At 71.1% G+C, this 56,001-nt stretch carries 58 protein-coding genes (2 of these 58 cut by a window edge); 5 read left to right on the forward strand and 53 right to left on the reverse strand.

Translation table 11 applies throughout. The annotated features are described in order from the left end of the window. From ACFPYL_RS17690 to ACFPYL_RS17725, 8 genes are all read right to left on the reverse strand, one after another. Window positions 1-279: the beginning of a dihydroorotase gene (locus ACFPYL_RS17690; RefSeq protein ID WP_379157202.1), read on the reverse strand. Its footprint begins 1,014 nt before the window's first position; only the first 279 of its 1,293 coding nucleotides appear in the window; it begins with the start codon at window positions 277-279; its stop codon lies off the left edge, out of view. Then, window positions 276-1,232, reverse strand: a complete 957-nt coding sequence (locus ACFPYL_RS17695) for an aspartate carbamoyltransferase catalytic subunit (RefSeq protein WP_379157205.1) — start codon at window positions 1,230-1,232, stop codon at window positions 276-278. The genes ACFPYL_RS17690 and ACFPYL_RS17695 overlap by 4 nt, the downstream gene beginning before the upstream one ends. After that, window positions 1,229-1,798 carry a bifunctional pyr operon transcriptional regulator/uracil phosphoribosyltransferase PyrR gene (gene pyrR / locus ACFPYL_RS17700; RefSeq protein ID WP_379157207.1) on the reverse strand — a complete coding sequence of 190 codons (570 nt, stop codon included), beginning with the start codon at window positions 1,796-1,798 and terminating at the stop codon, window positions 1,229-1,231. Before pyrR ends, ACFPYL_RS17695 begins: the two co-directional genes overlap by 4 nt. Before the next feature lie 109 nt (window positions 1,799-1,907). Further along, window positions 1,908-2,744 (reverse strand): patatin-like phospholipase family protein, encoded by an 837-nt coding sequence (locus tag ACFPYL_RS17705; protein ID WP_379157210.1) that lies wholly within the window; start codon window positions 2,742-2,744, stop codon window positions 1,908-1,910. 55 nt (window positions 2,745-2,799) lie between these two features. Beyond that, window positions 2,800-3,258 (reverse strand): cytochrome b/b6 domain-containing protein, encoded by a 459-nt coding sequence (locus ACFPYL_RS17710; protein WP_379157213.1) that lies wholly within the window; start codon window positions 3,256-3,258, stop codon window positions 2,800-2,802. 153 nt (window positions 3,259-3,411) lie between these two features. Beyond that, the gene (locus ACFPYL_RS17715; protein ID WP_379157215.1) at window positions 3,412-4,122 is read right to left on the reverse strand and encodes a molybdopterin-dependent oxidoreductase; all 711 of its coding nucleotides are present in this window, start codon (window positions 4,120-4,122) and stop codon (window positions 3,412-3,414) included. After that, the gene (locus ACFPYL_RS17720) at window positions 4,106-4,297 is read right to left on the reverse strand and encodes a hypothetical protein (protein WP_379157218.1); all 192 of its coding nucleotides are present in this window, start codon (window positions 4,295-4,297) and stop codon (window positions 4,106-4,108) included. Before ACFPYL_RS17720 ends, ACFPYL_RS17715 begins: the two co-directional genes overlap by 17 nt. A 45-nt stretch (window positions 4,298-4,342) precedes the next feature. After that, a complete protein-coding gene (locus ACFPYL_RS17725) occupies window positions 4,343-5,359 on the reverse strand; it encodes an NADPH:quinone reductase (RefSeq protein WP_379157221.1) in 1,017 nt (338 codons plus the stop codon). Window positions 5,360-5,428: 69 nt separating this feature from the next. Between ACFPYL_RS17725 and ACFPYL_RS17730 the strand changes: the two genes are divergently transcribed. Next, entirely contained in the window at window positions 5,429-5,836 is a 408-nt protein-coding gene (locus tag ACFPYL_RS17730) for a PPOX class F420-dependent oxidoreductase (protein WP_379157224.1), read from the forward strand. A gap of 85 nt (window positions 5,837-5,921) precedes the next feature. Here the strand turns inward: ACFPYL_RS17730 and ACFPYL_RS17735 are convergent, their stop codons facing one another. Together ACFPYL_RS17735 and ACFPYL_RS17740 are read right to left on the reverse strand one after the other, a co-directional pair. Continuing rightward, a complete protein-coding gene (locus tag ACFPYL_RS17735) occupies window positions 5,922-7,250 on the reverse strand; it encodes a MinD/ParA family ATP-binding protein (RefSeq protein ID WP_379157227.1) in 1,329 nt (442 codons plus the stop codon). A gap of 77 nt (window positions 7,251-7,327) precedes the next feature. Continuing rightward, window positions 7,328-8,641: a dihydrolipoyl dehydrogenase family protein gene (locus tag ACFPYL_RS17740; RefSeq protein ID WP_379157230.1), complete on the reverse strand. Its 1,314-nt coding sequence runs from the start codon at window positions 8,639-8,641 to the stop codon at window positions 7,328-7,330. Between the two features lie 359 nt (window positions 8,642-9,000). On the opposite strand from ACFPYL_RS17740, the gene ACFPYL_RS17745 reads away from it, so the two are divergent. Beyond that, a complete protein-coding gene (locus ACFPYL_RS17745) occupies window positions 9,001-9,192 on the forward strand; it encodes a hypothetical protein (protein WP_379157233.1) in 192 nt (63 codons plus the stop codon). On the opposite strand, the gene ACFPYL_RS17750 is transcribed toward ACFPYL_RS17745, so the two are convergent. The 5 genes from ACFPYL_RS17750 to ACFPYL_RS17770 all read right to left on the reverse strand — a co-directional run bounded on the left by ACFPYL_RS17750 (window position 9,184) and on the right by ACFPYL_RS17770 (window position 13,236). Beyond that, a complete protein-coding gene (locus tag ACFPYL_RS17750) occupies window positions 9,184-10,011 on the reverse strand; it encodes a DUF1206 domain-containing protein (protein WP_379157236.1) in 828 nt (275 codons plus the stop codon). The genes ACFPYL_RS17745 and ACFPYL_RS17750 overlap by 9 nt on opposite strands. Continuing rightward, entirely contained in the window at window positions 9,956-11,344 is a 1,389-nt protein-coding gene (locus tag ACFPYL_RS17755; protein WP_379157239.1) for a dihydrolipoyl dehydrogenase family protein, read from the reverse strand. Before ACFPYL_RS17755 ends, ACFPYL_RS17750 begins: the two co-directional genes overlap by 56 nt. A gap of 18 nt (window positions 11,345-11,362) precedes the next feature. Then, a complete protein-coding gene (gene nusB / locus ACFPYL_RS17760) occupies window positions 11,363-11,770 on the reverse strand; it encodes a transcription antitermination factor NusB (RefSeq protein ID WP_379157242.1) in 408 nt (135 codons plus the stop codon). Continuing rightward, window positions 11,770-12,333 (reverse strand): elongation factor P, encoded by a 564-nt coding sequence (efp, locus tag ACFPYL_RS17765; RefSeq protein ID WP_379157245.1) that lies wholly within the window; start codon window positions 12,331-12,333, stop codon window positions 11,770-11,772. Before efp ends, nusB begins: the two co-directional genes overlap by 1 nt. Before the next feature lie 117 nt (window positions 12,334-12,450). Next, window positions 12,451-13,236: an SIMPL domain-containing protein gene (locus ACFPYL_RS17770; RefSeq protein WP_379157248.1), complete on the reverse strand. Its 786-nt coding sequence runs from the start codon at window positions 13,234-13,236 to the stop codon at window positions 12,451-12,453. Window positions 13,237-13,332: 96 nt separating this feature from the next. Between ACFPYL_RS17770 and ACFPYL_RS17775 the strand changes: the two genes are divergently transcribed. After that, on the forward strand, window positions 13,333-14,148 hold the full coding sequence (locus ACFPYL_RS17775; protein WP_379157251.1) for a hypothetical protein: 816 nt from the start codon (window positions 13,333-13,335) through the stop codon (window positions 14,146-14,148). Window positions 14,149-14,152: 4 nt separating this feature from the next. Here the strand turns inward: ACFPYL_RS17775 and ACFPYL_RS17780 are convergent, their stop codons facing one another. From ACFPYL_RS17780 to ACFPYL_RS17880, 21 genes are all read right to left on the reverse strand, one after another. Further along, complete coding sequence (locus tag ACFPYL_RS17780; RefSeq protein ID WP_379157254.1) at window positions 14,153-14,584, reverse strand: type II 3-dehydroquinate dehydratase; 432 nt, start codon at window positions 14,582-14,584, stop codon at window positions 14,153-14,155. Continuing rightward, window positions 14,581-15,681, reverse strand: a complete 1,101-nt coding sequence (gene aroB, locus ACFPYL_RS17785; RefSeq protein ID WP_379157257.1) for a 3-dehydroquinate synthase — start codon at window positions 15,679-15,681, stop codon at window positions 14,581-14,583. Before aroB ends, ACFPYL_RS17780 begins: the two co-directional genes overlap by 4 nt. Further along, entirely contained in the window at window positions 15,678-16,178 is a 501-nt protein-coding gene (locus ACFPYL_RS17790; protein ID WP_379157260.1) for a shikimate kinase, read from the reverse strand. The genes aroB and ACFPYL_RS17790 overlap by 4 nt, the downstream gene beginning before the upstream one ends. 7 nt (window positions 16,179-16,185) lie before the next feature. Then, on the reverse strand, window positions 16,186-17,364 hold the full coding sequence (gene aroC / locus ACFPYL_RS17795; protein ID WP_379157263.1) for a chorismate synthase: 1,179 nt from the start codon (window positions 17,362-17,364) through the stop codon (window positions 16,186-16,188). Between the two features lie 40 nt (window positions 17,365-17,404). After that, entirely contained in the window at window positions 17,405-18,118 is a 714-nt protein-coding gene (locus ACFPYL_RS17800; protein WP_379157265.1) for a prepilin peptidase, read from the reverse strand. Continuing rightward, the gene (locus ACFPYL_RS17805; RefSeq protein ID WP_379157268.1) at window positions 18,115-18,954 is read right to left on the reverse strand and encodes a shikimate dehydrogenase; all 840 of its coding nucleotides are present in this window, start codon (window positions 18,952-18,954) and stop codon (window positions 18,115-18,117) included. The genes ACFPYL_RS17800 and ACFPYL_RS17805 overlap by 4 nt, the downstream gene beginning before the upstream one ends. A 29-nt stretch (window positions 18,955-18,983) precedes the next feature. Next, on the reverse strand, window positions 18,984-19,361 hold the full coding sequence (locus ACFPYL_RS17810; protein ID WP_379157271.1) for a hypothetical protein: 378 nt from the start codon (window positions 19,359-19,361) through the stop codon (window positions 18,984-18,986). Window positions 19,362-19,492: 131 nt separating this feature from the next. Beyond that, window positions 19,493-20,680 carry an endolytic transglycosylase MltG gene (gene mltG / locus ACFPYL_RS17815; RefSeq protein WP_379157274.1) on the reverse strand — a complete coding sequence of 396 codons (1,188 nt, stop codon included), beginning with the start codon at window positions 20,678-20,680 and terminating at the stop codon, window positions 19,493-19,495. Continuing rightward, window positions 20,681-21,148 carry a Holliday junction resolvase RuvX gene (gene ruvX / locus ACFPYL_RS17820; RefSeq protein WP_379157277.1) on the reverse strand — a complete coding sequence of 156 codons (468 nt, stop codon included), beginning with the start codon at window positions 21,146-21,148 and terminating at the stop codon, window positions 20,681-20,683. A gap of 16 nt (window positions 21,149-21,164) precedes the next feature. Further along, entirely contained in the window at window positions 21,165-23,837 is a 2,673-nt protein-coding gene (gene alaS / locus ACFPYL_RS17825) for an alanine--tRNA ligase (protein ID WP_379157280.1), read from the reverse strand. Further along, on the reverse strand, window positions 23,837-24,127 hold the full coding sequence (locus tag ACFPYL_RS17830) for a DUF6167 family protein (RefSeq protein WP_379157283.1): 291 nt from the start codon (window positions 24,125-24,127) through the stop codon (window positions 23,837-23,839). The genes alaS and ACFPYL_RS17830 overlap by 1 nt, the downstream gene beginning before the upstream one ends. Further along, on the reverse strand, window positions 24,124-24,636 hold the full coding sequence (locus ACFPYL_RS17835) for a hypothetical protein (protein WP_379157286.1): 513 nt from the start codon (window positions 24,634-24,636) through the stop codon (window positions 24,124-24,126). The genes ACFPYL_RS17830 and ACFPYL_RS17835 overlap by 4 nt, the downstream gene beginning before the upstream one ends. A gap of 123 nt (window positions 24,637-24,759) precedes the next feature. Further along, a complete protein-coding gene (locus tag ACFPYL_RS17840) occupies window positions 24,760-26,115 on the reverse strand; it encodes a replication-associated recombination protein A (protein WP_379157289.1) in 1,356 nt (451 codons plus the stop codon). A 54-nt stretch (window positions 26,116-26,169) separates the two neighbouring features. Then, window positions 26,170-27,474, reverse strand: a complete 1,305-nt coding sequence (locus ACFPYL_RS17845; RefSeq protein WP_379157292.1) for an ABC transporter ATP-binding protein — start codon at window positions 27,472-27,474, stop codon at window positions 26,170-26,172. Then, window positions 27,471-28,520 carry an ABC transporter ATP-binding protein gene (locus ACFPYL_RS17850; protein ID WP_379157295.1) on the reverse strand — a complete coding sequence of 350 codons (1,050 nt, stop codon included), beginning with the start codon at window positions 28,518-28,520 and terminating at the stop codon, window positions 27,471-27,473. The genes ACFPYL_RS17845 and ACFPYL_RS17850 overlap by 4 nt, the downstream gene beginning before the upstream one ends. A gap of 10 nt (window positions 28,521-28,530) precedes the next feature. Next, on the reverse strand, window positions 28,531-29,547 hold the full coding sequence (locus ACFPYL_RS17855; protein ID WP_379157298.1) for an ABC transporter permease: 1,017 nt from the start codon (window positions 29,545-29,547) through the stop codon (window positions 28,531-28,533). A 187-nt stretch (window positions 29,548-29,734) separates the two neighbouring features. Further along, complete coding sequence (locus ACFPYL_RS17860; protein ID WP_379157301.1) at window positions 29,735-31,477, reverse strand: ABC transporter substrate-binding protein; 1,743 nt, start codon at window positions 31,475-31,477, stop codon at window positions 29,735-29,737. A gap of 88 nt (window positions 31,478-31,565) precedes the next feature. Further along, complete coding sequence (locus ACFPYL_RS17865) at window positions 31,566-32,582, reverse strand: ABC transporter permease (RefSeq protein WP_379157304.1); 1,017 nt, start codon at window positions 32,580-32,582, stop codon at window positions 31,566-31,568. Between the two features lie 319 nt (window positions 32,583-32,901). After that, window positions 32,902-34,674 (reverse strand): aspartate--tRNA ligase, encoded by a 1,773-nt coding sequence (aspS, locus tag ACFPYL_RS17870; RefSeq protein WP_379157306.1) that lies wholly within the window; start codon window positions 34,672-34,674, stop codon window positions 32,902-32,904. Beyond that, complete coding sequence (hisS, locus tag ACFPYL_RS17875; protein WP_379157309.1) at window positions 34,671-36,008, reverse strand: histidine--tRNA ligase; 1,338 nt, start codon at window positions 36,006-36,008, stop codon at window positions 34,671-34,673. Before hisS ends, aspS begins: the two co-directional genes overlap by 4 nt. Before the next feature lies 1 nt (window position 36,009). Next, window positions 36,010-36,681, reverse strand: a complete 672-nt coding sequence (locus ACFPYL_RS17880; protein ID WP_379157312.1) for an MBL fold metallo-hydrolase — start codon at window positions 36,679-36,681, stop codon at window positions 36,010-36,012. Between the two features lie 130 nt (window positions 36,682-36,811). Here ACFPYL_RS17880 and ACFPYL_RS17885 point away from each other — a divergent pair, with 130 nt between their 5' ends. Beyond that, window positions 36,812-38,041: a DUF349 domain-containing protein gene (locus ACFPYL_RS17885; protein WP_379157315.1), complete on the forward strand. Its 1,230-nt coding sequence runs from the start codon at window positions 36,812-36,814 to the stop codon at window positions 38,039-38,041. 28 nt (window positions 38,042-38,069) lie between these two features. On the opposite strand, the gene ACFPYL_RS17890 is transcribed toward ACFPYL_RS17885, so the two are convergent. The 11 genes from ACFPYL_RS17890 to pdxT form a co-directional block, all read right to left on the reverse strand. Then, on the reverse strand, window positions 38,070-39,041 hold the full coding sequence (locus ACFPYL_RS17890) for a collagen-like triple helix repeat-containing protein (protein WP_379157318.1): 972 nt from the start codon (window positions 39,039-39,041) through the stop codon (window positions 38,070-38,072). A gap of 90 nt (window positions 39,042-39,131) precedes the next feature. Continuing rightward, window positions 39,132-41,441: a RelA/SpoT family protein gene (locus ACFPYL_RS17895; protein WP_379157321.1), complete on the reverse strand. Its 2,310-nt coding sequence runs from the start codon at window positions 41,439-41,441 to the stop codon at window positions 39,132-39,134. 22 nt (window positions 41,442-41,463) lie between these two features. Next, window positions 41,464-42,021, reverse strand: a complete 558-nt coding sequence (locus ACFPYL_RS17900; protein WP_379157324.1) for an adenine phosphoribosyltransferase — start codon at window positions 42,019-42,021, stop codon at window positions 41,464-41,466. Continuing rightward, window positions 42,018-43,265 (reverse strand): protein translocase subunit SecF, encoded by a 1,248-nt coding sequence (gene secF, locus ACFPYL_RS17905; RefSeq protein WP_379157327.1) that lies wholly within the window; start codon window positions 43,263-43,265, stop codon window positions 42,018-42,020. The genes ACFPYL_RS17900 and secF overlap by 4 nt, the downstream gene beginning before the upstream one ends. Next, a complete protein-coding gene (secD, locus tag ACFPYL_RS17910; protein ID WP_379157330.1) occupies window positions 43,265-45,079 on the reverse strand; it encodes a protein translocase subunit SecD in 1,815 nt (604 codons plus the stop codon). Before secD ends, secF begins: the two co-directional genes overlap by 1 nt. Before the next feature lies 1 nt (window position 45,080). After that, window positions 45,081-45,410: a preprotein translocase subunit YajC gene (gene yajC / locus ACFPYL_RS17915; protein ID WP_379157332.1), complete on the reverse strand. Its 330-nt coding sequence runs from the start codon at window positions 45,408-45,410 to the stop codon at window positions 45,081-45,083. A gap of 122 nt (window positions 45,411-45,532) precedes the next feature. Next, window positions 45,533-46,615 (reverse strand): Holliday junction branch migration DNA helicase RuvB, encoded by a 1,083-nt coding sequence (gene ruvB / locus ACFPYL_RS17920; protein WP_379158137.1) that lies wholly within the window; start codon window positions 46,613-46,615, stop codon window positions 45,533-45,535. Beyond that, on the reverse strand, window positions 46,612-47,205 hold the full coding sequence (ruvA, locus tag ACFPYL_RS17925) for a Holliday junction branch migration protein RuvA (protein ID WP_379157335.1): 594 nt from the start codon (window positions 47,203-47,205) through the stop codon (window positions 46,612-46,614). The genes ruvB and ruvA overlap by 4 nt, the downstream gene beginning before the upstream one ends. Beyond that, window positions 47,202-47,735, reverse strand: a complete 534-nt coding sequence (gene ruvC, locus ACFPYL_RS17930; RefSeq protein WP_379158140.1) for a crossover junction endodeoxyribonuclease RuvC — start codon at window positions 47,733-47,735, stop codon at window positions 47,202-47,204. The genes ruvA and ruvC overlap by 4 nt, the downstream gene beginning before the upstream one ends. 199 nt (window positions 47,736-47,934) lie before the next feature. After that, window positions 47,935-48,714, reverse strand: coding sequence for a YebC/PmpR family DNA-binding transcriptional regulator (locus ACFPYL_RS17935; protein ID WP_379157338.1), 780 nt, complete (start codon window positions 48,712-48,714; stop codon window positions 47,935-47,937). Between the two features lie 15 nt (window positions 48,715-48,729). After that, window positions 48,730-49,323: a pyridoxal 5'-phosphate synthase glutaminase subunit PdxT gene (gene pdxT / locus ACFPYL_RS17940; protein ID WP_379157341.1), complete on the reverse strand. Its 594-nt coding sequence runs from the start codon at window positions 49,321-49,323 to the stop codon at window positions 48,730-48,732. Window positions 49,324-49,348: 25 nt separating this feature from the next. Between pdxT and ACFPYL_RS17945 the strand changes: the two genes are divergently transcribed. Then, on the forward strand, window positions 49,349-50,491 hold the full coding sequence (locus ACFPYL_RS17945) for a serine hydrolase domain-containing protein (protein ID WP_379158143.1): 1,143 nt from the start codon (window positions 49,349-49,351) through the stop codon (window positions 50,489-50,491). Window positions 50,492-50,498: 7 nt separating this feature from the next. Here ACFPYL_RS17945 and pdxS read toward each other — a convergent pair whose 3' ends face one another. From pdxS to ACFPYL_RS17975, 6 genes are all read right to left on the reverse strand, one after another. Then, on the reverse strand, window positions 50,499-51,386 hold the full coding sequence (gene pdxS / locus ACFPYL_RS17950) for a pyridoxal 5'-phosphate synthase lyase subunit PdxS (protein WP_379157344.1): 888 nt from the start codon (window positions 51,384-51,386) through the stop codon (window positions 50,499-50,501). Further along, on the reverse strand, window positions 51,379-52,008 hold the full coding sequence (gene pgsA, locus ACFPYL_RS17955) for a phosphatidylinositol phosphate synthase (RefSeq protein WP_379157347.1): 630 nt from the start codon (window positions 52,006-52,008) through the stop codon (window positions 51,379-51,381). The genes pdxS and pgsA overlap by 8 nt, the downstream gene beginning before the upstream one ends. Before the next feature lie 40 nt (window positions 52,009-52,048). Then, a complete protein-coding gene (locus ACFPYL_RS17960) occupies window positions 52,049-53,233 on the reverse strand; it encodes an ROK family protein (RefSeq protein WP_379157350.1) in 1,185 nt (394 codons plus the stop codon). A gap of 25 nt (window positions 53,234-53,258) precedes the next feature. Continuing rightward, window positions 53,259-54,509, reverse strand: a complete 1,251-nt coding sequence (locus ACFPYL_RS17965; protein ID WP_379157352.1) for a sugar ABC transporter permease — start codon at window positions 54,507-54,509, stop codon at window positions 53,259-53,261. Then, window positions 54,506-55,264, reverse strand: a complete 759-nt coding sequence (locus ACFPYL_RS17970) for an ATP-binding cassette domain-containing protein (protein ID WP_379157355.1) — start codon at window positions 55,262-55,264, stop codon at window positions 54,506-54,508. Before ACFPYL_RS17970 ends, ACFPYL_RS17965 begins: the two co-directional genes overlap by 4 nt. A gap of 92 nt (window positions 55,265-55,356) precedes the next feature. Beyond that, window positions 55,357-56,001, reverse strand: the 3' portion of a protein-coding gene (locus tag ACFPYL_RS17975) for a sugar ABC transporter substrate-binding protein (RefSeq protein WP_379157358.1). Its footprint extends 429 nt past the window's final position; the window shows 645 of its 1,074 coding nt (coding positions 430-1,074); its start codon lies beyond the right edge, outside the window — the gene reads right to left on this strand; its stop codon occupies window positions 55,357-55,359.

The following is a 56,001-nucleotide window of genomic DNA, read 5'->3' on the forward strand; positions in this document are numbered from 1 at the left end:
GGTGTTGGCCATCGCGAAGACGGCCGTGAACCCGCCGAGGGCGGCCGCCTGGGTGCCGGTGTCGACGGTCTCGGCGTCCTCGCGCCCCGGCTCGCGCAGGTGCGTGTGCAGGTCGACCAGGCCGGGCAGCGCGACCAGGCCGGACGCGTCGATCACCTCGGTCGACCCGTCGCTCGTCAGGCCCGGCCCGATGCCGGCGACGACGCCGTCCTGGAGCAGCAGGTCGGTCGGCTCGCCGCCGAGGACCGCGACGTTCTTGATCAGGTAGCTGGTGCTCACTCTTCTCCTCCGACAGCGGGCTCGGACCCACCGAGCAGCAGGTACAGGACGGCCATCCGCACGGCGACGCCGTTGGTGACCTGCTCGACGATCACGGACCGGTCGGAGTCGGCCACGTCGGCCGTGATCTCCATGCCGCGGACCATCGGGCCGGGGTGCATCACGATCGTGTGGTCCTGGAGCATCGCCATCCGCTTGCCGTCGAGGCCGTAGCGGCGCGAGTACTCCCGCGCGGTCGGGAAGAACCCGCCGTGCATCCGCTCCCGCTGGACCCGCAGCATCATCACGGCATCGGCCTTCGGCAGCACGCCGTCGAGGTCGTACGACGTCTCCACCGGCCAGCCCTCGACGCCGACCGGCAGCAGGGTCGGCGGCGCGACCAGGGTGACCTCGGCGCCGAGGGTGCGCAGCAGGAGCGCGTTGGACCGCGCGACCCGGCTGTGCAGCACGTCGCCGACGATCGCGATCTTGCGCCCCTCGAGCCCGCCGGGCTTCGAGTCGCCGAGGTGCTTCCACATCGTGAAGGCGTCCAGCAGGGCCTGGGTGGGGTGCTCGTGGGTGCCGTCGCCGGCGTTCACGACGCTGGAGCGCACCCAGCCCGAGTGGGCGAGGAGGTGCGGGGCGCCGCTGGCGCCGTGGCGCACCACGACCGCGTCCGCGCCCATGGCCTCGAGCGTCAGCGCGGTGTCCTTGAGGCTCTCGCCCTTCGACAGGCTGGAGCCCTTGGCGGAGAAGTTGATGACGTCCGCGCTCAGCCGCTTCGCGGCCGCCTCGAACGAGATCCGGGTGCGGGTCGAGTCCTCGAAGAAGAGGTTGACCACGGTGCGGCCGCGCAGGGCGGGCAGCTTCTTGATCGGCCGGTCCGCGAGCGAGCGCATCTCGTCGGCGGTCGTGAGGACCAGCTCGGCGTCGTCGCGGCTCAGGTCGGCCGCGCTCAGCAGGTGTCGCTTCACGCGCCCATCCCCTCGATCGTCACGGCGTCCACGTCGTCGACGCCGAGCAACCGGACCTTCACCCGCTCGACCAGCGAGGTCGGGAGGTTCTTGCCGACGAAGTCGGCGCGGATCGGCAGCTCGCGGTGCCCGCGGTCGACCAGCACCGCGAGCCGGACCGCCGTCGGGCGCCCGATGTCGCCGAGCGCGTCGAGCGCGGCGCGGATCGTGCGGCCGGAGAAGAGCACGTCGTCGACCAGGACGACGACCTTGCCGTCGATCCCGCCCGGCGGGATCTCGGTCGGCAGCAGCGCGCGGGCCGGCTTCAGCCGGAGGTCGTCGCGGTACATCGTGACGTCGAGCGAGCCGACCGGCACGTCGTGGCCCTCGACGGAGGCGACCCGCTCGGCGATCCGCTTCGCGAGCGGGACGCCGCGGCTCGGGATGCCGAGGAGGACGAGGTCGTCGGCGCCCTTGTTGCGCTCGAGGATCTCGTGGGAGATGCGGGTCAACGCCCGCGTGATGTCACCGGCGTCGAGGACGACGCGGGAGGGCGGGACGGACTCTTCGTACGGGTGCGCAGGCAACAGCCTCGGACCTCCTTCTCCGCCTCACGGGACGGCTCGTTAAAGGATGTCGATCGAGAGCACCCTACCCGCGTCCGGTGCCGATGGCTGAACCCGGCCCACCGGTTTCTCAGCCGGCGGACAGGGCAGGCGCCGCGAGTGCAGCGGCGGCCGCCTGCTCCCCCATCCGGACCAGGGTCGCGGTGTGACCGAAGTCGAAGACGGGACCGCAGTCGTAGTCCTCGTCGAGCTTGACCGGGAGGACACGGACCCAGGGGTCGAACGCCGCGGCCGGCCGGTTCATGATCGACCCGGCGAGGGCCGCGACCAGCACGTCGACCGGGGTCCGGAGCTGGCGCAGCTCGCGCGGTCGCTTCGTCACGTCGAGCACCCACACCCGGTCCCCCGGCCGGGCGAGGTCCGCGGCGCCCGTCAGCGGGACGTTCTCGGCGACGCCCGCATCGACGTGCGCCCGCGCCGCTCCGGGCGGCCCGATCATCACCGGGGGCAGCAGGCCGGGCAGGGCCGCGGAGGCGCAGAGCACGTCGGGCAGGTGCCCGACGTCGTGGTGGACGGGCCGGCCGGTCATCAGGTCGGTGGTGGCGACCCGGACCGGCACCGCCAGGTCCTCGAGCCGGTTGGCCGGCAGCAGGCGCTCGACCAGCAGGCGGAGCGCGTCGTTCGAGAAGAGGTAGGGCCGGAGCCGGGCCAGGTTGCCGAGTGCGGAGCGGCGTGGCCCGGTGAGCGTGGTCGACGTCATCGATGCCCACACCCGCGCCAGCTCCTCGACCCGGGCGGGGGTCGGGTCCGCGGCGAGGAAGCAGGCGTTCAGGGAGCCGACCGACCCCGCGACCATCAGGTCGGGGCGTACGCCGGCGGCCAGCAGGGCACGCAGCATGCCGACCTGTCCTGCACCGCGGGAGCCGCCGCCGGACAGCACGAAGATGTCGCGGTGCTGGGTGCTCATGGCGACCTCCTCGACTGGCTTCTCACCAGTCAGATCGGCCGCGGCGGCTCCGTGCTCAAGGTCGGGGAGGTAAAAGCTCGTCGGCCCAGGCCGCGTGCTCCCGCCGGGCCCAGCGGGTCGAGACCCGCCCGGTGCGCATGCCGCGACGCGCCTCGGGATCGCGCAGCGCGTAGACCACGTGACCGAGCACGAGGAGGCCGAGGGCCAGGGCCGACCAGTCATGCACGAAGGTCGCGCCGGAGCGCCAGGACAGGCGCACCAGCCCGGTCCAGTACATGAGGACACCGGTGCCCAGGAGCACGCCGGTCGCCCCGGCGACCAGCCAGGAGTTGATCTTCTGGCCGGCGTTGAACTTGCCGACCCGGATGGTGCCGTCGCGCCGCTCCTTGCTGCGCAGCCACTGCCAGTCGGCGGGGGTGAACCGGTTGAGCCGGCGTACGTCTGCGCGGTACGCCGCCGAGAGCGCCCCGGCGAGCATCGGGACGGGCAGCGCGAGGCCGCTCCAGACGTGCACCGTCTCGACCAGGGCCGGTGCCCGACCGCCATCATCAGCGAGCCGTTGTAGAGGACCAGCGCGGTGACCAGGCAGACGCCCATCAGGATCGCGACCGAGCGGTGCACCAGCCGCTCCGCCCGGGCGAACCTCGCCACGGAGTGGCCGGCCGTCTCACTCACCGATGAACCCGTCGAGCGGGTAGCCGCGGGCCTCCCAGTAGCCCGGGTCGTTGTTGTCGGTCACCTCGATCTCGGAGAGCCACTTGGTGCTCTTGTAGCCGTACATCGAGCCCGAGTAGATCCGCACCGGTCCCCCGTGGTCGTGGGTCACCGGCTTGCCGTACATGCCGAGCGCGACGACCACGTCGTCGGCGCGGGCCTGGTCGAGGGTCATGTTGACCGAGTAGGTGCCGTCGAAGGAGTGAAAGCGCACGCCGACCGCCTTGCTCGTCGGCGCGGCGCGGTCGAGCAGGTCGGAGAGCCGCACCCCGGTCCACGGCACGTCCGGCACGTGCCAGCCGGTGACGCAGTGGAAGGTGTCGGTGAACGAGAGCTGCGGCAGCGCCTCGAGGTCGCGCAGCCGGTACGTCGTCGGGTGGTCGACCAGCCCGGCCACCTTCAGCGAGTACGTCGTGGCGTCGCGGGGCTCGACCGCACCGGTGACCGAGTAGTAGCGCCAGGTGTTGCCGAGCGGGACCAGCGACGTGAGGCCGGTCGGGTCGCGCAGCTGCACGGGCGCGAGCAGCTTGCTGAGACCGTCCTGGACCGAGGCGCCGGTGACGACACCGAGCGCACCGAGCCCGAGGAGGCCGAGCACCACCCGGCGGCCGACCGGGGCGCCGTCGGAGCCCGGACCAGGGCCGGGATCAGGGCCTGCGCCCACGGATGCCGACCGACGCGACGACGGCCCCCACGAGCAGCACGATCGGACCGATGATCGACCAGGTCCGGGTGCCGCTCATCGAGCTCCCCTGGATGACGTCGATGCCCTGGAGCGTCCACAGCAGCCCGAGGAGCACGAGCACGACGCCGACGACGACCCACAACGGTTTGGCCACGTGTCCACTCAACCACGCGGTGCCTGAGATCGGGGGCCGTCCTGATTACGCGTCGGTGACGTCGATGAGGACCTTGCCGACCGCGCCGGCCTCTACGGCGTCCTGCGCCGCGGCCGTCTCGTCGAGCGGGAAGTGGTGCAGCGGCACGCCGGCGTCCGCGCCGACCCGCAGCGCTCCGGCGGCGACCGCGGCGTTGACGTCCTCGACCGCGGCCCGGACCAGGTGGTCGTGCAGCGTGTAGAGGATGAGGAACTGGAAGCGCAGGTTCTTCCCGAACGCCGCCCGCAGCGGCATGGTCAGCTCGTCGCCGCCGTTGTTGGCGTAGATCGAGACCAGGCCGTGCACCTTGACGGCCTCGAGGTCGATGCCGATGTTCTGCGCGGGTGCCACCTCGACAGCGATGTCGACCCCGTCGGGCGCCACCTCCTGGATCGCCCGGGTCGCGTCGCCCTCGCGGTAGTTGACGACGTGGTCGGCGCCGGCGGCCCGCGCCAGCGCGGCCTTCTCCTCGCTGCTGACGGTGGTCACGACGGTCGCCCCGGACCAGCGCGCCAGCTGGATCGCGGCGTTGCCGACGGCGCCCGCACCCCCGGCGACCAGCACCACCCGGCCGGCCAGCGTCCCGGGACCCAGCCGCTGCGGGCCGTCCTCACCGGCGGTCAGCGCCCGGTGCGCCGTCACCGCCGGCACGCCGAGGCTCGCGCCGAGGTCGTACGACGCCTCGTCGGCCAGCGGCGCGACCCGACCGACCGGCTGCACCGTGTGCTCGGCCGCGGTGCCGTAGGGGCGCCCGTGCTGCGCGAGCACCAACCAGACCCGGTCGCCCACGGCGTGCTCCTCGACACCGGGGCCGACCGCGTCGACCACCCCCGCGCCGTCCTGCCCGGGGACGACCTCGTCCCAGCCGGCCATCATCCCGGCACGGAACTTCCAGTCGGTCGGGTTGACGCCCGACCGGACCACCCGCACCCGCACCTCGCCGGGACCGGGCTCGGGCAGGTCGCGCTCGACCAGCTCCAGGACGGAGGACGGACCGGTCTTGTCGTACACGACGGCGCGCATGGTGAACCTCTCGCTCGGGGACCTGGGGTGTGACCCTAACCTCGAGGTAACCCGTCCCCAGGAGGATCCATGCCCGAGCTGCCGTTCCGCGACGACGTCCGCGCCCTGCTGCTGAAGCCCAACCCGGCGGTCGTGTCGACGCTGCGCTCGGACGGCCAGCCGATCTCGGTGGCTACCTGGTACCTCCTCGAGGAGGACGACCGGGTGCTGCTGAACATGGACGACACCCGGGTCCGGCTCCAGCACCTGCGCCGCGACCCCCGGGTCAGCCTCACCGTGCTCGACGAGTCCGGCTGGTACACCCACGTGTCGCTCGTCGGCCGGGTCGAGGGATTGAGCGTCGACGAGGGACTGGTCGACATCGACCGGCTGAGCACGCACTACACCGGCAAGCCGTACCCGAACCGCGAGAGCCCGCGCACCAGCGCCTGGCTGGTCGTCGAGAAGTGGCACGGCTGGGGCGCAGCGAAGAGCTGACTCCTGATCCGGCCAGGAGCCGACCCACCACCTCCGGCCGGGTCGAGCGGCCGGAGGCAGCGGGCCAGCGGTCAGGGCGACGCGCTCAGAGCGCGGCAGCCATCCCCGCGCAGGCCCTGAGCCACTGCATCCGGGTGTTCTCGGAGAGCTGGGCGTAGGGCACGACGGACCCGGCGACCAGCGCCGGGTCGTAGGGGACGCGGTAGACCCCGCGGGTGCGCTGCTGGTAGACGTCCACGAGGTCGGCCGCGAGCTTCGCGTCGACGTTCGCGGACGGGTCCGAGAGCACCGTGACGGTCTTGTGCTTGAGGTCCTGGTAGCCGGCGTCCTGCAGCGCGTCGAGCATCCACAGTCCGCTGTAGCCGGTGTCCTCACGCACCGTCGACGTGACGACCAGGAGGTCGGCCGCCCCGGCAGCGGCGAGCCAGTTCTCGGCCCGCATGTTGTTGCCGGTGTCGATGAGGATGACTCGGTAGAAGCGCTCCAGGAGCTTGTGCACCGAGTCGAAGTCCGACGCCCTGATGGTCCCGGTCACGTCGGGGCGCTCGTCGGAAGCGAGCACGTCGAAGTGGGCGTCGCCCTGGGAGCGCACGAACGCGCCCAGGTCGCCGATCCGGGACTGGTAGACGTCGGTGAACCGCTCGAGGTCCTCGAGCAGCTCGCGCGTGGTGTTGCGGTGGGCACTGCGGGTGCCCCGGATGCCCAGGGTCCCGCGGGTCTCGTTGTTGTCCCAGGCGACGACACCGCCACCGCGGACGGTGCCGAACGTGAAGCCGGCGGCGAGGACGCCGGTCGTCTTCGCGGCGCCGCCCTTGGGGTTGATGAAGGCGATCGTGCGCGGGCCGTCGAAGTCGCGCTGGATGGTCGCCCGGTCCTGCTCGTAGGCGAGCTCGTCGGGACCCATCCGCGGGGTGATCAGGCCACCGCTCCAGCGGCGCACCTTGCCGCGCCAGCCCCAGGTGGCCGGGCCGTGCTCCTGCTCGGCGTCGCGACGGTCCAGGAAGTCGGTGGCCGACATGAAGCGGCGTACGTCGCCGCCGTCGTCGGTCTCCGGCTGCGCGGGCGGTGCGGCGACCGGCGCCGACGTCACGGGCGGGCGGGTCGCCGGCGGGCCGGCGGCGGGCGGCGGCCCGGCCGGCGGTGGCGTCGAGGGCCGGTAGGCCGGAGGTGGGGTGGACGGCTGAGCAGCAGGCGGCGGGGGCGTCTCGGCCGGCGGCTGCGTGGACGGCAGCGGGTCGGTCAACGGGTCGCCGTACGTGATCGGCTCGCGCTCCCCGGCGCCACCGTCGCGGTTCTCCCGGCGGGCGGCGTAGGCCGCGAAGTCCTCCGGCGTGTAGAGCCGGTCACTGGTGTCGTCGGCGGGATCGTGAGCATCGTGTCGCGAGCCCCCGGAGCTCCATGCTTCCTGCGACATCGGTTCCTCCCTCAGAGCCGGGCCCGTCCCGGCTCACGCACGTCCTTCCCCCAAATGGAGGCGATCACACGCGCCAGTCAGAGGTCGCTCAGGGCCGCGGCGATCGCGCGGTGGAACGTCGGGTACGCGTAGTGCATCCCGCGCAGCGTCTCGACCGGGATCGCGGCGTGCACGGCCGCACTCAGCAGGCCGACCACCTCCCCGCCGTACGGCGCCACGACGGTGCCGCCGACGAGCACGCCGCGGTCCCTGTCGGCCACGACCTTGACGATCCCCTCGGCCTCGTTGATCCAGCCACGGGCGGCCTGCGGGATGTCCGCGCGGCCGACCGCGACCGTCAGCCCGGCGTCCCTCGCCTGGGCCTCGGTGAGGCCGACGGCGCCGACCTCCGGGTCCGTGAACGTCACCCGGCTGACCGCTCGGTAGTCGGCGCCCGAGCCGCCCTGGCCGAGCAGGTCGCGGACCGCGACCTTCGCCTGGTAGAGCGACACGTGCGTGAACGCGCCCCTTCCGGTGATGTCCCCGACGGCCCAGAGCCGCTCCCCCGCCCGCAGCCACTCGTCGGTCGTGAGGTGGTCGGCGTCCGGGGACAGCCCGACCGTCTCGAGCCCGATGTCGGCGAGGTTCGGGGTGCGCCCGACCGCGACCAGCAGCCGCTCGGCGCTCAGCACCTCGCCCCCGACCTCCAGGACGAAGCCGCCGTCGTGCTCGACCCGGCTGAGCTCCGAGCCCACCCGGACGTCGACGCCCTCGGCGCGCAGCACCCGGGTCACGACCTCGGCGGCCTCGGGCTCCTCGGGCCCGAGCAGTCGGTCCTCGGCCTCGACCAGCGTCACCCGGGTCCCGAACCGGGCGAACGCCTGCGCCAGCTCGCACCCGATCGGACCGCCACCGAGCACCACCATCGACTCCGGCGCCTCGACCTCCCGCATCACCTCGCGGTTGGTCCAGTACGGCGTCCCGGCGAGCCCATCGACCGGCGGGACGGTCGGCTCGGTGCCGGTGTCGAGCAGGACGCCGAGCCGGGCGTCGTACGTCGTGCCGGCGACCTCGACGCGGCCCTGGCCGGCCAGGCGCCCGTGCCCGCGGACGATGCGGACCCCGGCCTCCTCGAGCGGTCCGGCGTGGCTCTCGTCGCTCCAGTCGTGGTTGGCCTCCCGGATCCGGGTCGCCGCCCGGCCCAGCCCGCGACCCTCGTGGGCCGCGTGGATCATCAGCTTCGACGGCGTGCAGCCGTAGAACGGGCACTCGCCGCCGACCAGGTCGCGCTCGACGGCGACCACCCGGAGGCCCGCCTCGGCGAGCTTGCGGGCGGCGTGCTCTCCACCCGCCCCGAGGCCGAGCACGACGACGTCGACTGGGTCGACCGGTCTGCGATCGGTGTCCGTCATGGCCGCAACCCTGCCACCATGGTCCATGCCGTTCTCGTCACGACGTGCCCTCATCGGCGCCGGCATCGCCGGCGGAGCGGCCCTGGTCGTGGGGTGCGACGACCACCCGGACGCCGCCCCGCCGACGGCGTCGCCCACCCCGACCGACGCCTCTCCCACCGGGCCCCCGGACCGGCTGAGCGTCCCCGACTTCGACCCCACCGACTGGGCGTCGGTGCGCGCGCAGTTCCCCCTCGACCCCGCGGCGAGCCAGTTCGCGGCGTTCGGCGGTCGTCGCGCGCACGGTCGAGCAGGCCAGCCGGCTCAAGGAGCGTCTCGCCGGCACCGGCGTCACCGTCATCACGCCGACGGACCCGGCGGTGTCGGCCGGCATCGTCTGCGTCGACGTGCCCGGCCTGCCGCCCCAGAACGCCGTCCTGATGCTGCGCGAGCAGGGCATCGTCGCGAGCTCGACGTCGTACGCCACGTCGTACCTGGGACTGGGCCCGAGCATCGTCACCACGCCCGAGCAGGTCGACGAGGCGGTCGAGGCGGTAGCCGCACTAGCGTGAGAGGTGGCGGGCCTGGGCGAAGGTGAAGAGGCCGAAGCAGGCCAGTCCGACCCCGACGATCCCGAGCAGGAACGGCCCGAACGGCTGGTCGAGCACCGTGAAGAGCGCTTGGTCGAGGCCGCCGGACTTCTTGGCCTCGTGGGTGATCCCGGCGTAGCAGAAGAGCCCGCCCACGATCGCGAAGGCGACACCCCGCGCGGAGTAGCCGGCCTTGCCGAACGCGACGTACGCCGTGCCGCTCTTCCCGCTGCGGCCCTCGGAGTCCAGCTTGTCGGCGAAGCCCTCGGTCCAGGCCCGGTAGAGCTGGAACAGCCCGAAGCCGATGATCGCGAGGCCGACGGCGACGACGAGCACCTGCCCGGCGGGCAGGTCCATGAGCTGGGCGGTGAAGGTCTCCTCGCCCTTGCCCGAGGAGCTGCTGCCGATGGCGATCTTGACGCCGCTGACGCCGATGACGACGTAGACGATCGCCTTGCCGGCCGAGGCCAGGCGCTTCCCGACGCGCTTCCTGCCGTCCTCGTCCCGGTGGCCGAAGGCGGCCTCGACGAGCTGCCACAGGGCCAGCAGGAACATCCCGATCGAGACGACCCAGATCAGGACGCCGCCGAAGTGCTGCTGCGCGAGCTCGCGCAGGGCTCCCGAGCTGGACGGGGCGCCGGAGCGGTCGCCGAACGCCAGCTGGATCGCCAGCCAGCCGATGAGGACGTAGACGACGCCGTACGCGACCAGCCCGGCGCGGGCGACCCAGTCGATCCAGTCGCGGTCAGGAGAGATCGGCGAGCGCGGACTCGATGGCGCGGTGGAAGGTCGGGTAGGCATAGATCATCGTCCTGAGCGTGTCGACCGGGACCTCCGCGTGCACCGCGACGGCCAGGAAGCCGAGGATCTCGCCGCCTGCCGGCCCCATCGCGGTCGCACCGACTAGGACCCCGCGGTCGGCGTCCTCGACGACCTTGATCAGCCCGTGCCCACCGGGGCCGTGGGTGAAACCGCGCGACGACTGCTCGAGCTTCGTGATGCCCGTGCGCACGGTGAGCCCCGCGTCGCGCGCCTGCTGCTCGCTCATCCCGACGCCGCCGATCTCCGGGTCGGTGAACGTCGCGTGCGGCACCGCGTGATAGCTGGCCGGTGCGCCGTCCTCGCCGAGGACGTCGCGCAGCGCGACCGCGGACTGGTACATCGAGACGTGCGTGAACGCGCCCTTGCCGGTGACGTCGCCGATCGCCCAGAGCCACTCCTGGGGCCCGCCCTGGACCCGCAGGCGCTCGTCCGTCTCGAGGGTCCGCGCGTGCGGGTCGAGACCGACCGTCTCGAGGCCGAGGTCGTCGAGGTTGGGGGTCCGCCCCGCGGCCACCAGCACCTTGTCGACGACCAGCTCCTCACCGGTGTCGAGGCCGAGGGTGAAGGCGCCCTCGGCGTACGACGCCCGCTGGAGCTCGACGTCGGTGAGCACCCGGATGCCCTCGTGCGCGAACACCTCGGCGAGCAGCGCGGCCGCCTCGGGCTCGTTGGCCGGCACCAGCCGCGGCCCGTGCTGGACCACCGTCACCCGGACGCCGAACCGCGCGAAGACCTGGGCCATCTCGCAGCCGATCGGCCCACCGCCGACGACGACGAGCGACCCCGGGAGCTCCGCGAGCTGCACGGCGTCGCGGTTGGTCCAGTACGGCGTGTCCGCGAGGCCCTCGACCGGCGGGACGGCCGGGCGGGTGCCCGGGTTGACCACGACCCCGCGGCGGGCGGTGTAGGTGGTCGTCTCGCCGTCGGCGCCCTCGACGGTGACCTGCCGCGGCCCGGCGAGCCGGCCGACACCGTGGTGCACGGTCGCCCCGGCGTCGCGCAGCCGGTCGACGGCGATCGTGTCGTCCCAGTGGGTCGTCGCCTGCTCGTCGATGCGGCGGTGCACGACGTCCCAGGCCGGCGTGATGGTGGCCTCGCCCGCGACCTCGGCGGCCCGGCGTACCTCTGCGACGACGTCGGCGCCGCGGACCATCATCTTGGTCGGGATGCAGCCGTAGTAAGGGCACTCACCGCCCACCAGGTGCTTGTCGACGGCCACGACCTCCAGGCCCGCCTTCGCGGCTCCGGTGGCGAGAGCCTCGCCGCCCGGGCCGGTGCCGATGACGACCAGGTCCACCTCGCGCTGAGTCATGTGCTCAGCGTAGGGACATCAGACCAGCGACGCCTTGTTGCGCTGCACCGCACCGAGCACGCCGTTGACGAACTGCGGCGACTCGTCGGTCGACAGGTCCGTCACCAGCGCCATCGCCTCGCTGATCGCGACGCTGTCGGGCACGTCCTCGGCGTACAGCAGCTCCCAGACGCCGAGACGCAGGACGTTGCGGTCCACGGCCGGCATCCGCTGGAGGGTCCAGCCCTCGGCGTACTGCGCGAGCACCTCGTCGATGTGGCCGCGGTGCTCCTCGACCCCACGCACCAGCACGGCGGTGTAGTCGTTGGTCGGGCCCTCGCCGTCGGCGATCGCGGTCTCCAGCGCGGTGGTCGCGGACTCGCCGCGCACGTCGGAGGCGAAGAGGACGTCGAGCGCCCGCTTGCGGGCCTTGGAGCGGGCTGACATCAGCCCTTCACGCGGCCCATGTACGACGAGTCGCGGGTGTCGACCTTGACCTTCTCGCCCTGGTTGATGAAGAGCGGGACCTGGATCTCGTGACCGGTCTCGAGGGTCGCCGGCTTGGTGCGGCCGGTGGCCGAGTCGCCGGCGAGGCCGGGCTCGGTGAACGTGATGAGCAGCTCGACCGAGGCCGGGAGCTCGATGAAGAGGACGCGGCCCTCGTTGGTGGCCACGACGGCCTCCTGGTTCTCCAGGAGGAAGTTCGCCGCGTTGCCGACGATCTCGGGGCTGATCTCGATCTGCTCGTAGTCGGCGACGTCCATGAAGACGAAGGACGAGCCGTCGTTGTAGAGGTACTGCATGGTGCGACGGTCGACCGTGGCGGTCTCGACCTTGGTGCCGGCGTTGAAGGTCTTGTCGACGGTCTTGTTGGACTCGACGTTCTTGAGCTTCGTGCGCACGAAGGCGGGGCCCTTGCCCGGCTTCACGTGCTGGAACTCCACCACGGCCCAGAGCTGGCCGTCGATGTTGAGAACCATGCCGTTCTTCAGGTCGTTCGTCGTTGCCATGCGTGCGTGCCAGCCTTCGTACGTCGAGTGGGATCGTGGGGTCGCCCACCGCGTGGGCACCAGCGGAGGAGTCTATCGGCTGACTCTGCGACTCCCCTATTTCGGCCTGGTTCGGCCCTACTCCAGGTCCCACACGATCCGGACCGTCACCGACGCCTCGTCGCGCCCGGCCCGGATCGGCACCGACGCGCCCCGGTCGAGCGCAGCGGCGAGGTCGCCGTACTGCTCGACCGGCGTCGGCAGCGGCTTGGCGTGCACCTCGCTGATGGTCACCACGTCGCCCAGCTCCTCGCCGGACGCCTCGGCGTACTGCTCGGCCTTGGTGCGCGCCTCCGCGACCGCGGCGTCACGCGCCTTCGCCATGACCTCGTCGGTGTCGCCGACGAGCAGCTTCAGGTCGTCGACGCGGACGTCGTTGCCACCCGCCGCGACCGCCGTGGTGACGGCGGCCCCGCCCTCCTTCAGGTCGTCGACGAGCACCCGCGCACGCTCGGCGACGTGGTAGCCGCGCAGCACCGGCGGGCTGTAGGCCGGGTAGTCGTAGACCGGGTTCATCGACAGCCCGGTGGTCTGCACGTCGCCCTTCTCCACGCCGTGCTCCTTCAGCGACGACAGCACCCTGGCCATGGCACGGTTGGCGGCGTCGAGGGCGTCGTCGAGGTCGGGCCGGGTGAGGGACACCGCCAGGGCGAACGACAGCTGGTCCGGGACGGCGCTCGCGTCGCCGGTCCCGGTCATCGTCAGCTCGTGCTTCTCGGCCGGCACCGGCGTCGGCGTCTCGTCGTCCGCCGCCTGCGCGGTGGTGCCGCCCGCGCTGCCCAGCAGGTAGGCGACCACGAGCGCGAGGACGACGAGGAGACCGAGCAGCAGGGTGCGGACACTGAGGGTGAGGTCTCGGTTCATGGAGGATCGGACGGACGGGAGCGGGATCAGGTTCCTCGTGGCGCTATGGCCCGATCGGGCCATGCCGTGGCGCGGCGGGGGCTTCTACCGTCAGTCATGGACACGCTGAGGCACCAGTGGCTGGGCATCGGTCTCGGAATGCTCGCCCTCTTCGTGGCACTCGACGGCCCGGCTTTCGCCGCGGACAGCGTCGACAAGGTCTCCCGCAAGCTCATCACGGGCAAGCAGATCAAGGACGGCAGCGTCCAGGCCAAGGACCTCAGCGCCAAGGCGCGCGCGTCGCTGCGGGGCCGGACCGGGCCTGCGGGCGTCCAGGGTCCCCCGGGCGAGCAGGGTGAGCAGGGCATCCAGGGCGAGCAGGGCATCCCCGGCCCGGTCGCGGGCGTCGCCGCCGGCGGCGACCTCACCGGGACGTTCCCCGACCCTCAGCTCGGGGCCGGCGTCGTCGGCGTCCCCGAGATCGGCGTGATCCCGGCCGTGCGGGTCGACGGGGTCTCCAGCCCCACGACGATCCCCTCCGACGCCGTCAACGCCAGCGTCCTGAACTGGGGGCCGTTCCACACCTACGAGACCGTGGCGTCGATGTACGACGAGAGCGCCGGCGGCCGCACGCAGCTGGTCGCACCGGTCGACGGCCTCTACCTCGTCTCCGCGACGATCGGGTACGCCCCCACGGACCCCGACGGCTTCCGCACCGTCAACATCGCCAAGAACGGGGTCAACGGCAACCCGGCCTGCGTCGACCGTGACCCCGGGTTCGCCGACACCAACAACTTCATCACCACGAGCTGCGTGACCGAGCTCGACGCCGGGGAGTTCGTGACGATCCGGACGCTGCAGAACTCGGGCTCGGCACTCGCCCTCAGCACCTTCGAGAGCGCGAGCATGACCTGGGTGGGTCACCTGCCGTGAGGGGTCAGGCGCGGGCGACGACCTCGAGAGCCATCCGGTAGCCGTCGACGCCGTGCCCAGCGACCACCTCGGCGGCGTACGGCGTGACGACCGAGGTGTGTCGGAACTCCTCGGGCCGCTGGTGCGGGTCGGAGATGTGCACCTCGACCAGCGGTGCGGTGAGCTGGGCGCAGGCGTCGAAGATCGCGTACGAGTAGTGCGTCCACGCGGCTGCGTTGAGCACCACGGGGGTGTCGTCGTCGGCGGCGGCGTTGAGCCAGTCGAGCATCTCGCCCTCGTGGTTGGTCTGCCGCACCTCGACCTCCAGGCCGAGGTCGCGCCCCCAGCCGACGCAGAGGTCGGCGAGCTCGGCGTGGGTGGTGCTGCCGTAGATCTCGGGCTGGCGGCGGCCGAGCCGGCCGAGGTTGGGGCCGTTGAGGACGAGCACCTTCGTCATGACCGGTCTCCCTGAGGACTCGCGATGGCTGCGTAGGCGGCGCGCAGGTCGGCCTCGTCCGGGCCGGCGAGCACGGTGGGCTTGCCGACGTCGCTCAGCACGACGAGACGCAACAGGTTGCCCCGCGACTTCTTGTCGACCTTCATGGCCGCGTGCAGCGTCTCGAACGGCGCGCCGTCGTACGTCGTGGGGAGCCCGACCCGGGCGAACGCCGTGTGGTGCCGGGCGACGACGTCGGGCGCGAGCAGCCCCGCGCGGCCGGCGACCTCGGCGACGAAGACGCAGCCGATCGCGACGGCCTCGCCGTGCCGGATCGAGTAGTCCTCGGTGCGCTCGATGGCGTGGGCGAGCGTGTGCCCGTAGTTGAGGGCCTCCCGACCGGGGTGCCCGTCGCTGCCGCCGGTCTCCTTGAGGTCGGCGGCGACCACCTCGGCCTTGACCCGGATCGCGCGCTCGACGAGCTCGACGAGCACCGCCGAGTCGGGCGTCAGGTGGGCCGGGTCCGTGGTCTCGACGAGGTCGAGGATGACGGGGTCGGCGATGAAGCCGCACTTCACGACCTCGCCGAGGCCGGCCACGAGCTCGGCGCGCGGCAGCGTCTCCAGCGTGGCGAGGTCGCACAGGACGCCGGTGGGCTCGTGGAAGGAGCCGACCAGGTTCTTGCCCGCGCCGGTGTTGATGCCGGTCTTGCCGCCGACCGCGGCGTCGACCATCGCCAGCAGTGTGGTCGGCACGTGCACGACCTTGACCCCGCGCAGCCAGGTGGCGGCCACGAAGCCGCCGAGGTCGGTGGTCGCCCCGCCGCCGTACGTCACGACCGCGTCGGAACGGGTGAAGCCGGCCTCGCCGAGCACCTCCCAGCAGCCGGCGGCGACCGTGGCCGTCTTCGCGCCCTCCCCGTCCGGGATGGCGATGCCGATGACCTCGTAGCCGCCCTCGAGCGCCTCGATGATCGGGTCGGCGGACAGGCCCTCCGGGTGCACGACGGCGACCCGGGTGACCCCGTCGCCGAGGAGGGCGGGCAGCCGGTCGGCGACGCCGTGGCCTACCACGACGTCGTACGGCGAGGGTCCGGCCACCCGGATGACGGCGCTCATGCTCGTGCCGCCAGGGCGGAGACGACCTCGTCGGCGACCTCGGCGGCCTCGCGGCCGTCGGTCTCCACCACGAGCGTCGCGACCGACTCGTAGACCGGGGTGCGCTCGTCGAGCAGGGCCTTGATGCGGCCGCGGACGTTGCCCAGGAGCAGCGGCCGCGACGTGCCGAGCCCGACGCGCTTCACGGCGTCCGAGAGCCCGACCCGGAGGAAGACGACGTCGTGGCCGGCCAGCAGGTCCCGGGTGCCGGGATCGAGCACGGCTCCCCCGCCGAGAGCGAGCACGCCGTCGTGGGTCGCCAGCGCCTCCGCGACGGCCGCGCGCTCCATCGCACGGAAGGCGGCCTCGCCCTCGTCGACGAAGATCTCGGCGATCTCGCGGCCGGCGGTCGCCTCCACGTCGTGGTCGGTGTCGCGCAGGGCAGCCCCGAGGCGCTCGGCCACCAGCCCGCCCACCGTCGTCTTGCCGGACCCCATCGGCCCGATCAGCACGATCATCGGCGCCTCACCGATAGCGGAGCGTGTCGAGGTAGGACTCGGCGTTGCGCCGGGTCTCCTGGACCGAGTCGCCGCCGAACTTCTCCACGACCGCGTCGGCGAGGACCAGCGCCACCATCGCCTCGGCGACGATGCCGGCCGCCGGGACCGCGCAGACGTCGGAGCGCTGGTGGTGGGCGACGGCCTCCTCGCCGGTGGCGAGGTCGACGGTGCGCAGCGCCCGCGGCACGGTCGCGATCGGCTTCATCGCCGCCCGGACCCGCAGGACCTCGCCGGTCGTCATGCCGCCCTCGGTGCCGCCGGAGCGGCCGCTCACCCGCCGGATGCCGTCGGGGGTCGGCACGATCTCGTCGTGCGCGAGCGAGCCCGGCGTGGCGGCGAGCTCGAAGCCGTCCCCGACCTCGACGCCCTTGATCGCCTGGATGCCCATCAGCGCTCCGGCGAGCCGGGCGTCGAGGCGCCGGTCCCAGTGCACGTGCGAGCCGAGGCCCGGCGGCAGGCCGTGGACGACGACCTCCACGACGCCGCCCAGGGTGTCCCCGTCCTTGTGGGCCTGGTCGATGCGCTCGACCATCAGCCTGCTGGTGTCGGCGTCGAGGCAGCGGACCTCGTCGGCGTCGAGGCGCGCGACGTCGTCGGGCTCGGGCCAGAGACCGGCCGGGGCGCGCACGCCACCGAGCTCGATGACGTGGGAGACGATCCGAGCGCCGACGGCCTGCTCGAGGAAGTTGCTGGCGACCCGGCCGAGCGCCACCCGGGCGGCGGTCTCGCGGGCCGAGGCGCGCTCGAGGATCGGGCGAGCGTCGTCAAACGCGTACTTCTGCATGCCGGCCAGGTCGGCGTGCCCCGGGCGAGGGCGGGTCAGCGGGGCGTTGCGGGCCATCGCCTCGAGCTCGACCGGGTCGACGGGGTCGGCCGACATGACCTTCTCCCACTTCGGCCACTCGGTGTTGCCCACCTGGATCGCGACCGGGCCGCCCTGGGTCTCCCCGTGGCGCACGCCGCCGACCAGGGTCACCTCGTCCTGCTCGAACTTCATCCGGGCGCCGCGGCCGTAGCCCAGGCGGCGCCGGGCGAGGGCGTCCGCGACGTCGTCGGACGTGACGCGGACATGGGCGGGCAGCCCCTCGAGGATCGCGACCAGGGACGGGCCGTGGGACTCGCCCGCGGTGAGCCAACGCAGCATGAGATCAGTGTTTCACGCGGCGTACGGCGGGCGCGCCCGGTCACCCGGAGACGAGATGCCCCCAGAGCGCACCGCCGAGCACGATGCCGGCGACCGCGCCGCCGAGCAGGAACGGACCGAACGGCAGCGGCGTGCGCAGCGCGGTCCGGTCCCGGCGGACAGCCGCTCGGACGACGCCCAGCACGGCGAAGACCAGGAAGCCGCCGTACACGCCGATGACGAGCTCGGCCCAGCCGAAGTAGCCGAGCACGAACCCCACCACGGACGACAGCCGGACGTCGCCGTACCCCATCCCGGAGGGGTAGAACCACCACAGCGCGTGGAAGAAGACGAAGACCGCCGCACCGCCGGCGACGGCCTGGACGAAGGCGCGCGGGTCGCCGTCGGCGAGCGCAGCGACGGCCGCGAGCGCTGCGGTGCCGCCCAGCGTCGGCCAGATGACCTTGGTCGGCAGCAGGTGCGTGTGCAGGTCGACGAACGCGAGCGCCACCGACACCGGGACCAGCGGCAGCAGGAAGAGCAGCGGCCAGTCGAGGCCGACGGACCCGCCGAGCAGCGCACCCACCACGGCTGCGACCAGGGCCGCCCGCCACCGCAGCCCCGGCAGCACGGAGACCGGCGCGTAGCGCGGGACGACCGGCTCGTCGTCCAACGGGTCCGGCTCGGGGATCCGGCCGATCAGCGCGGGTACGCCGAGCCCAGCGCCGCCGCACACGACGGCACCCAGGAGCGCGGCCCCGAGATCGACGCTCATCCGGCCACGTGCCGTCTCGCGAGCTCGGCCTCGCCCGCGGCGCGCATCACGTCCAGCGGACCAGGCACTCCGGTGAAGAGCTCGAACTGGAGGACCGCCTGGTGCGCGAGCAGGTCGAGGCCGGAGACCAGCACGCGGTCCGCCGCCGACGCGGCGATCGGCGTGGGCCAGGGGTCGTAGACCACCTCGAACACGACCGGCACGTCGGCGCACCGGGCGACCAGGTCGGCGTCCTGCGCAGCAGCCGGGATCGTCGCGACGACGACCTCGCCGTCGACCGACGCGTCCGCCAGCGAGCCGACCTCCACCGCGGGGGCCGACGGGTGCGCAGCCACGGCCGCCGCCGCACCGGCGGCCCGGTCGGCGCTGCGCGCGAGCAGCCGGACGCGTCGGGCGCCCAGGTCGCACAGGGCGAGCGCGGTCGAGGCCGCGGTGGCGCCTCCGCCGAGCACCGTCGCGGCCCGCACCGGTCCGTCGTACCGCTCCCGGACCGCGGCTGCCGCGCCGGGCAGGTCGGTGTTGTCGGCGAGCACGACGCGCCCGCGCTCGAGCACCAGCGTGTTGGCCGCACCCGCGAGCCGCGCGCGCTCGGTGACGGTGCCGCCGAGCTCCAGCGCGCGGCGTTTCAGCGGCATCGTCAGCGACAGCCCGCGCCAGGTGTCGTCGAGCCCGGCGACGAACTCGGCCAGGCCGTCCTCGGGCACCTGCGCGGTGTCGTAGGTGACGTCGGTGACCCCGGCGGCGGCGTACCCCGCCCGGTGCAACGCCGGCGAGAGCGAGTGCGCGATCGGGTCCCCGATCACCGCGCAGCGCCGAACTCCCCTGACCTGGTCCATGAGGTCAGGTTCTACCGCATCCCCAGCGATCAGCTGCGGAAGGCCTTGCGTGCTGAGAAGCCGCAGTCGGTCCCGGGGATCCGGGAGCAGTCCGCGACCCGGAGGTAGTACACCCGGTCCTCCGGGATCGACAGGTTGCCGGTACAGGTCCGGCCACCGCCCTCCGAGTCGCTCTGGGAGAACACGACGTCACCAGCAGCGTTCTCGATGTAGGCGATGGCGTAGTCCTCGAACGTGGAGTAGTCGTCGACCGCGTTCGCGCACAGCTGGTCGGTGGCGTCCAGGTAGCGCGCGGTGGCGCCGTGGAAGCTGATGGACTCGTCGTTGGCCTCGGCCGGCGCCATGGTCGCGGCGACCAGGACGGCGGAGCCGAGCAGGACAGGGACGGCACGTGGGAACGAGATCACCGAGACACTCCTCGTACGGTGCGCGAGGACCCCGATGTCCCTGCGCGATGCTCGACCGTCTCACCGACGCGGCTCCCGGACAAGGCCTGCGTCCGGGTTCCTGGGGTCGGCGGGGTCCCCCGGCCACCGGGTCAGCAGCGGTCGGAGGTCTCGCAGTAGTCCTTGTACAACGCCTGGCCCTCGAGGAACCCGTCGTAGTCCTCGTAGAACCGGGTCTCCCCCGTGGCCAGGTCGACCGTGACGTAGTAGTACCAGGGCCCGTCGGCGGGGTTGAGCGCCGCCTCGATGGCCTCGTCCCCCGGTGACTCGATGGGGCCGGGCGGGAGGCCGACCACGTTCAGCCGGGTGTTGTACGGCGTGGGCGTGTCGAGCTGCTCCTGGGTGAGCTCGGTGGAGCCCGGTGACAGACCGAGCCCGTAGGCGACCGTGGCGTCGATCTGCAGCTTGCCGTTGGTCCCACCCTTGTCGCCGGGACCCTCGAGCCGGTTGTAGATGACCCGGGCGATCTTCGGCATGTCCTTGCCGCGCCCCTCGGCCTGCACCAGGCTCGCGATGGTCATGATCTCCTGCGGCGAGTAGCCCAGCTCCTGGCTCTTCGTCTCGAGCTCGGCGTCGTCGGCGGCCTGGCGCCAGCGGGTCACCATCGCCTTCAGCATCGACTCCGGGGTCGCGTCCGGCCCGAAGTCGTAGGTGGCCGGGAAGAGGTAGCCCTCGGGGTTGCCCTCCGCGTAGTCCGGCAGGCCGAGCTTGCCCGGGTCCTCGAGCATCTTCTCGAAGGCGGCCTTCTTGAACTTCGTCTTCTTCGCCAGGATCGCGACGGTGTCCTCGACGCGCAGCCCCTCGGGGATCGTCACGGTGGCCTTCACCATGTTGCCCGGATCGACCAGCACCTCGACGACGTCCTTGGACGCCATCTCCTTGCGCAGCGGGAAGTAACCCGCCTGGATCTTGTTGGAGTCGGGGTTGCCGTTGGCGGCGTCGATGAACGCCTCGACCGAGGCCACGACGCCCTGCGCCTTGAGGTTGCGTCCGATCGCGGCGACCGTGTCGCCCTTGCTGACCTGGAAGGTGACCTTGCCGTGGCCCGGGCCCGGGTAGTCCTCGGCGGAGGAGAACTGGTCGCCGATCTTGTCGACGGCCCAGGTGCCGACGAAGTACACGCCGCCGGCGATCACCGCGAGCGCGAGCAGCACCGCGAGGCAGCCCGGCAGGCTGCGACGACGGCTGCCACGCCGGCGCCCGCCCTCGTACGACGAGTCCTCGGTGGGGTCGTCGAGGAGCGGTGAGCTCTCGTGGTCCGCGTCGTACTCGTCCGTCATTCAGCTCTCCTCGAGGATCTCCCCCGGCGCGGTCCCCGTCGCGCGCTCGGTGTCCAGTGCGTGCTGCAAGATCAGGACGGCCGCAGCCTGGTCGACGACGGCGCGCCGCTTGCCCCCCTTGCGGCCTTGGTCGCGCAGCATAGCCTCCGCCGACACCGTGGTCATGCGCTCGTCGACCAGCCGTACCGGGACCGGCGCCACCCGCCGGGCCAGCCCGGCGGCGAACTCGCGCACCTTGACCGCGGCCGGGCCCTCCCCGCCCGACAGCGACCGGGGCAGGCCGACGACGACCTCGACGACGGTCGACTCCTCCTGCTCGGCGGCCAGGATCTTCGCGATCCGCGCCAGGTCGCCCTTGCCCCGGCGCACCGTCTCCACCGGGCTCGCGAGGAAGCCGGAGGGGTCGCTGCGCGCGACCCCGATCCGCGCGTCGCCGGGGTCGATGCCGAGCCGTACGCCGTGGCGCATGTCTGTGCGGTCGCGGTCAGCCGGCCGCGACCCGGCCGACCTCCGCGGCCACGACGGCCAGCGCCTCGTCGATGCGGGACGTGTCCGTGCCGCCGCCCTGGGCGACGTCGTCCTTGCCGCCGCCCTTGCCATCGACCAGCGGGCCGACGGCGCGCACGAGGTCGTTGGCGCTCAGGCCGCGCGCCCGGGCCTCGTCGTTGACCGCGGCCACGACGGACACCTTGCCGTCAGCCGCACCGATGATCACCACGACGCCGGGCTCGCCCTGCGGGAGGCGACCGCGCACGTCCAGCGCGAGCGTGCGGACGTCGCCGCCGCCCGCTCCGTCGGCGCGGTGGGCGACCACGTTGACGGGGCCGACCTTCGCGGCGTCGGCCGCCAGTGACCCACCCGCGGCGAGCAGCTGTCCGACGCGGACCTTCTCGATCTCCTTCTCGGCCGTGCGCAACCGCTCGACCAGGTCGCCGACCCGGCCGACCAGGTCGTCGGGCTGGGTCTTCAGCAGGCCGGTCAGCTGGGCGACGACGTCCCGCTCGCGCGCCAGGTAGGCGAAGCCCTCGACGCCGGTGAACGCCTCGATCCGGCGGTTGCCGGACCCGACCGAGGACTCACCGGTGACGACGACGGTGCCGATCTGCGAGGAGTGGTCGACGTGGGTGCCACCGCACAGCTCGCGCGACCAGGGACCGCCGATCTCGACGACCCGCACCTTGGTGTTGTCGTAGGTCTCGCCGAAGAGCGCGATCGCGCCCCAGTCCTTGGCCTCCGAGAGCGTCATGTACTGCCACCCGACCGGCAGGTCGGCACGCAGCGCCTGGTTGGAGACCTGCTCGATGTCGTGCAGCTGCTCCGGCGTCAGGCCGGTGGTCCACCCGAAGTCGAGCCGCAGGTAGCCGGGCCGGTTGAAGGAGCCGGACTGGAGGGCGGAGGGGCCGAGCACCTCGCGCAGCGCCGCGTGGACGACGTGGGTTCCGGAGTGCGCCTGACGCGCGCCGGTGCGCCACTCGGGGTCGACCCGGGCGTGCAGCACGTGGCCCGGCGTGAACTCGCCGTCGACGACGCGCACCTGGTGCACGACGAGGCCGCGCACCGGGCGCTGCACGTCGAGCACCTCGAGCCGGCCGCCGTCGAACTCGATGGTGCCCGCGTCGGCCGCCTGGCCACCGGACTCGGCGTAGAACGGGGTCCGGTCGAGCACCAGCTCGCCGACGTCGCCGGCCACCAGCACCGGCGCGGGCGCGCCGCCGACGAGCAGCGCGAGCGCGTTGGACTCGGTCTCGAGGGTCTCGTACGCGAGCCACTCCGTCGGGCCGTGCTCGTCGAGGATGGTGCGGTAGGCGCCGGTGTCGGCGTGCTGGCCGCGCTTGGCACGCGCGTCGGCCTTGGCGCGCTCGCGCTGCTCGGCCATCAGCGAGCGGAAGCCCGGCTCGTCGACGCTGAGGCCCGCCTCGGACGCCATCTCCAGGGTCAGGTCGATCGGGAAGCCGTAGGTGTCGTGCAGCGCGAAAGCCTGCTCGCCCGACAGTGTGCTGCCTCCGGCCTTCTGCACGCCCTGGGCGGCGAGGTCGAAGATCTGGGTGCCGGCCTGGAGCGTCTTGCGGAAGGTCTCCTCCTCGGCGTACGCCACCCGCGAGATCCGCTCCCAGTCGGTGTGCAGGTCGGTGTAGGTCTCGCCCATCTTGTCCCGGCTGACCGGGAACAGCTCGGGCAGCGCGGGGTCCTCGTAGCCGAGGAGCCGCATCGAGCGGACCGCGCGACGCAGCAGCCGGCGCAGCACGTAGCCGCGCGCCTCGTTGCCGGGGGTGACGCCGTCGCCGATCAGCATCATCGAGCTGCGGACGTGGTCGGCGACCACCCGGAAGCGCACGTCGTCCTCGTGGTCGGCGCCGTAGCGGCGGCCGGTGAGCTGCTCGGCCATCTGGATGACCGGGAACATCACGTCGATCTCGTACATGTTCTCGACGCCCTGGGTCATGAACGCGACCCGCTCGAGGCCCATCCCGGTGTCGATGTTCTTCTTCGGGAGCGACCCCGAGATGTCGAAGTCCTCCTTGCTCCGGACGGCACTGAGCTCGTCCTGCATGAAGACCAGGTTCCAGAACTCCAGGTAGCGGTCCTCGGCGGAGAAGTCGCCGTCGGCGCCGTACTTCGGCCCGCGGTCGATCAGGAGCTCCGAGCAGGGGCCACCCGGCCCGGGCACACCCATCGACCAGTAGTTCTCCTTCGGCCCGAGGCGGATGATCCGCTCGTCGGGCAGTCCGGTGACCTTGCGCCACAGGTGCAGCGCCTCGTCGTCGCCCTCCAGGATCGAGGGGTAGAGCAGCGACTCGTCGAAGCCCCACCCGCCGTCGCTCTGCGACTTGGTGACCAGGTCCCAGGCGAGCTCGATCGCCCCCTCCTTGAAGTAGTCACCGAAGGAGAAGTTGCCGCACATCTCGAAGAACGTGCCGTGCCGGGTGGTCTTGCCGACGTCCTCGATGTCGGGGGTGCGCACGCACTTCTGCACGCTGGTCGCGCGGTCGTACGGCGGCGTCTCCTGGCCCAGGAAGTAGGGCTTGAACGGCACCATGCCGGCGTTGACGAACAGCAGGTTCGGGTCGTCGAGCAGCAGCGAGGCCGAGGGCACCGGGGTGTGACCGTCGCGCTCGAAATGAGCCACGAACCTCCGGCGGATCTCCGCGGTGTCCATCAGTTGCTGCCTTCCTGCTGCGGTTCGGTGCTCGGAGCGACCGCCTTGTGGCGGCCACCGGTGATCTCGGGAGTTCCATGAGGCACGAGGCCGAGCCGCTCTCGCAACTCGGATTCCTTCTCGGCCTGGCCCTGCGCGACCTCGTCGCGGACCATGCGGGCGCCGACCTCGAGGGCGCCGAGCCGGTCCTTGAGCCCGTCGACGGTGAAGGCCTCGGCCGCGCGCCGGCCCCGCACCATCACGTAGACGGCGGTGCCGGCCCCGGCGACGAACCAGAGCCCGCGCTTCATGCTGCGCTGCCCTCCTCGGGCAGGTCCGCTCGTTGGCGCTCCTGCCACTCCCGCACCGCCTCGCGGGTGTCGACCTTGCGCTGCTTGCGTGCGCGCTTGACCTCGCGCTTCATCTCGAACCGGATCCGGTTGCGGGTCTCGGCGTCGAACGCGCGGCGTACGCCGTGGGCGAAGGAGGCCGCCTTGACGACGGTCTCGCGCAGCACCAGGTCGGCGAAGAGCGCCGTACCGATCGTCTGCGCGGGCTCGGCCTCGGCCTGGTCGACCTGCTGCTCACGACCGAGGTCGGTGATCACGAAGGACGCCTCGGGCGTGGCCCTGGGGCGGTCCAGCCGGCGCTCGAGCGCGGCCAGCTGGTCGCGCAGCGCAGCGGTCTCGGCCTGTGCCTCCGCCCGTGCGGCGGCGATCGCCCGCGCGGTGCCGGACCGGGCGCGCAGCAGCGCGACGGCGAGACCCAGCGCCACCAGCGCCAGCACCCCCGCCACCACGGGCACGATCCAGTCCTGCATGGTGACCGACCCTATCGCGGCGTCGTGGGCGAGGTGGTTTCGAGGCTCGTCGCTAGCGCTCCTCGCACCTCAACCACCGCAGCGGTGGTTGAGGTGCGAGCGGAGCGAGCCTCGAACCACCTCTCACGAACCCCGGATGATCCGGCGTACGCGTTCCCAGCGCTCCTTGATCGACGCCTCGGCGCCGAGCGAGGTCGGCTGGTAGTACTCACGGTCCAGGACCACGTCGGGGGCGTACTGCTGCTCGGCGACGCCGAACGGCTCGTCGTGGCTGTACTTGTACGTCGAGCCGTGCCCGATCTTCTTCGCGCCCGCGTAGTGGGCGTCGCGCAGGTGCGGCGGGACCTGGCCGATCTTGCCGGCCCGGACGTCGGCGACCGCGGCGCCGATCGCGGTCGTGACGGCATTGGACTTCGGGACGACGGCCAGCGCGATGGTCGCGTGCGCCAGGGTCAGCTGCGCTTCCGGCATCCCGATCAGCTGCACGGTCTGCGCCGCCGCGACCGCCGTCTGCAGCGCCGTCGAGTCGGCCAGGCCGATGTCCTCGGACGCCAGGATCATCAGGCGCCGAGCGATGAACCTCGGGTCCTCCCCCGCCTCCATCATCCGCGCCAGGTAGTGCAGGGCCGCGTCGGCGTCGGAGCCGCGCACGGACTTGATGAAGGCGCTGACGACGTCGTAGTGCTGGTCGCCCTGGCGGTCGTAGCGCACCGCCGCCCGGTCGACGGCCGTCTCGGCCGTCGCCAGGTCGACCGTGTCGAGGCCCTGCGAGACCGCCGCCCCGGTCGCGGCCTCGAGGTAGGTCAGCGAACGGCGCGCGTCCCCACCGGCCAGCCGGACCAGGTGCTCGAGCGCCTCCTCCTCCACGGCGACCTTGCCGCCGAGGCCACGCTCGTCGACCAGGGCCTGGTCGAGCACGGCGCGCACGTCGTCGTCGGTGAGCGACTCGAGGCGGAGGAGCAGGCTGCGCGAGAGCAGCGGCGAGATCACGCTGAAGAACGGGTTCTCGGTGGTCGCGGCGATCAGCGTCACCCAGCGGTTCTCGACGCCCGGGAGCAGGCCGTCCTGCTGGGCCTTGCTGAAGCGGTGCACCTCGTCGACGAAGAGCACGGTCTCCCGGCCGGTCGCGACCAGCTCGGCGCGTGCCGCGTCGATGGCCGCGCGCACCTCCTTGACCCCGGCCGAGACGGCCGAGACCTCGACGAAGCGCCGGTCCGTCTGCTGGCTGACGATCGAGGCGATCGTCGTCTTGCCGGTCCCGGGAGGACCCCACAGCAGCAGCGACATCGACTGGTCGCCCTCGACCAGTCGACGCAGCGGCGAGCCCGGCGCGCGCAGCTGCGCCTGGCCGACCAGCTCATCGAGGGTGCGCGGCCGCATCCGGACCGCGAGCGGCGCGGACGCGTGGGTGTTCGCGTTCAGCGAGCCGCCCCCGGTGCGGACCGCAGCACCGGGGGTCTCGAACAGTCCGTCATCCATCGACACCTCGTTGGTCGAGTAGCGAGCGCCAGCGAGCGTATCGAGACCCTCCGACTACGCGCTCGCCATCGTCTTGCGCTCGAGGTCGAACCAGGTGTCGGCGTACCCGGGCTCGTCGGCCGCGAGCGCGGACGGGGTCGCCCCCGGGTCCGGCGCGCCGCTGTCGTCGACACCGAGCAGGCCGGCGGTGACCGGCTTGTCCGGGTGCTGGCCCAGCTCACCCGCGAAGTGGCAGGCGACCTTGTGCCGCTGGCCGATCTGGAGGAGCGGCGGCTCGACCCGGGCGCAGATCTCCTGGGCGATCGGGCAGCGGGTGCGGAACCGGCAGCCGGACGGCGGGTTGATCGGGCTCGGGACGTCGCCCTCGAGGCGGATGCGCTCGCGGCGACCACCGATGGCGGCCTGCTTCACGTCGGGCACCGCGGAGAGCAGCGCCTGCGTGTACGGGTGGTTGGGCCGGTTGTAGAGCGTCTCGCGGTCCGCGATCTCGACGATCTTGCCGAGGTACATGACCGCGATCTCCGGGCAGAAGTGCCGGACGACGGCGAGGTCGTGGGCGACGAAGAGGAACGCGATGTTGAACTCGCGCTGCACGTCCTGGAGCAGGTTGATCACCTGCGCCTGGATCGACACGTCGAGCGCCGAGACCGGCTCGTCGGCGACCAGCACCTTCGGCTGGAGCGTGAGCGCCCGGGCGATGCCGATGCGCTGGCGCTGACCGCCCGAGAACTCGTGCGGGTAGCGGTTGTAGTGCTCGGGGTTGAGACCCACGATCTCGAGGAGCTCCTGGACCCGGGGCAGGATCTTGTCCTTCGGCACCACCTTGTGGATGGCGAGCGGCGCTCCGATGATCGCGCCGACCGAGTGCCGCGGGTTCAGCGACGTGTACGGGTCCTGGAAGATCATCTGGATCTCGCGGCGCAGCGGCTTGAGCTGGCGCGAGCTGATGTTGGTGATGTCGCGGCCGTCGAAGTTGATCGACCCGCCGGTCGGCTCGTAGAGCCGGGTGATCAGTCGCCCGGTCGTCGACTTGCCACAGCCGGACTCGCCCACGAGGCCGAGGGAGCCGCCCTCGGGGACCTGGAAGGACACCCCGTCGACCGCCTGGACGTGGCCGATGGTGCGGCGGATGACACCCGAGGACTTCACCGGGAAGTACATCTTGAGGTCGCGGACCTCGATGATCGGCTTGGCGTTGGGGTCCGCCACCGACGCGGCGTGGCCCTCGGACGGCGACAGGACGTCGTACTCGTCGCTGTCGACCGGGTCCTCGGTGCGCGAGGTCGGGTCGTCCTGCGGCAAGAAGTTCGCCGTGGCCGGCAGCGGCGTCAGCTTGTCGTCGCCGTGCTTGTCGCTCATCGCTCTTCCTCCACCAGGTCCGGCGCGATCTCCGGCAGGACCTCTCGTTCGTAGATCACGTCAGGGTTCGTCAGGTGGCACCGCTTGAGGTGCGTCTCCGTACGGGTGCCTGGCGCCAGTTCGGGCAGGGTGGTGAGGCAGAGGTCGCCCTCGACCTTGTCCCGGTGCGGGCAGCGCGGGTGGAAGGCGCAGCCGGACGGCGGGGTGAGCAGGGACGGCGGGTTGCCCGGGATCGGGATCAGCCGCGCGTTGGTGTCGCCGGAGACGTCGGGCACGCTCGAGAGCAGGCCCCAGGTGTAGGGCATCTCCGGGTGCGTGAGGATCTCCTTGCAGGTGCCGACCTCGACCGCGCGGCCGGCGTACATGACCAGCACGTCGTCCGCGACCTCGGCGATGACCCCGAGGTCGTGGGTGATGATGATGACCGCCGACTCGAACTCCTTCTGGAGGTCCTGCAACAGGTCGAGGATCTGGGCCTGCACCGTCACGTCGAGCGCGGTGGTCGGCTCATCGGCGATGAGCAGGCTCGGGTTGTTGATCAGACCCATCGCGATCATCGCGCGCTGCCGCATGCCGCCCGAGAACTGGTGCGGGTAGTCGTCCACGCGCCGGTCGGGCTGCGGGATGCCGACCCGGTCGAGCATCTCGACCGCCCGGGCACGGGCGGCCTTCTTGCTCACGTTGTGGTGGACCCGGTATGCCTCGCCGATCTGGTTGCCGACCGTGTAGTACGGGTGCATCGCCGACAGCGGGTCCTGGAAGATCATCGCGACGTCCTTGCCGCGCCGGCGCCGCATCTGCTCGTCGGAGAGCTTCAGCAGGTCGGTGCCGTCGAGCAGGATCTCGCCGCTGACCTTGGCACTGGTCTTGCGGTGCAGGCCGAGGATCGCCGAGCTCGACACGGACTTGCCGGAGCCGGACTCGCCGACGATCCCGAGGGTCTTGCCCTTCTCGAGGTCGAAGGAGAGCCCGTCGGTGGCCTTGACGATGCCGTCGACGGTCGGGAAGTGGACCTTCAGGTCGCGGACCGAAAGAAAGCTGGACACAGGTATCCCCTCAGCCGACGCGAACGCGCGGGTCGATGACGGCGTAGAGCACGTCGACGATGATGTTGGCCACGATGACGAAGGTGCCCAGGAGCAGCACCAGGCCGATGATCGTCGGCAGGTCGTTGGTGGTGTTGGCGTCGTAGGCGAGCTTGCCGAGGCCGTTGTAGTTGAAGACCGTCTCGGTGATGATCGCGCCGCCCATCAGGCCGGCGAAGTCGAGGCCGACCAGGGTCACCAGCGGGGTGAGCGCGGCGCGCATGCTGTGCTTGAAGAGCACGCGGCGCGACTTCAGGCCCTTGGCCCGCGCCGTGCGGACGTAGTCCTCCGACATCGACTCGAGCACGAACGCACGCGTCATCCGCACGTAGCCGGCCATGTAGAGCACGGCCAGGGTGACGGCCGGCAGCAGCAGGGACGTCATCCACGCCCCCACGCCGGCTTCCGCGATCGGCGAGTAGACGGGCACCTCGACCCACTGCCACTTGATCGCAACGAACTTCAGCAGGAAGAGACCGACGAAGAAGGCCGGGAAGGCATAGAGGACGAGGGAGACCGCGACGATCCCCCTGTCTATGAGCGTGCCTCTTCGTACGGCGGCTATCACGCCGAAGAGGACGCCGAAGAAGAGCCAGAGCACGAGCGCGGCGATGGAGATCGACAGGGAGACCGGGAAGGCCTCCTTCATCAGCTCGTTGACTGTCTTGGTGTTGACGACGGAGTAGCCGAAGCACGGAGCCGCGCAGTGGGTCACCAGCTCGGGAGCCGCCGCGCGCAGCTCCGGGTCGTCGGGGTAGTCGCGACCCTGCACCACGCCCTTGAGGAAGTCGGTCCACTGCACGATGACGGGCTTGTCGTAGCCCAGGGCCTTGCGGGTCTGCTCACGCAGCTCCGGCGAGCAGTTCTTGCCACACGCGTAGCGCGCGGGGTCGACCGGCGAGGCGAAGAACAGGACGAACGTCACCAGGCTCATCACGATCAGCATGATCACGCCGACGAACAAGCGTCGGATGACGTAGGCCAACATCGGGGGACCACCTCGGATAGATCAGGTGCGGGGGGGTGCAGTGGATCAGCACGGTAGTGCTGGGACCAGCATGCACCCTGGACGGAGGTGAGGGTGAGGACCCCTCGACGAGGCCCTCACCCCCGGTCGTCGGGCGGCCGCTGGATGAGCGACCGCCCGACAGGGTGTTAGTGGTGCAGTCCCTGGATCAGGACTCCACGCCGATGGCACCCAGGTCCGGGAAGCTGGAGCTCGCCGGGGTGGTGGTGAAGTTGGTCACCTTGGAGCCGTGCAGGAAGTAGAACTGCGCGATCTCCAGCGGGATGTAGGCGACGTCCTGGCCGAGCTGGATGTCAGCCTGCTGCAGGGCAGCGGTCTGGTCCTCCAGCGTCGAGGCGTTGGCAGCCTGGTCGACGAGCTTGTTGAACGCGTCGCTCTTGTAGGCGCCGTAGTCCTGGCCGTCCGAGTTGGACGTCAGGTTCGGGCGGCTGTCGAACAGCGGCGGGGTGACGGTGATGGCGGAGGGCCAGTCGGAGCCCCAGCCGCCCCAGATGACGTCGCTGTCCTTGTCCGGCTTCTGGATGACGTCGTAGTAGGTGTCACCGAGACCGTCGAGGGTCGTGTCGAAGCCGGCAGCGTCCCACGTCTCCTTCAGCGCGGCGGCCTGCTTGTCGGCAGTCTCCGTGCTCGGGTACGTGAAGGTGATCGGGTACGGCATGGTCACGCCGGCCTCTTCGAGGAGCTTCTTCGCCGCGGCGGGGTCACCCTCCTGCGGGCCGGAGAAGGCCGGGTTGTCCTGGTAGCCGACCACAGCCGGGTTCACGATCGACTCGGCGGGCGCGAAGGCCTTCTCGCCACCACCGGCGTCGATCCACGCCTGCGCGTTGGTCGCGACCTTGAGCGCGTCGCGGACCTTCGGGTCGGGCATGTTGCGGAAGTTCGGCACGATGTAGTCGACGTACGGCGACGCCTCGAGCGTGGCCCGGTCGGCGACCGCACCCTCGATCTGGTTGTAGTACGGCGCCGGGATGCGCTGGCTGGTGACGGCGGTCTGCGCGTCGCCGGTGTCAGCGATCAGCTGGTCGTAGATCGTCTCGGTGGTCTGACCGATGTTGAAGACGATCGAGTCCGGCAGGGCCCGGCGGATGTTCTCCGGGTCGTCGGTCTTGTCGTCGTAGTTCTCGTTGCGAACCAGCGTCGCGCCCTTGTTCTTGCTCCAGGCACCGTCGAGCTTGTAGGGGCCGTTGGAGAAGATCTGGAAGTTGGACTTGTCGCCGTTGTCCTTGTCCTGGCGGTACGGGTCCATCATGTGCAGCGCCGCGATGGCGAGCGGGAAGTCCGGCCACGGCTTGTTGAAGTGGTACGTGATGGTGTTGCCGTCGCAGGTGATGGCCTTGTCGAAGAGGTCCTGGCCGTCGCCCTTGTAGGGGCCGTCGTAGGCCGGCAGGCCGGTCTTGTCGTCGGTCGGGATGTCCAGGTAGCTCAGCAGGTAGTTCGGGCCGCCGGTGATGACGTCGGTCGCGAACACACGGGAGGCGCCGTACTTGAAGTCCTCACACGTGATGGCCTTGCCGTCCTCCCACTTCACACCGTCCTTGACGGTGAAGGACCAGACCTTGCCGCCGTCGGTGGAGGTGCCGGTGTCGGTCGCCAGGTCGGCGACCGGGGTGTTCGACACCTTGGGGTCGGTCGAGATCGGGAACGTCACCAGCTGGCGGTAGACCGTCCGGCTGAAGTTGGTGATGTCACGGCCGACGTAGATCCGCTGGGGGTCGACGTGCTCGATGGGCGCGAAGATGAGGTAGTTGAGGGTGCCACCGGTTGCACTGGAGGTGGGCCCGCCACCGGCCTCGCCTTCACTGCTGCTGTCGCTGCCGCCACAGGCCGCGAGGCCTCCGGCGAGCGCGATCGCAGCGGTGGCCGCGAGGACCCGCTTTCGATACGTGAACATTACTTCTCCTTGAGTGTGTGTCGCGCCTGGAGCGGCGGCACCTTCGGCGACTCCGTATCACCGAAATCTGGGGACTGCTGGGCGTGCGTCAACGCGACGTCTTCGGGTCGAGTGCGTCGCGGATGCCGTCACCGAGCAGGTTGAAGCTGACCACGATGATCATGATCAGGAAGGCCGGCATGAAGAAGAACACGAAGTCGGCCGACGAGTAGTTGATCGAGCTGCGGAGCACGTTGCCGAGCGTCGGCGTCGGCGGCTTGATGCCGACGTTGAGGTAGCTCAGCGCGGCCTCGGCGGAGATGTAGGCCGGCATGGTCAGCGTGAACGTGACCAGCAGCGGGGCCCACAGGTTCGGGAGGATCTCCTTGAAGTAGATCCTGCGGCGCGAGGCACCGAGCAGCACGGCGGCGTCGACGAACTCCCGCTCGCGCACCGAGAGGACCTGACCGCGGATGATGCGGGCGATGCCGGGCCAGCCGAAGAGCGCCAGCACGAACACGACGTACGCCGCGTTGGGCAAGGGGTCCGAGAACCCGCCCGGCAGGATGTCGGCCATCAGCTGGATGCCGATGCTCGACAGCGCGAGCAGCATCAGCGTCGACGGGAACGACAGCGTCAGGTCGATGCTGCGGCCGATCAGCGCGTCGACCCAGCCGCCGGTGAAGCCGGCGATGATGCCGAGCACCGCGCCGACGATGATGGCGATCAGGGTCGCGGACAGCGCGATCGCGAGCGAGAAGGTCAGGCCGTACCAGACCCGCGACAGCACGTCGCGGCCGGTCTGCGGCTCGACACCGAGCGGGTGGGACCAGCTGATGCCGCCGAGCCTGCCGATCGGCAGGCCGCCGGTGTTCGGGTCGGTCAGGTCCTGGTGGAAGGTCGTCGGGTCGAGCACGCCCGCCTTGACCAGGAACGGCGCGGCGATGGCGGCCGAGATGTAGAGGACGACGACGACGAACGAGACCATCGACAGCTTGTCGCGACGGAACCGGCCGATGGCGAGCCGGGTCGGCGACTGACCCTTGAGCTTGGAGAGGTCACCCTCCGGCGAGCCCGTGGGGTCCGGCAGCTGCTCGCTCTCCAGGTTGGAGGCAGTCGTGGTCATGGCACCTCTGTCTTCTCGGTTCGCTCGGCGCTGACCCTGGTCCAGATGGCGGACCTGGGGTCGACGACCGAAGCGACTGTATGTGACGCCGACGCATCATCGGGTCTTCTGCGTGTAACGATCTGGTCTCGACAAAGCCGCTCCACATTCGCCTAAACAGGCGTGGGACGCAACACCCTCCGTCTCGCATGACGAACGGCCGCGGACCTTGCGCCGAACGGCGATCGGGACCAGAGGACGTACGGCGCGGCCGCCCCAGCCGGGAACCTCCGGCCGGCGTACATCACATTGCGGACGCGATGGTTCCGTTATCGGGTCGTTACGCGGGACCAGCCGTGGGCTCGGGCTTCGCGTCGACGCCGGCCTCCTTGCGCTGCTGGACCGTGATCGGCGCGGGTGCCGAGGTGAGCGGGTCGAAGCCGCCGCCCGACTTCGGGAACGCGATCACGTCGCGGATCGAGTCGCTGCCGGAGAGCAGCGCCACGATCCGGTCCCAGCCGAAGGCGATGCCGCCGTGCGGGGGCGCGCCGTACTTGAACGCGTCGAGCAGGAAGCCGAACTTCTCCTGCGCCTCGTCCTCCTCGATCCCCATGATCGCGAAGACCCGCTTCTGGATGTCCTCGCGGTGGATACGGATCGAGCCGCCGCCGATCTCGTTGCCGTTGCAGACGATGTCGTAGGCCCACGCCAGCGCGTTGCCCGGGTCGGTGTCGAACGTGTCGAGGTCCTGCGGCGAGGTGAAGGCGTGGTGCACCGCCGTCCAGGCGCCGTCGCCGACGGCGACGTCGCCCGCGGCGGTCGCGTCGTCGGCCGGCTCGAAGAGCGGCGCGTCGACGACCCACAGGAAGCTCCAGGCGTCCTCGTCGATGAGGCCGCCCCGGCGACCGATCTCCAGACGGGCCGCGCCGAGCAGCGCGCGGCTGGACTTCACCGGGCCGGCGGCGAAGAAGATGCAGTCCCCCGGCGCGGCACCGACGTGCGCGGCCAGGCCGGCCTTCTCCTCGTCGGTGATGTTCTTGGCGACCGGGCCGCCGAGCTCGCCGTCCTCCTGCACCAGCACGTACGCGAGGCCGCGGGCACCGCGCTGCTTGGCCCACTCCTGCCAGGCGTCCAGCTGCTTGCGGGGCTGGCTCGCTCCCCCGGGCATCACCACGGCGCCGACGTACGGCGCCTGGAACACCCGGAACGGCGTGTCCTTGAAGTAGTCCGTGCACTCGACGAGCTCGAGGCCCATCCGCAGGTCGGGCTTGTCGGAGCCGTAGCGGGCCATCGACTCGGCGTACGTCATCCGCGGCAGCGGCACGGGCACGTCGACGCCGATCAGCTTCCACAGCGCGACCAGGATGTCCTCGGCGACGGCGAGGACGTCGTCCTGCTCGACGAAGCTCATCTCGATGTCGAGCTGGGTGAACTCCGGCTGCCGGTCGGCGCGGAAGTCCTCGTCGCGGTAGCAGCGCGCGATCTGGAAGTAGCGCTCCATGCCGGCGACCATCAGCAGCTGCTTGAAGAGCTGGGGGCTCTGCGGCAGGGCGTACCAGCTGCCGGGCTGGAGCCGGGCGGGCACCAGGAAGTCGCGGGCACCCTCGGGCGTCGAGCGGGTCAGCGTCGGGGTCTCGATCTCGACGAAGTCGCGGGCGTCGAGCACGTCGCGCGCGGCCTTGTTGACCTTGCTGCGCAGGCGGATCGCGTTGTTGGGTCCGCTGCGGCGCAGGTCGAGGTAGCGGTGCTTGAGCCGCGCCTCTTCGCCGACGTCGATGTGGTCGGAGATCGGGAACGGCAGCGGTGCGGAGGCGGAGAGCACCTCGACGTCGGTGGCGACGACCTCGTACTGCCCGGTCGGCAGGTTGGGGTTGACGTTGCCCTCGGTGCGCTCGACCACCTCACCGGTGACCTTGAGACAGAACTCGCTGCGCAACGGATGCGCCACGTCGGGGTCGCGGATCACGACCTGCACCACACCCGAGGCGTCGCGCAGGTCGATGAAGGCGACGCCGCCGTGATCGCGCCGGTTGGCCACCCATCCGGCGAGGGTGACGGTCTGGCCGACGTGCGCAGGCAGCGTCAGCGCGCCGGCGTCCTGGGTGCGAATCACGGTGTTGTCTCCTCGTTGCTGATCACCTGCGGTCGCAGGTCTTGCTCGGGCGGGCTCCAGGTCGCCGGGTCCGCGGCCACCTGGTCCCCCGATCGGATGTCCTTGACCTCGCCCTGGTCGGGGAACCAGACGAAGGGGATGCCGCGGCGCTCGGCGGTGCGGATCTGCTTGCCGAACTTCTGCGCGTTCGGCGCGACCTCGCACGGGATCCCGCGAGCCCGCAGGGCATCGGCGACGGCGGTGCTGGTCGACCGCGACTCCTCGTCGGCGACCGCCACGAGCACACAGCTCGGCACCGGGCGGCTGCCCGAGAGCACGCCGTCGGCGAGCAGCGGGATGAGCGAGCGGGAGACGCCGAACGAGACGCCGACACCCGGGTACGTCGTCCGCCCGTCGGAGGCGAGGGCGTCGTACCGTCCGCCACCACCGACGGACTTGAGGCGCTCGTAGCCCTCCATGAAGATCTCGACGACCGTGCCGGTGTAGTAGTCGAGGCCGCGCGCGATGCGGAGGTTGGCCTCGACGGTGACGTGGCGGTGGCCGCCCGCCGCGCAGCCCTCGACCACGGCGGCCAGCTCGGTCAGGCCCTCGTCGAGGAGCTCGTCCTCGACCCCGAGGGTGCGCACCTGCTCCACGAACGACGTGTCGGCGACGCGGATCGTGGCCAGCTCGAGGCAGCGCTGCGCCTGCTCGGGCGTTGCTCCGGCGTCGCTGACGAGCAGCTCGGCGACCCGGTCTGCGGGCAGCTTGTCGAGCTTGTCGATGGTGCGGATGGCGGTGGTGACGTCGGGCAGGCCGAGTCCGCGGTAGAAGCCCTGGATCAGCTTGCGGTTGTTGAACTGGAAGCTCACCGGCGGGATCGGCAGGGCGTCGAGCGCGTCGACCATCACCCGCATCACCTCGACGTCGTGGTGGAACGGCAGCTCGTCGCGGCCGACGACGTCGACGTCGGCCTGGGTGAACTGGCGGTAGCGACCCTCCTGCGGTCGCTCGCCACGCCAGGCGGGCTGGATCTGGAAGCGCCGGAACGGGAACTCGAGGTGGCCGGCGTGCTCGAGCACGTAGCGGGCGAAGGGCACCGTGAGGTCGAAGTGCAGCCCGAGCCCGGAGTCGCTGTCGCCGTCACCGGCCTGGAGCCGGCGCAGGACGTAGATCTCCTTGTCGATCTCGCCGCCCTTCGCGAGCCGGTCGAGCGGCTCGACGACCCGCGTCTCGATGTTGGCGAAGCCGTGCAGCTCGAAGGTGCGCGACAGCGACGCGATCACCTCGCGCTCGACGGCGCGGGCGGCGGGCAGCAGCTCGGGGAACCCGCTCAGCGGGGTGGGCTTGGCCATGTCAGAGGTCCTGGAGATATGGGTTCGTCACGCGCTCCCGGCCGATCGAGGTCTGCTCGCCGTGCCCGGGGAGCACGACGATGTCGTCGGCGAGGGGAAGCACCTTGCTCTTGAGGCTCTGCAGCATCGTCGGATGGTCGCCGCCGGGCAGGTCGGTGCGTCCGATCGAGCCCGCGAAGAGCAGGTCGCCGGAGAACATCACCTCGGAGATGTCGTCGGTCGGGTACGGCGAGCGGAAGGTCACCGATCCCTCGGTGTGGCCCGGGGTGTGGTCGACCACGAAGCGCAGTCCGGCGAGCTCGAGCTCCTGGAGGTCGGTGAGCTCGCGGACGTCGTCCGGCTCGGCGAACTGGTAGTTGCCCCCGAGCAGCATCTGCGTGGTCTCGCGCGACATGCCGGCCATCGGGTCGGCGAGCAGGTGCCGGTCGGCCGGGTGGATCCACGCGGTGGCGTCGTACGTGCCTGCGACCGGCGCGACGCACCACATGTGATCGACGTGGCCGTGCGTCACCAGCACGGCGACCGGCTTGAGCCGGTGCTCGCGGACCACGTCGGCGACGCCCTCGGCGGCGTCCTTGCCGGGGTCGATGACGACGCACTCGGTGCCGGGTCCGGTGGCGGCGACGTAGCAGTTGGTGCCCCACGGACCCGCGGGGAAGCCGGCGATCAACACTCCGGCACACTATCGAGCCGGCGCACCCGGCGTCGCATCGGGATCTGGGCTGCGGGTGGGCGGTCGCCCGCACTGACTAGCATGGGCGTCGACGACCAGCAGCGAGCGCGCTAGCGAGCGGAGTGCAGCAGTGACCAGCCACGATTGGGGCCGCGTCGACGACGACGGCACCGTCTACGTCAAGACCGCCGAGGGAGAACGGTCCGTGGGCCAGTACCCCGAAGGATCACCCGAGGAGGCCCTGGCCTTCTTCACCGAGCGGTTCGCCGCGCTCGCGTTCGAGGTCGAGCTGCTCGAGAAGCGGGTCGCCAGCGGGGTGATGTCGCCCGAGGAGGCGACGGCGTCGGTGCGGACCGTGCGGGAGCAGGTGACCTCGGCGAACGCCGTCGGGGACCTGGCGTCGCTGACCGCGCGGCTCGACGCGCTGGAGCCGGTGCTGGAGCAGCAGCGCGAGGCGCGCAAGGTCGAGCGTGCCCAGCGAGCCGCCGAGGCCCGCACGGGCAAGGAGCGGATCGTCGCGGAGGCCGAGACCCTCGCCGAGGGCTCCGACTGGCGCAACGGCGCCAACCGGATGCGCGACCTGCTCGACGAGTGGAAGGCGCTCCCCCGCATCGACCGCTCGTCCGACGACGCGCTCTGGCGGCGGTTCTCGACTGCGCGCACGGCGTACACCCGGCGCCGCAAGGCGCACTTCTCCGAGCAGCACGAGAAGCGCGACGCCGCCCGCGCGATCAAGGAGCGGCTCGCGACCGAGGCCGAGGGCCTCGCCACCTCGACGGACTGGGGCGGCACGGCGGGCCGCTACCGCGACCTGATGCGCGAGTGGAAGGCCGCCGGGCCCGCACCGCGCGACGTCGACGAGGCGCTCTGGAAGCGCTTCCGCGGCGCGCAGGACACCTTCTTCGGCGCCCGCGACGCGGCCGCCGCCGAGCAGGACGTCGAGTTCGCCGCGAACGCCGAGGTCAAGGAGGGGCTCCTCGTCGAGGCCGAGAAGCTGCTCCCGGTGACCGACCTCGACGCCGCCAAGCGGGCCTTCCGCGACATCGCCGACCGCTGGGACGCCGCCGGCAAGGTCCCGCGCGACCGGATGAAGGACCTCGAGGCGCGGATCCGCAAGGTCGAGTCCGAGATCCGTGGCGTCGAGGACGAGCAGTGGCGTCGCTCCGACCCCGAGAAGTCGGCGCGCGCCGACGACATGGTCAGCAAGCTCGAGGCCGCCATCGCCCAGGTCGAGGCCGACCTCGAGAAGGCCAAGGCTGCTGGGAACGAGAAGAAGGTGAAGGAGCTCGAGGAGAACCTCGAGTCCCGTCAGTCCTTCCTCGAGATGGCCAAGCGAGCCAGCGCCGACTACTCCTCGTAGTCGGGATCCGCTGAGCCGGCCGCTCAGGTCACCGGTCGACGAACTTGCGCAGCTCCTTGCGCTGGTGGGGCGTGATCGCCCGCAGGGAGTCCGTCAGCGTCGGGCACGCGCAGCCCGAGGGCTCCGGCAGCTCCGGGAGTCCAGAGGTGTCCGGGACGTCGCCGCCCAGGCTCGTGACCGTCACGGACGCGACCGCCGGCGCGAAGCCGCAGTCGTCCGCGTCCTCTCGCAGGCACTCGCCGCCGTCGCCCGGCAGGTAGATCGGGATCGGACCGGCGTCGTCCATGAAGACCACCGCCGACGAGCTGCACGAGAGCAGGCCCGTGATCAGGGCGGTGAACGAGATCGCGCAGTCGCCGGTGTAGGTGTGCAGGTCCGCCGACCCGTCCGGGGCGAACGGGTTCCCGGCGTACAGGAGCGGGAACGGGATCGAGTCGTTCACGAACATGCCCTGGACCGTGACCAGGTAGTTGCCGGCCGCCGGCACCGTCAGCTCGTCGTCGTGCAGCCCGCGCAGCTCCGTCACGTCCATGTCGTCGATCGTGCTGTCGTCGTTGATGTCCACGGCGTTCCACCCGGTCGCGCCGAAGAAGTCCCAGTCGACGACGGAGCCGTCGCCGTCGGCGCCGTCAACGCCGGGCGCGCCCGACGGACCGGCGACGCCGGGAGAGCCCTGGGCACCGGGCAGACCCTGCTCGCCCTGGGCACCTGGGGATCCCTGCGCACCCTGGGGACCCTGTGGGCCTGCGGACGCCAGGTCGGTGATCGTCTGGCGGGTGGCCGCGTCGAGCTGGACCCCCCAGCTGACCGAGCCCGCCGCCAGGCTGGTGCCGTTGATGCCGCGCTTCTTGACGTCCTTGGACGTGATGGTGCCGTCCTTGATGTCCTTGGACGTCACCAGCTTGCCGGCCACCGCGCCCGAGGTCGCAGCGACCACGAGCATCAGGGCGAGGGCGCCGGCAACGAGCACGGCCTTCGGAGAGGGGCGGAACTGTGACATGGCCAGCAACCTAGGGCGCGACCTGCGACCAGTCCGGGGAACGGCACCAGGTCCAGACCAGTCTCCCCGCGGTTGCCGGTGAGCCCGGGACTACTGCGTGACGCGGTAGGCGTCGAAGACGCCGGGCACGGAGCGGACCGCCTTGAGGACGGTGTCGAGGTGCTTGGCCTCGGCCATCTCGAACGTGAACCGGCTCTTGGCGACCCGGTCGCGCGAGGTCGACAGGTTGGCGCTCAGGATGTCGACGTGGGCGTCCGAGAGCGCCATGGTGATGTCGGAGAGCAGCCGCGCCCGGTCGAGCGCCTCGACCTGGATGTTGACCAGGAAGCTCGACTGCCCGGTCGGCGCCCACTCGACGTCGAGCAGCCGCTCGGGCTGCGACTGGAGGCTGGCTGCGTTGGTGCAGCTCTGGCGGTGCACCGACACTCCCCCGCCCTTGGTGACGAATCCGAGGATCGGGTCGGGCGGCACCGGCGTGCAGCACTTTGCGAGCTTGACCCACACGTCCGGCGCGCCCTTGACGATGACCCCGGAGTCACCGCCCGGCTGCGCCTTCGCGCGACCCCGGCGGCCGGTGATCGTCACACCCTCGGCGAGGTCCTCGGCCGCCCCGTCGTCGCCGCCGTGGACGTCGATCACCCGGCGTACAACGGCCTGCGCGCTCAGGTTGCCCTCGCCGACGGCGGCGTACAGGGCCGAGACGTCGGCCAGCTTGAAGTGGACGGCGGCGAGCATCAGCGACTCGTGGGACATCAGCCGCTTGAGCGGCAGCCCCTCCTTGCGCATCAGCTTGGCGATCTGCTCCTTGCCCTGGTCGATCGCCTCCTCACGCCGCTCCTTGGTGAACCACTGACGGATCTTGGAGCGCGCACGGGGCGACTTCACGAAGCCGAGCCAGTCGCGCGACGGACCGGCCGTGGGCGACTTCGAGGTGAAGACCTCGACGACGTCGCCGTTCTCGAGCCCCGACTCGAGCGGCACCAGTCGCCCGTTGACGCGGGCACCGATGGTGTGGTGACCGACCTCGGTGTGCACGGCGTACGCGAAGTCGACGGGCGTCGCGCCGGTGGGCAGCGCGATCACGTCTCCGCGCGGCGTGAAGACGTAGACCTCGGCGCGGTTGATCTCGAAGCGCAGGGACTCCAGGAACTCGCCCGGGTCCTCGACCTCGTTCTGCCAGTCGAGCAGCTGGCGCACCCAGGTCATGTCATCGACGTCGCCGGGGCGGTCGGTGTCGACGCCGTTGCGACCGTCCTCCTTGTACTTCCAGTGCGCCGCGACGCCGTACTCGGCCCGGCGGTGCTGGGCGTAGGTGCGGATCTGCAGCTCGACCGGCTTGCCCTGCGGCCCGATGACGGTGGTGTGGAGCGACTGGTACATGTTGAACTTGGGCATCGCGACGTAGTCCTTGAACCGGCCGAGCACCGGGTTCCACCGCGCGTGCAGGATGCCGAGAACGGTGTAGCAGTCGCGGTCGTTCTCGACCAGGACCCGGATCCCGACCAGGTCGTAGATGTCGGAGAACTCCCGGCCGCCGACGATCATCTTCTGGTAGATCGAGTAGTAGTGCTTGGGTCGCCCGGTGACCGTGCACTTGACCTTGGCCTCGCGCAGGTCGGCGTCGACCTGGTTGATCACCTCGGCCAGGAACTGGTCGCGCGACGGTGCGCGCTCGGCGACCATCCGCACGATCTCGTCGTAGATCTTCGGGTGCAGGGTCGCGAACGCCAGGTCCTCGAGCTCCCACTTGATGGTGTTCATGCCGAGCCGGTGGGCCAGCGGCGCGTAGATGTCGAGGGTCTCGCGGGCGACCCGCTCCTGGGTCTCCTGCCGGACGTAGCGCAGGGTGCGCATGTTGTGCAGGCGGTCGGCCAGCTTGATGACGAGGACCCGGATGTCGCGCGACATCGCGACGATCATCTTGCGGATCGTCTCGGCCTGCGCGGAGTCGCCGTACTTGACCTTGTCGAGCTTGGTCACGCCGTCGACGAGCAGGGCGACCTCGTCACCGAAGTCCTGGCGCACCTGCTCCAGCGTGTACGGCGTGTCCTCGACCGTGTCGTGGAGCAGCGCCGCAGCCAGGGTCGGCTCGGTCATGCCGATGTCGGCGAGGATCGTCGTCACGGCGAGCGGGTGCGTGATGTACGGGTCGCCGGACTTGCGGGTCTGCGTGCCGTGCATCTTCTCGGCCGTCAGGTAGGCGCGCTCCAGCAGCGCCAGGTCGGCCTTCGGGTGGTTGGCCCGCACCGAGCGGAAGAGCGGCTCCAGCACCGGGTTGGCGGAGGTGCCGCGGGTGCCCATCCGGGCCAGCCGGGCACGCATGCTGCGCGTCGAGGGACCGGGCTCGGAGGCACGGCGCGGGCCTGCCGGGGCAGGTGCGGCGGTGCTCTCCTCGGTCACTTCTGCAGTCTAGGCCGTGGGGCTAGACCGTCAGCAGAGTTGTCAGGTCGGCGTCGCCCAGGGAGTCGCGCCCGGGCAGGAAGCTGAGCTCCATCAGCATCGCGATGCCGTGGACCGTCGCCCCGCACTCGGCGACCAGCTCCATGGTGGCCTTGGCGGTCCCACCGGTGGCCAGCACGTCGTCGACGAGCAGCACCCGGTCGCCCGGCGCCAGCGCGTCCTGGTGGATCTCGAGGGTGGCCTCGGCGTACTCCAACGAGTAGGAGACGGCGTACGTCGCGCGCGGGAGCTTGCCGGCCTTGCGGACCGGGACGAACCCGACGCCCAGCGCCAGTGCCACCGGGGCGCCGAGGATGAAGCCGCGCGACTCCATGCCCAGGACCTTGTCGACCACCGGCCGGCCCTCGGCGTCGCGACCCGCGGCGGCCAGCGCGTCGATCACCGCGGTGAGCGCGACGTGGTCGCCCAGCAGTGGGGTGATGTCCTTGAAGAGGATCCCAGGCTCGGGGAAGTCGGGGACGTCCGCGATCAGCGCGAGGGCGGCGTCCAGCCCCGGCCCGGGCTGATCGCGGACGGTCACTTCTTGCCGCGCTTGGACTTCGGCTGCCGCGACGGCTGCTGCCGACCGGACGCACGGCTCTCCCCGACCGGGCGGCGCGGCTCGGGAGCGATCCGGCCGCGACCGGCCGCCTCCGGCGCGCGGGGCGGCGCGACCGCACGTGAGACCGGTGCACCCTCCTCGAGGTCACCCTCGGCCTCGTCGAGCACGCCGGGCTCGTCGGCCACCGGCATGTCCTCGGTGAAGGAGGGCACGGTGGCGTAGCGGTCCGCGTCACGACGCTCGCGGGCCTTGGCGCGCTTGTCGGCGAGCTTGACCTCCGACTCCGTGGACTTCATCTGCACCAGCACGCGCGGAGCGATGAAGACCGACGAGAAGACACCGGCCGCCATGCCGACGAACTGCGCGAGCGCGAGGTCCTTCAGCGAGCTGGCGCCGAGCTGGACGGCGCTCACGTAGAGGATCGCGCCGATCGGGATGAGGGCCACGATCGAGGTGTTGATCGAGCGCACCAGGGTCTGGTTGACGGCCAGGTTGGCCGCCTGTGCGTAGCTCTGGCGGCTCGAGCGCAGGTCGTGGGTGTTCTCCCGGATCTTGTCGAAGACGACGACGGTGTCGTACATCGAGAAGCCGAGGATCGCGAGCAGGCCGGTCACGGCCGCCGGTGTCACGGGGAAGCCGGACAGCGAGTAGACGCCGATCGTGAGCGCGATGTCGTGGAACAGCGCGATCAGCGCTGCGACCGACATCTTCCACTCGCGGAAGTAGCCCCAGATGAAGAGCACGACGAGAGTCAGGAAGATGCCGACGCCGATGAGCGCGCGCTTGGCGACCTCCTGACCCCAGCTGGCGCCGACCTCGGTCTTCGAGACGTCGTCGCCGCTGGCGCCGGTGACGTCCTTGATGATCGCGCGCACCTCGACGTCCTCTGCGGCACTGACGTTCTCCATCTGGAGGATCAGGCCGTCGTCGCCGGCCGTGGTGACCGTCGGAGACGAGACGCCGCCGGCCGCTGAGTCGCCGACCTGCGAGGCCAGCTCGTCGGCGGTCGCCTGGGTCGCGACGTCCGAGGACAGGTCCGAGATGGTGTACTCGGTACCGCCGGTGAACTCGATCCCGAAGTTCAGGCCCTTGATCAGGATGACCAGGATCGCCAGCCCGACCAGGGTGCCGGAGATGGCGTACCAGAGGGCGCGGCGGCCGATGAAGTCGTAGGACTTCCGACCCTGGTAGAGGTCGTTGCCGAGCCGTGAGAACTTGCCCATCAGGCCTTACCTCCCGAGGTGGTGACCCGGTCGACGCCGAGCGTGTTCGCGCTCAGGCCCGACAGCTCGCCGCCACCGTTGAAGAACTTGAAGCGTGCCAGGAACGTCACCATCGGCTTGGTGAACCAGAAGAGGATCGCCAGGTCGATCAGCGTCGAGAGGCCGAGGGCGAAACCGAAGCCCTTCACGACGCCGGTCGCGAACAGGTAGAGCACCGCTGCCGAGAGCAGCGACACCACGTTGGCCGCGAGCCGGGTCTTCTTCGCGCGCACCCAGCCGGTCTCGACCGCGACCCGCATCGACCTGCCCTCGCGCATCTCGTCGCGGATGCGCTCGAAGAAGATGATGAAGGAGTCGGCGGTGACACCGACGCCGATGATCAGACCGGCGATGCCGGGCAGGGTCAGCGTGAAGCCGGCCGTGTGGCCGAGCAGCAGCACCATCCCGTAGGTGATGGCCGCGGCGGTCAGCAGCGAGGCCAGCACGACCAGGCCGAGGCCGCGGTAGTAGACGAGGCAGTAGCCCATCACCAGGATCAGTCCCAGGAGACCAGCGGTCAGACCGGCCTGGAGCTGGTCGCCGGCGAGCGACGGTCCGATCTGCTCGACCTGCGTGCCGTCCTTGTCGAAGGAGATCGGCAGGGCGCCGAACTTGAGGCTGGTCGCCAGGCTCTCGGCCGAGGTCTTGTTGAAGTTGCCCGAGATGCGCGCACTGCCGTCGGGGATCCGGCTGTCGAACTGCGGGGCCGAGATGACCTGGCCGTCGAGCACCACGGCGAACTGCTGCTCGGTGCCGGCCATCGCCTCGGAGAGATCCGCGAAGACGTCCTTGCCGTCTCCTCCCAGGGTCAGGTCCACCTCATAGGCCACGCTGCCCTGCGGGATGCCTGCCGACGCGGACTTGAGATCGGTGCCCTCGATCGCCGCGGGCGAGAGGAGGTACTTCGTCGACGCGTCGTCGTCGGTGCCGCAGGTGACCAGCCAGGTGGACGGGTCGTCCTCCGGCAGGGTCTTGGTCGGGCAGGTGTACGCCGCGAAGGCGTCGATCGCCTCCTGCGGCGGCGCGGTGATGAATGTGAGGGCGTCCTTGGCGCTCGCACCCACGGTGTCCTGGGACTCGGTGGGGGTGGAGGTCGGCGTACCGCTCGGCGAGGCGCTCGACGACCCGCTGGGCGACGCGCTGGGCGACGCGGCGTCGGACGGGCTCGCCGACGTCGACGGAGCGCTCGCCTTCTGCTTCTGCTGGTTCTTCTTGGTCTTGTCGTCGGCCGTGAACGCCGGGCGGTTCTTCGGCTTCGCCGTGCCCTTGCCCTTCGGCTTGGCCGTGCTCGAGGCCTTCGGGGTCGCGGACGGCGAGGCCGGCAGTGTCACGCCGACACCGGGCTCGGAGCTCGCGCTCGGGTCCGCGCTCGGGTCGGTCGGCGTGGCCGCCGAGGCACACGGTCCGGGCGCGAGGGTGCTGCACGCGACGGTGCGGAAGCGAAGCTGTGCCTGCCGGTTCACGGTGTCGATGAGCGAGTTGTCGGTGTCGCCAGGGACCTCCACCACGATGTACTTGCTGCCCTGGGTCGTCACCTCCGCCTCGCTGAAGCCCGTGGCGTTGACCCGGCTGTCGATGATCGAGGCTGCCTCGTCCAGGTTCTCCTGGCTCGGGTCACCGTTCGCGGTCAGCGTGATCCGGGTGCCACCCTGGAGGTCGAGACCGAGGGCCGGCTTCCAGTTGCCGCCGATGGCGACGAGGCCGAAGATCACGGCGATCCCGATCGCGAAGACGACCAACGTGCGGCCCGCGTGGGCTGCTGCGTTGCGTGCCATGTCAGCTCTTCTCCTCAGGGCCGGTGCCCTCGGCGCCCGGCTCGTCGTTCTCCGGGTCGAGGTCACCCTCGTCCTCGTCCGCGTACTGGTGGATCTTGTTGCCGACCGCGCCGCGCGCGACCTTGATGACGACGCCCTCGGCGATCTCGACCAGCACGTGGTCGTCCTCGACCTCGCGCACGGTGGCGTAGACGCCCGACGTCAGCATGACCTCGTCCTCCACGGACAACGAGGACTGCATGCTCCGGAGTTCCTTCTGCCGTCGAGACTGCGGCCGGATGATGAAGAGCCAGAAGAGCAGCACGATGCCGACGAGCGGCAAGAACTCCACGACGAAAAGACCTCTCGAGCAGAAAGCAGGGGCGCCGGAGCCCAGGCGGGCCGACCGACGGGCAAGTGTAACCAGCGAGGTGGTCCGGATCACGAACCCGGGTCACCACTCCAGTAGGACGATCACCCGTCGAAGAGAGTTCCGTCCGGCTCCGTGAGCGGCGCCGCCGCCGGTACGGCGAGGCCGAGGTGCTGCCAGGCGGCCGGCGTCGCGACCCGGCCGCGCGGCGTACGGGCCAGGAAGCCGTTGCGGACCAGGAACGGCTCCGCCACCTCCTCCACGGTCTCGCGCTCCTCCCCCACGGCCACGGCCAGGGTCGAGATGCCGACCGGGCCGCCGCCGAACCGCCGGCAGAGGGCGTCGAGGACGCTCCGGTCCAGCCGGTCGAGGCCGAGCGCGTCGACCTCGTAGAGGTCGAGCGCCGCTCGGGCGACCTCGATGGTGACCACGCCGTCGGCCTTGACCTGCGCGTAGTCGCGGACCCGGCGCAGCAGCCGGTTGGCGATGCGCGGGGTGCCGCGGGAGCGCGAGGCGATCTCGGCGGCGCCCTCGCCCTCCAGCTCGACGCCGAGGAGGCCGGCCGAGCGGTGGATGATCAGGTCGAGCTCGTGCGGCTCGTAGAACTCCAGGTGGGCGGTGAAGCCGAACCGGTCGCGCAGCGGCCCGGGCAGCAGCCCGGCGCGGGTGGTGGCGCCGACCAGGGTGAACGGCGGGATGTCGAGCGGGATCGCGGTCGCGCCCGGCCCCTTGCCGATGACGACGTCGACCCGGAAGTCCTCCATCGCCATGTAGAGCATCTCCTCGGCCGGCCGCGCCATCCGGTGGATCTCGTCGACGAAGAGGACGTCGCCCTCGTTCATCCCGGACAGGATCGCTGCGAGGTCCCCGGCGTGGGTGATGGCGGGGCCGCTCGTCAGGCGGAGCGGAGACGACATCTCGGCAGCGATGATCATCGCCAGCGTGGTCTTGCCGAGTCCCGGAGGCCCCGACAGCAGCACGTGGTCCGGGGCGCGACCCCGGAGCCTGGCCGCCTCGAGCACCAGCCCGAGCTGGTCGCGGACCCGCGCCTGACCGACCACCTCGTCGAGGGTGCGGGGGCGCAGTGCCGCCTCGATGGTGCGCTCGTCGCCGTCGGCCTCGGCCACGGTCAGCGAGGCGAGATAGGTCTCCTCCGCCTCGGCCAGGTCGTCCTCGTGCACGATCAGGCCTTGCTCAGGGTGCGCAGGGCGGCACGCAGCAGCGCGCCGACGTCGGGGCTCGATCCGGCCTCGGGCGCGACCGCGTCGACCGCCTTCTCGGCGTCGCGGGTCGTCCAACCCAGACCCATCAGGCCCTGGTGGACCTGCTCGCGCCACGACTCGGTCGAGGCAGCGGTCGCGGGTCGGCCGCCGGTCGGGGCGCCGATCCGGTCCTTGAGCTCGAGGATGATCCGCTGCGCGCCCTTCTGGCCGATGCCCGGCACCCGGGTCAGCGTCTTCACGTCGTCGGACGCGATCGCACGACGCAGGTCGTCGGGCGCCAGGACCGCCGTGATCGCCTGGGCGACCTTCGGGCCGACGCCGGACGCGGTCTGCACGAGCTCGAAGACCTGCTTCTCGTCCTCGTCGCCGAAGCCGAAGAGCGTCAGCGAGTCCTCGCGCACGACCATGCTGGTCGGCAGCGTGGCGGTGTGGCCGGGACGGAGCGTGGCCAGCGTGCCGGGCGTGCACATCAGCTCGAGGCCGACGCCGCCGACCTCGAGGACGGCACTGGAGAGCGTGACGGCGGCGACCTGGCCGCGGACGAACGCGATCAACGGGACCTCCCGATCGTCGGTCGAGGCTGGCGAGACCCGGCGAGCGCGGCGTCGATCCGGGCCTGGGCGCCTCCGCGCCAGATGTGGGTGATGGCGAGCGCCAGGGCATCGGCGGCGTCGGCCGGCTTCGGCATGGCGTCGAGCCGCAGGATCCGGGTCACCATCGCGCCGACCTGGGTCTTGTCGGCGCGGCCGTTGCCCGACACCGCGGCCTTGACCTCGCTCGGGGTGTGCAGGGCGACCGGTAGCCCACGACGGGCGGCGCACACCATCGCGATGCCGCTCGCCTGCGCGGTGCCCATCACGGTGCTCACGTCAGATCGTGCGAAGACCCGCTCCACGGCCACCGCGTCCGGCCGGTACTCGTCGAGCCAGGCATCGATACCCTTCTCGATCGTCACCAGCCGCTCCGGCACCGGCAGGTCCGAGGACGTCCGCAGCACGTTGACGTCGACCAAGGAGAGCGGCCGACCGACCGAGCCCTCGACCACGCCCATGCCGCAACGGGTCAGCCCGGGGTCGATCCCCAGCACGCGCATCGGTCAGCCCTTCCGTCCGAACACCTGTTCGGAGGCAACGCTAACCGCAAGGGTCGCCCGGGCCGACGGCGACACGCCCTCACTGCCGACTTTCGGCTCACCGGGTTTCGACGCGTCGGTCGCGGCTTCGCAAGCTCAGCCGCGCTCCTTGCTCAACCACCAACGATCGGGCCCGCTGACGCGGCCCCGATCACGCGTCGATGGACTCGAGCACGTCGTCGGGGATGTCGGCGTTGCTGAAGACGTTCTGGACGTCGTCCAGGTCGTCGACCGCGTCGACGAGGCGGAAGACCTTGCCCGCGACATCGACCTCGCTCACCGGGATGTCCATGGTCGCCACGAACTGCACCTCGGCCGACTCGTAGTCGATGCCGGCCGCCTGCAGCGCCGTGCGTACGGCGACGACGTCACCCGACTCCGACTGGATCTCGAAGCTGTCGCCGTGGTCGTTGACCTCCTCGGCACCGGCGTCGAGCGTCGCCTCGAGGATGTCGTCCTCGGAGACCTCCCACGGCTTGCCACCGCGCTCCTGGCTCTTCTCGACCACGACGACGCCCTTGCGGGTGAAGAGGCGGGAGACGGAGCCCGGGTCGGCCATGGTGCCGCCGTTGCGGGTGACCGCGGTGCGGACCTCCATCGCGGCGCGGTTGCGGTTGTCGGTCAGGCACTCCACCAGCAGGGCCACGCCCTGGGGACCGTAGACCTCGTACATGATCGTCTCGTAGTCGACGCCACCGCCGTCGAGGCCACCGCCGCGCTTGACCGCGGAGTCGATGTTCTTGTTGGGCACCGACTGCTTCTTCGCCTTCTGCACGGCGTCGTAGAGCGTCGGGTTGCCGGAGAGGTCGGGGCCACCCATCTTGGCCGCGATCTCGATGTTCTTGATCAGCTTGGCGAACAGCTTGCCGCGCTTGGCGTCGATCGCGGCCTTCTTGTGCTTGGTGGTCGCCCACTTGGAGTGGCCAGACATACGTCCCTCTTCTTCTCAGACCTCGGTCACCAGATCCACGAACTGCCGGTGGACCCGGGAGTCGCCACCCACCTCCGGGTGGAACGACGTCGCCATCAGCGAACCCTGACGGACCGCGACGATCCTACCCGCGGCCGGACCGTGCTCGACACGTGCGAGCACGTCGACCTCCGGTCCCACCGCCTCGACCCACGGCGCACGGATGAAGATCGCCTGCACCGGCTCGGTGAGACCGGCGAACTCGAGCTCGCCCTCGAACGAGTCGACCTGGCGCCCGAAGGCGTTGCGCCGCACGGTGATGTCGAGCCCGCCCAGCGTCTCCTGGTCGGCGGTGCCGTCCTCGATGCGGTCGGCCAACATGATCATCCCGGCGCAGGTGCCGAAGGCCGGCATCCCCTCCTTGAGCCGCTGGCGGATCGGCTCGAAGAGGTCGAAGGTGCGGGCGAGCTTGGCCATCGTCGTCGACTCACCGCCCGGGATCACCAGGCCGTCGCACGCCGCCAGCTCCGTCGTACGGCGCACCGTGGTCGCCCGGACCCCGAGGCCGTCGAGCATCCGCACGTGCTCACGCACGTCGCCCTGCACGGCGAGCACTCCGATGGTCGTCACGAGCGTGCATTCTAGGAACGTGCGAATGATCGTCGGCGCCCTGGCCACCACCGTCCTGCTCAGCGGGTGCTCCGCGAGCGGTCCAGCCAGCTCTGACGCGGGCAGCGACTCGCCGGCCGTCACCGTCAGCACCGGGTCTGTGCCGAGGGTCGTCGACGGGTGGCCGACCGCCGCACCGGCGAAGCTCGGCTTCCGACCGCAGCGCCTGGCAGCCATGGCACGGGACGCGAAGCGCAAGGACAGCACCTGCTTCGCGGTCGTGCGCAAGGGGAAGCTGGCCGGCGACTGGAACTGGGGCACCCCGCGGCTCCAGCCACGTGAGGTGTTCTCGGTGACCAAGTCGGTCACCAGCACCCTGGTCGGGATCGCGGTCCGGGACGGCTCGCTCGCCCTCGACGACCGCGTGTCGACGTACGTTCCCGCCTGGCGAGGCACCGAGTCGCGCGCCGTCACGGTGCGCAACCTGCTGTCCAACGACAGCGGCCGCTTCTGGTCGGTGGACAGCGACTACGTCAAGCTGCTCCAGGCCGCCGATCGCTCGACGTACGCCGTGCGCCTGGGTCAGCAGTACGCACCCGGGACCACGTGGGCCTACAACAACGCGGCGATCCAGGTCCTCGACCGGGTCATCGCGAAGGCCACCGGCATGACGACCGCGGACTTCGCCGCCGAGCGCCTCTTCACCCCGCTCGGGATGACGCACACGCGGATGACCCCGGACACCAGCGGCCGGTCGACGAACGCGTTCTTCGGCCTCCAGACCACCTGCCTCGACCTGGCCCGCTTCGCCCGGCTCTACCTCGAGCGCGGGAAGGTCGGGCCGAGGCGGATCCTCGCCGCCGGCTACGTGAAGGCCGCCACCGGCCGCTCGTCCACGAAGCTCAACGCGGCCTACGGCTACCTGTGGTGGCTGAACCGGTACGGCGAGCTCCGCGGCGCCACCGACCAGGTCGACCCGGCCGGACAGCCGGTCACCGAGCACCAGGGCCGACTGGTGCCCGGCGCGCCGGTCGACCTCTTCTCCGCGATCGGGCTCGGCGGCCAGATCGCGATGGTCGACCCGGGGTCGCGCACGATCGTGGTCCGCATCGGGCCGGCGAAGGCCTCGACCGCCGGCGCCTACACGCTGCGCGACGCCGCCCGGGCCGTCACCTGGGCGCTGCGCTGAGCCTGGGCTACCAGCCGCGCTCGGCGAGCCGGTGCGGCTGCGGGATCTCCTCGACGTTGATGCCGACCATCGCCTCGCCCAGGCCGCGCGAGACCTTGGCGACCATGTCGGGGTCGTCGTGGAAGGTGGTCGCCTTGACGATCGCCTCGGCGCGCTGAGCGGGGTTGCCCGCCTTGAAGATGCCGGAACCGACGAAGACGCCCTCGGCGCCGAGCTGCATCATCATCGCGGCGTCCGCCGGGGTCGCGATGCCGCCGGCGGTGAAGAGCACCACGGGGAGCTTGCCGTTGGCGGCGACCTCCTTGACGAGGTCGTACGGCGCCTGGAGCTCCTTCGCGGCGACGTACAGCTCGTCGTCCTCGAGGGCACCGAGCCGGCGGATCTGCTTGCGGATCGTGCGCATGTGGGTGACGGCGTTCGAGACGTCGCCGGTGCCGGCCTCACCCTTGGACCGGATCATCGCCGCACCCTCGGTGATGCGACGCAGGGCCTCGCCCAGGTTGGTCGCACCGCACACGAAGGGCACGGTGAACGCCCACTTGTCGATGTGGTTCTCGTAGTCCGCCGGGGTGAGCACCTCGGACTCGTCGATGTAGTCGACACCGAGCGACTGGAGCACCTGCGCCTCGGCGAAGTGGCCGATCCGCGCCTTCGCCATCACCGGGATCGAGACGGCCTCGATGATGCCGTCGATCATGTCCGGGTCGCTCATCCGGGAGACCCCGCCCTGGGCACGGATGTCGGCCGGGACCCGCTCCAGCGCCATCACGGCGACCGCGCCGGCGTCCTCGGCGATCTTGGCCTGCTCGGCGTTGACGACGTCCATGATGACGCCGCCCTTGAGCATCTCCGCCATGCCGCGCTTGACCCGGGTCGTGCCTGTGCTCTCACTCATGGGGAGAGGGTAGTGCCGCCTCCGCCAGGGCCTGCTTCCGGACCACCCACACCCGCTGGACGACGGTCACGGTGGAGGCGATCGCCAGTGCCCACAGGGCGACGTACATCAGCACGGGCAGGTCGAAGATCGCGCCCAGCCCGGTCATCACGAGGATCAGGACGAGCCGGTCGGCCCGCTCGGCGATGCCGACCTTGACGTCGAACCCGAGGGTCTCGCCGCGCGAGCGGGCGTACGACGTGACGCCGCCCATCAGCAGGCAGACCAGGCTCAGCACCAGGTAGAGCCGGCTGGGGTCCTCCCAGGCGAAGTAGAGCGCGAGGCCGATGAAGATCGCGCCGTCACCGACGCGGTCGAGGGTGGAGTCCCAGAACGCGCCGAACTTGCTCACCCGGCCCGTGGTGCGCGCCATGTAGCCGTCGAGCAGGTCGCTGAAGACGAAGGCGGTGATCACCAGGACGCCGGTGAGCAGCTTGCCCTGCGGGAAGAAGACCAGGGCTCCGGCGCAGACGCCGAGCGTCCCGACGAAGGTGACGGCGTCGGGGCTGACGCCGAGGCGGATCAGCAGGTGGGCGACCGGGGAGATGACCTTCGTGAAGAAGGCGCGGAAACGTTCCATCATGGCGGCAGCAGGCTACCGGTCCGGGCGGCGTACGCCGCGCTCAGACCGCCTGCGGGACCGCCTGCGGCCGGTCGAGGACGGGCTCGAAGGCGAGCTCCGCGGCCCCGATCAGCGGCGAGTCGTCGCCGAGCCGGGCCGAGCGGATGACCGTGTCGGCACGCGGCGACATCAGGCTGCTGCTCTCGAAGGACTCGACGACCCGGGTCTCCGCCGCGCGCCAGACCTGGGCCAGGCAGCCACCGAGCACGACGACCTCCGGGTTGAAGAGGTTGACGATCGCGCGGATCCCGATGCCGCACCACTCGGCGACGCCGTCCACCGCTGCCGCCGCCCGGGCCTCGCCGGCCTCCGCCGAGGCGATCACCTCGGCCACCGCCGGCGGCCCGCCGCCGGTGAGCCGGCCGGCGTTCTGCAGCAGGACGTTCTCGCCGACCTTCATCTCCCAGCAGCCGATCGCACCGCAGCGGCACTCCGGCCCCTGGCTGTCGACCTGCATGTGGCCGACCTCGCCGGCGTAGCCGCGGGCACCGGTGAGCGGTCGACCGCCCACCAGGAAGCCGCCGCCGATACCGACGCTGGCGCTGAGGTAGGCGACCTCGGAGTAGCCGACGGCAGCGCCGCGGATGTGCTCGGCGAGCACCCCGAGGTTCGCGTCGTTGGCCGTCGAGACCGGCCGGCCGAGCCGCGTCGCGAGCAGCTCGGTGAAGGGCTCGTCGTACCAGCCCAGGTTGGGCGCGAAGCGCACCAGCCCGTCGCTGGCCCGCACCGCCCCGGGAACGGCGGCGCCGATCCCGAGGCAGCGCCGGTGCTGCGAGGCCGAGAGGGTCTCCTCGATCATCTGGGCGACCGACTCGACCACGTGGGCCACGTCGTGCTCGCCGCGCTGGTGGCCTCGGGTACGACGGTCCAGGACCTCTCCCCCGAGACCGACCAGCGCGACGGCGATCCGGTCGACACCGACGTCGACCGCGACCACCACGTTGTCCTCCCGCGGCACCACCAGGTGCGACGGGCGACCGCGCCCACCCACCACCGCTGTCTGCTCGGTCACGAGACCGAGCGACTGCAGCTCACCGGTGAGCGCACCGATGGTGCTCCGGTTGAGTCCGAGCTGCTTGGTGAGCACAGCTCGCGTGGTCGGTCCGTGCGTGTGCACCGTCTGGAGGATGGCGCGCAGGTTCGCACGCCGCAGCTCCTCGGTGCCGACGCCGGTGGGGGTGGGCACGGTCATTCCTCTCCGGCCGACCTCGTCAGGCGCGACCGGACGCGGTGGCGCGCCGACGGCTGATCGCGTCGACGCTGGCCGCGACGAGCAGCACCAGACCGGTGACGATGTACTTCCGGCTGTCGGGCTGGTTCATCAGGCCCATGCCGTTGGCGATCACCGCGATGACGGTGCCGCCGATGACGGCGTCGACGATGCGGCCCTTGCCTCCGAAGAGGCTGGTGCCACCGATGACGGCCGCGCCGACGGCGTACAGCAGCGTCGGGCCACCACCGGAGACGTTGTTCACGCCGCCGCTGTAGCTCGCGAGCATCATGCCGCCCACCGCCGCGACCGTGGAGCACATCATGAAGCAGCTCAGCTGGACGAACTTCACGTTGATGCCGGCACGACGTGCCGCCTCCATGTTGCCGCCGACGGCGTACACGTGGCTGCCCCACTTGGTCTTGCTCAGCAGCATGCTGAGCACGAGGGCGAGCCCGAGGATGATGACGAGCGAGATCGGCACACCCTTGATCGACTTGATGTGCGCGTTGGGGCTGCGCTCGATCGAGAGGTAGAAGGTGACCAGGAAGACCACGACGGCCAGACTGCCCGCCTTCAGGGCCCACAGGAGGTCCGGCTCGCTCGTGAGCCCGTTGCTCCGACGCCGCCGGTTCTTCACGAACGTCATCCCCGCGTAGACCACGACGAGCACCACCGCGATCGCCCATCCCACCCAGATCGGGAGGGTGTCGCTGTTGAGCTTCGCGATGAAGGTGCCCGAGTTGATCGAGCCCTTCTCGCCGATGAACGTCAGCAGGACGCCCTGGAGCGCGAGGAACGTCGACAGGGTCACGATGAACGACGGGATTCCGAGCCGGGAGACGATCAGGCCGTGGAACGTGCCGATCGCCGTGCCCGTGAGCAGCCCGGCCACGATGGCCAGGGCGGTCGGCCAGCTGTGGTCGGTGAGCAGGACGGACGTCACCGCCGCGCAACAGCCGGCGGTGAAGCCGGCCGCGAGGTCGATCTCGCCGAGCAGGAGCACGAAGACGAGCCCCATCGCGATGATCGTGACGCCGGCCGACTGCTGGATCAGGTTGCCGAAGTTGAAGGCCTTGGTGAAGGTCTCCGGACGCAGGATCGAGAAGGCGACGACGAGCGCGACGAGCCCGAGGATCGCGGGCAGCGACCCGACGTCGCCACCACGGATCTTGGCGACGTAGTCCTGCCACAAGGTGCTGGCGCTGTCGTCGGGCTGGACGTCGTGGATCTCTTCGGTAGTCGCGCTCATGCCGCGTCCCCCTTGTTCAGCTCGCCGGTCGTGATCGCCGTGACGATCCGGTCCCGGGAGGTCGTGGCAACGTCGATCTGCGCGACCATCTGGCCGAGGTAGAGGACAGCGATGTCGTCGGCGACCTCGAAGACGTCGTTGAGGTTGTGGCTGATGAGCACGACCCCGAGGCCACGGTCGGCCAGGCGACGCACCAGCTTGAGGACCTGCTCGGTCTGCGCGACGCCCAGCGCCGCGGTCGGCTCGTCGAGGATGACGACCTTGGAGTTCCAGAGGACCGCGCGCGCGATCGCGACGGTCTGGCGCTGTCCACCCGAGAGGCTGGCGACGCGCGTGCGCACCGACTTCAGGGTGCGGACCGAGAGGCCGTCGAGGGTCTCGCGAGCCCGGCCCTCCATCGTGTCCTCGTCCACGATGCCGTTCTTGGTGACCTCACGGCCGAGGAACATGTTGTGGACGACGTCCAGGTTGTCGCACAGCGCGAGGTCCTGGTAGACGACCTCGATGCCCAGCGCGTTCGAGTCGCGGGGGCTCTTCACGTGGACGGACTTGCCCTCGAACGTGTAGTCGCCCTCGTCGAACGGGTGGATGCCGGCGATCCCCTTGATCAGGGTGCTCTTGCCCGCTCCGTTGTCACCGACCAGCGCGGTCACGCGCCCGGGTCGGACCGTCAGGTCGACGCCACGCAGCACGTGCACGGCGCCGAAGGTCTTCTGAACGCCGCGCAGCTCCAGCAGCGGCTCTTCACTCGACATTGCTTGCCCTTCTGGGTCTTGAAGATGAAACCGGGGGCCCGCCCAGATGGGCGGGCCCCCGCTTGTGAAGCTGTCAGGCAACCGCTAGGCGGTCAGCTGACTCCGTACTTCGAGCACAGGTCCTCGATGCCCTTGCAGATGTCGGCAGCGGCGGCCTGGCCGGCGTCGACGACGGACTGCACGGAGTCGGCCGTGACCCACACCGGGGTGGCCAGCACGGACGGGACGTCGGTGCCGAGCTCGGAGTCGTTGACCGAGCCGGTCGCGATCGACGACGGGTCGTCGCCCTTGATGATCGCGATGGCCAGGTCAGCGGCAGCCTTCGCCTCGAGCGAGGTGTCCTTGAACACGGTGCCGCACTGGTAGCCCTGCAGGACGTTGGCGAGGCCCTCGGTGGTGGCGTCCTGGCCGGTCACCGGGATCTTGCCCTCGACGCCAGCGGACTTCTCACGGGCGATGACGCCGCCCGCCATGCCGTCGTTGGCGGTGACCAGACCCACGAGGTCCGGGTGAGCGGCGTAGAACTGGTCGAAGACCTTGCCCGCGGTGTCCGGGTCCCAGTCACCGGTCTGGTCGCCGACGACCTTGTAGCTGCCGTCGTCCTTGATGACCTGCTCGTAGCCCTGCTTGAACAGCGTGGCGTTGTTGTCGGTCGCCGCGCCGTTGATGAAGGCGATGTTGCCGCTCTTGACGCCCTTGCCCTGCAGGCAGTCGATCAGGCCCTGGCCCTGGAGCTG

Source organism: Nocardioides hankookensis (genome assembly GCF_042658885.1).
Taxonomy (GTDB): Bacteria; Actinomycetota; Actinomycetes; order Propionibacteriales; family Nocardioidaceae; genus Nocardioides; species Nocardioides hankookensis.

Coding starts and splice junctions, on each gene's coding strand:
- ACFPYL_RS17705 (WP_379157210.1), bottom strand. CDS start 2,744: ATGAGCACCCAGCACCGCGACATCTTCGTGCTGTCCGGCGGCGGCTCC.
- ACFPYL_RS17725 (WP_379157221.1), bottom strand. CDS start 5,359: ATGCGCGCCGTCGTGTACGACAAGACCGGTCCGTCCTCCGTCCTGGAG.
- ACFPYL_RS17730 (WP_379157224.1), top strand. CDS start 5,429: ATGCCCGAGCTGCCGTTCCGCGACGACGTCCGCGCCCTGCTGCTGAAG.
- ACFPYL_RS17735 (WP_379157227.1), bottom strand. CDS start 7,250: ATGTCGCAGGAAGCATGGAGCTCCGGGGGCTCGCGACACGATGCTCAC.
- ACFPYL_RS17740 (WP_379157230.1), bottom strand. CDS start 8,641: ATGACGGACACCGATCGCAGACCGGTCGACCCAGTCGACGTCGTCGTG.
- ACFPYL_RS17750 (WP_379157236.1), bottom strand. CDS start 10,011: ATGCCTACCCGACCTTCCACCGCGCCATCGAGTCCGCGCTCGCCGATC.
- ACFPYL_RS17755 (WP_379157239.1), bottom strand. CDS start 11,344: ATGACTCAGCGCGAGGTGGACCTGGTCGTCATCGGCACCGGCCCGGGC.
- nusB (WP_379157242.1), bottom strand. CDS start 11,770: ATGTCAGCCCGCTCCAAGGCCCGCAAGCGGGCGCTCGACGTCCTCTTC.
- efp (WP_379157245.1), bottom strand. CDS start 12,333: ATGGCAACGACGAACGACCTGAAGAACGGCATGGTTCTCAACATCGAC.
- ACFPYL_RS17770 (WP_379157248.1), bottom strand. CDS start 13,236: ATGAACCGAGACCTCACCCTCAGTGTCCGCACCCTGCTGCTCGGTCTC.
- ACFPYL_RS17775 (WP_379157251.1), top strand. CDS start 13,333: ATGGACACGCTGAGGCACCAGTGGCTGGGCATCGGTCTCGGAATGCTC.
- ACFPYL_RS17780 (WP_379157254.1), bottom strand. CDS start 14,584: ATGACGAAGGTGCTCGTCCTCAACGGCCCCAACCTCGGCCGGCTCGGC.
- aroB (WP_379157257.1), bottom strand. CDS start 15,681: ATGAGCGCCGTCATCCGGGTGGCCGGACCCTCGCCGTACGACGTCGTG.
- ACFPYL_RS17790 (WP_379157260.1), bottom strand. CDS start 16,178: ATGATCGTGCTGATCGGGCCGATGGGGTCCGGCAAGACGACGGTGGGC.
- aroC (WP_379157263.1), bottom strand. CDS start 17,364: ATGCTGCGTTGGCTCACCGCGGGCGAGTCCCACGGCCCGTCCCTGGTC.
- ACFPYL_RS17800 (WP_379157265.1), bottom strand. CDS start 18,118: ATGAGCGTCGATCTCGGGGCCGCGCTCCTGGGTGCCGTCGTGTGCGGC.
- ACFPYL_RS17805 (WP_379157268.1), bottom strand. CDS start 18,954: ATGGACCAGGTCAGGGGAGTTCGGCGCTGCGCGGTGATCGGGGACCCG.
- mltG (WP_379157274.1), bottom strand. CDS start 20,680: ATGACGGACGAGTACGACGCGGACCACGAGAGCTCACCGCTCCTCGAC.
- ruvX (WP_379157277.1), bottom strand. CDS start 21,148: ATGCGCCACGGCGTACGGCTCGGCATCGACCCCGGCGACGCGCGGATC.
- alaS (WP_379157280.1), bottom strand. CDS start 23,837: ATGGACACCGCGGAGATCCGCCGGAGGTTCGTGGCTCATTTCGAGCGC.
- ACFPYL_RS17830 (WP_379157283.1), bottom strand. CDS start 24,127: ATGAAGCGCGGGCTCTGGTTCGTCGCCGGGGCCGGCACCGCCGTCTAC.
- ACFPYL_RS17835 (WP_379157286.1), bottom strand. CDS start 24,636: ATGCAGGACTGGATCGTGCCCGTGGTGGCGGGGGTGCTGGCGCTGGTG.
- ACFPYL_RS17840 (WP_379157289.1), bottom strand. CDS start 26,115: ATGGATGACGGACTGTTCGAGACCCCCGGTGCTGCGGTCCGCACCGGG.
- ACFPYL_RS17845 (WP_379157292.1), bottom strand. CDS start 27,474: ATGAGCGACAAGCACGGCGACGACAAGCTGACGCCGCTGCCGGCCACG.
- ACFPYL_RS17855 (WP_379157298.1), bottom strand. CDS start 29,547: ATGTTGGCCTACGTCATCCGACGCTTGTTCGTCGGCGTGATCATGCTG.
- ACFPYL_RS17860 (WP_379157301.1), bottom strand. CDS start 31,477: ATGTTCACGTATCGAAAGCGGGTCCTCGCGGCCACCGCTGCGATCGCG.
- ACFPYL_RS17865 (WP_379157304.1), bottom strand. CDS start 32,582: ATGACCACGACTGCCTCCAACCTGGAGAGCGAGCAGCTGCCGGACCCC.
- hisS (WP_379157309.1), bottom strand. CDS start 36,008: ATGGCCAAGCCCACCCCGCTGAGCGGGTTCCCCGAGCTGCTGCCCGCC.
- ACFPYL_RS17890 (WP_379157318.1), bottom strand. CDS start 39,041: ATGTCACAGTTCCGCCCCTCTCCGAAGGCCGTGCTCGTTGCCGGCGCC.
- secF (WP_379157327.1), bottom strand. CDS start 43,265: ATGGGCAAGTTCTCACGGCTCGGCAACGACCTCTACCAGGGTCGGAAG.
- secD (WP_379157330.1), bottom strand. CDS start 45,079: ATGGCACGCAACGCAGCAGCCCACGCGGGCCGCACGTTGGTCGTCTTC.
- ACFPYL_RS17935 (WP_379157338.1), bottom strand. CDS start 48,714: ATGTCTGGCCACTCCAAGTGGGCGACCACCAAGCACAAGAAGGCCGCG.
- ACFPYL_RS17945 (WP_379158143.1), top strand. CDS start 49,349: ATGATCGTCGGCGCCCTGGCCACCACCGTCCTGCTCAGCGGGTGCTCC.
- pdxS (WP_379157344.1), bottom strand. CDS start 51,386: ATGAGTGAGAGCACAGGCACGACCCGGGTCAAGCGCGGCATGGCGGAG.
- pgsA (WP_379157347.1), bottom strand. CDS start 52,008: ATGATGGAACGTTTCCGCGCCTTCTTCACGAAGGTCATCTCCCCGGTC.
- ACFPYL_RS17965 (WP_379157352.1), bottom strand. CDS start 54,509: ATGAGCGCGACTACCGAAGAGATCCACGACGTCCAGCCCGACGACAGC.
- ACFPYL_RS17970 (WP_379157355.1), bottom strand. CDS start 55,264: ATGTCGAGTGAAGAGCCGCTGCTGGAGCTGCGCGGCGTTCAGAAGACC.